The 42,338-nt window shown below is 72.2% G+C and carries 52 protein-coding genes and 2 riboswitches; of the genes, 32 read left to right on the top strand and 20 right to left on the bottom strand.

Features of this window, described 5'->3' with window-relative positions:
* The 4 genes from AC2CHG_RS10880 to AC2CHG_RS10865 all read left to right on the top strand — a co-directional run.
* A partial coding sequence (locus AC2CHG_RS10880) for a SelB domain-containing protein (protein WP_484524660.1) occupies positions 1-712 on the top strand: 712 nt, incomplete at its 5' end.
* A 45-nt stretch (positions 713-757) separates the two neighbouring features.
* Positions 758-955 (top strand): hypothetical protein, encoded by a 198-nt coding sequence (locus AC2CHG_RS10875; protein ID WP_030503909.1) that lies wholly within the window; start codon positions 758-760, stop codon positions 953-955.
* Positions 955-2,232, top strand: coding sequence for a hemolysin family protein (locus tag AC2CHG_RS10870; protein WP_402806293.1), 1,278 nt, complete (start codon positions 955-957; stop codon positions 2,230-2,232). Before AC2CHG_RS10875 ends, AC2CHG_RS10870 begins: the two co-directional genes overlap by 1 nt.
* Before the next feature lie 66 nt (positions 2,233-2,298).
* Positions 2,299-2,481, top strand: coding sequence for a hypothetical protein (locus AC2CHG_RS10865; RefSeq protein ID WP_366623693.1), 183 nt, complete (start codon positions 2,299-2,301; stop codon positions 2,479-2,481).
* Positions 2,482-2,484: 3 nt separating this feature from the next.
* Here the strand turns inward: AC2CHG_RS10865 and AC2CHG_RS10860 are convergent, their stop codons facing one another.
* Positions 2,485-3,141 carry a hypothetical protein gene (locus tag AC2CHG_RS10860; protein ID WP_366623501.1) on the bottom strand — a complete coding sequence of 219 codons (657 nt, stop codon included), beginning with the start codon at positions 3,139-3,141 and terminating at the stop codon, positions 2,485-2,487.
* Between the two features lie 127 nt (positions 3,142-3,268).
* Between AC2CHG_RS10860 and AC2CHG_RS10855 the strand changes: the two genes are divergently transcribed.
* Positions 3,269-3,469 (top strand): hypothetical protein, encoded by a 201-nt coding sequence (locus AC2CHG_RS10855; protein WP_043323973.1) that lies wholly within the window; start codon positions 3,269-3,271, stop codon positions 3,467-3,469.
* On the opposite strand, the gene AC2CHG_RS10850 is transcribed toward AC2CHG_RS10855, so the two are convergent.
* The 3 genes from AC2CHG_RS10850 to AC2CHG_RS10840 all read right to left on the bottom strand — a co-directional run bounded on the left by AC2CHG_RS10850 (position 3,466) and on the right by AC2CHG_RS10840 (position 5,084).
* A complete protein-coding gene (locus AC2CHG_RS10850; RefSeq protein ID WP_366623503.1) occupies positions 3,466-3,939 on the bottom strand; it encodes a hypothetical protein in 474 nt (157 codons plus the stop codon). The two genes, AC2CHG_RS10855 and AC2CHG_RS10850, sit on opposite strands and share 4 nt — an antisense overlap.
* The gene (locus tag AC2CHG_RS10845; protein WP_013286381.1) at positions 3,936-4,145 is read right to left on the bottom strand and encodes a hypothetical protein; all 210 of its coding nucleotides are present in this window, start codon (positions 4,143-4,145) and stop codon (positions 3,936-3,938) included. The genes AC2CHG_RS10850 and AC2CHG_RS10845 overlap by 4 nt, the downstream gene beginning before the upstream one ends.
* 105 nt (positions 4,146-4,250) lie before the next feature.
* A complete protein-coding gene (locus tag AC2CHG_RS10840) occupies positions 4,251-5,084 on the bottom strand; it encodes a universal stress protein (protein ID WP_484524659.1) in 834 nt (277 codons plus the stop codon).
* A 129-nt stretch (positions 5,085-5,213) separates the two neighbouring features.
* Here AC2CHG_RS10840 and AC2CHG_RS10835 point away from each other — a divergent pair, with 129 nt between their 5' ends.
* The 16 genes from AC2CHG_RS10835 to AC2CHG_RS10760 all read left to right on the top strand — a co-directional run bounded on the left by AC2CHG_RS10835 (position 5,214) and on the right by AC2CHG_RS10760 (position 16,621).
* Positions 5,214-5,366: a hypothetical protein gene (locus AC2CHG_RS10835; RefSeq protein ID WP_355511762.1), complete on the top strand. Its 153-nt coding sequence runs from the start codon at positions 5,214-5,216 to the stop codon at positions 5,364-5,366.
* Positions 5,363-5,611, top strand: a complete 249-nt coding sequence (locus AC2CHG_RS10830; protein ID WP_484524658.1) for a hypothetical protein — start codon at positions 5,363-5,365, stop codon at positions 5,609-5,611. Before AC2CHG_RS10835 ends, AC2CHG_RS10830 begins: the two co-directional genes overlap by 4 nt.
* Before the next feature lie 99 nt (positions 5,612-5,710).
* Positions 5,711-6,898 carry a PP2C family protein-serine/threonine phosphatase gene (locus tag AC2CHG_RS10825; RefSeq protein ID WP_262015779.1) on the top strand — a complete coding sequence of 396 codons (1,188 nt, stop codon included), beginning with the start codon at positions 5,711-5,713 and terminating at the stop codon, positions 6,896-6,898.
* A gap of 48 nt (positions 6,899-6,946) precedes the next feature.
* Positions 6,947-7,417, top strand: a complete 471-nt coding sequence (locus tag AC2CHG_RS10820) for a MarR family transcriptional regulator (protein WP_194803349.1) — start codon at positions 6,947-6,949, stop codon at positions 7,415-7,417.
* Between the two features lie 307 nt (positions 7,418-7,724).
* The gene (gene clsA, locus AC2CHG_RS10815; protein WP_402806276.1) at positions 7,725-8,363 is read left to right on the top strand and encodes a cardiolipin synthase ClsA; all 639 of its coding nucleotides are present in this window, start codon (positions 7,725-7,727) and stop codon (positions 8,361-8,363) included.
* Entirely contained in the window at positions 8,360-9,340 is a 981-nt protein-coding gene (locus AC2CHG_RS10810) for a DUF881 domain-containing protein (RefSeq protein WP_484524657.1), read from the top strand. Before clsA ends, AC2CHG_RS10810 begins: the two co-directional genes overlap by 4 nt.
* Positions 9,337-9,669 (top strand): small basic family protein, encoded by a 333-nt coding sequence (locus tag AC2CHG_RS10805; protein ID WP_007071104.1) that lies wholly within the window; start codon positions 9,337-9,339, stop codon positions 9,667-9,669. The genes AC2CHG_RS10810 and AC2CHG_RS10805 overlap by 4 nt, the downstream gene beginning before the upstream one ends.
* A gap of 10 nt (positions 9,670-9,679) precedes the next feature.
* Positions 9,680-10,612 (top strand): DUF881 domain-containing protein, encoded by a 933-nt coding sequence (locus AC2CHG_RS10800; RefSeq protein ID WP_355511757.1) that lies wholly within the window; start codon positions 9,680-9,682, stop codon positions 10,610-10,612.
* A 54-nt stretch (positions 10,613-10,666) separates the two neighbouring features.
* Positions 10,667-11,047 carry a glycine cleavage system protein GcvH gene (gcvH, locus tag AC2CHG_RS10795; RefSeq protein ID WP_355511756.1) on the top strand — a complete coding sequence of 127 codons (381 nt, stop codon included), beginning with the start codon at positions 10,667-10,669 and terminating at the stop codon, positions 11,045-11,047.
* 216 nt (positions 11,048-11,263) lie between these two features.
* Positions 11,264-11,716 (top strand): oxoglutarate dehydrogenase inhibitor Odhl, encoded by a 453-nt coding sequence (gene odhI, locus AC2CHG_RS10790; protein ID WP_007071101.1) that lies wholly within the window; start codon positions 11,264-11,266, stop codon positions 11,714-11,716.
* Between the two features lie 50 nt (positions 11,717-11,766).
* Positions 11,767-12,468 carry a transcriptional regulator FtsR gene (gene ftsR / locus AC2CHG_RS10785; RefSeq protein ID WP_262015775.1) on the top strand — a complete coding sequence of 234 codons (702 nt, stop codon included), beginning with the start codon at positions 11,767-11,769 and terminating at the stop codon, positions 12,466-12,468.
* Positions 12,469-12,679: 211 nt separating this feature from the next.
* The gene (locus AC2CHG_RS10780) at positions 12,680-13,144 is read left to right on the top strand and encodes a bifunctional nuclease family protein (RefSeq protein ID WP_036311069.1); all 465 of its coding nucleotides are present in this window, start codon (positions 12,680-12,682) and stop codon (positions 13,142-13,144) included.
* Between the two features lie 144 nt (positions 13,145-13,288).
* Positions 13,289-13,882 (top strand): MerR family transcriptional regulator, encoded by a 594-nt coding sequence (locus tag AC2CHG_RS10775; protein WP_262015774.1) that lies wholly within the window; start codon positions 13,289-13,291, stop codon positions 13,880-13,882.
* A 435-nt stretch (positions 13,883-14,317) separates the two neighbouring features.
* Positions 14,318-14,707 carry a group I truncated hemoglobin gene (locus AC2CHG_RS10770; protein WP_484524656.1) on the top strand — a complete coding sequence of 130 codons (390 nt, stop codon included), beginning with the start codon at positions 14,318-14,320 and terminating at the stop codon, positions 14,705-14,707.
* Positions 14,708-14,709: 2 nt separating this feature from the next.
* The gene (locus AC2CHG_RS10765; protein WP_366623518.1) at positions 14,710-15,885 is read left to right on the top strand and encodes a globin domain-containing protein; all 1,176 of its coding nucleotides are present in this window, start codon (positions 14,710-14,712) and stop codon (positions 15,883-15,885) included.
* Positions 15,886-15,940: 55 nt separating this feature from the next.
* The gene (locus AC2CHG_RS10760; RefSeq protein WP_262015771.1) at positions 15,941-16,621 is read left to right on the top strand and encodes a DivIVA domain-containing protein; all 681 of its coding nucleotides are present in this window, start codon (positions 15,941-15,943) and stop codon (positions 16,619-16,621) included.
* A 50-nt stretch (positions 16,622-16,671) separates the two neighbouring features.
* On the opposite strand, the gene AC2CHG_RS10755 is transcribed toward AC2CHG_RS10760, so the two are convergent.
* Entirely contained in the window at positions 16,672-17,328 is a 657-nt protein-coding gene (locus AC2CHG_RS10755; RefSeq protein WP_355511753.1) for an SDR family oxidoreductase, read from the bottom strand.
* A 167-nt stretch (positions 17,329-17,495) separates the two neighbouring features.
* On the opposite strand from AC2CHG_RS10755, the gene AC2CHG_RS10750 reads away from it, so the two are divergent.
* Together AC2CHG_RS10750 and gcvP are read left to right on the top strand one after the other, a co-directional pair.
* A complete protein-coding gene (locus AC2CHG_RS10750; protein ID WP_484524655.1) occupies positions 17,496-18,338 on the top strand; it encodes an NAD-dependent protein deacetylase in 843 nt (280 codons plus the stop codon).
* Positions 18,339-18,395: 57 nt separating this feature from the next.
* Positions 18,396-18,487, top strand: a riboswitch (glycine riboswitch).
* 73 nt (positions 18,488-18,560) lie between these two features.
* Positions 18,561-21,383: an aminomethyl-transferring glycine dehydrogenase gene (gene gcvP, locus AC2CHG_RS10745; protein ID WP_484524654.1), complete on the top strand. Its 2,823-nt coding sequence runs from the start codon at positions 18,561-18,563 to the stop codon at positions 21,381-21,383.
* Positions 21,384-21,477: 94 nt separating this feature from the next.
* On the opposite strand, the gene AC2CHG_RS10740 is transcribed toward gcvP, so the two are convergent.
* A complete protein-coding gene (locus AC2CHG_RS10740; RefSeq protein WP_013286363.1) occupies positions 21,478-21,678 on the bottom strand; it encodes a DUF5999 family protein in 201 nt (66 codons plus the stop codon).
* Positions 21,679-21,801: 123 nt separating this feature from the next.
* Between AC2CHG_RS10740 and AC2CHG_RS10735 the strand changes: the two genes are divergently transcribed.
* Positions 21,802-22,995: a chorismate-binding protein gene (locus AC2CHG_RS10735; RefSeq protein ID WP_484524653.1), complete on the top strand. Its 1,194-nt coding sequence runs from the start codon at positions 21,802-21,804 to the stop codon at positions 22,993-22,995.
* A 102-nt stretch (positions 22,996-23,097) separates the two neighbouring features.
* Here AC2CHG_RS10735 and pip read toward each other — a convergent pair whose 3' ends face one another.
* Complete coding sequence (pip, locus tag AC2CHG_RS10730; RefSeq protein WP_484524652.1) at positions 23,098-24,045, bottom strand: prolyl aminopeptidase; 948 nt, start codon at positions 24,043-24,045, stop codon at positions 23,098-23,100.
* A gap of 48 nt (positions 24,046-24,093) precedes the next feature.
* On the opposite strand from pip, the gene AC2CHG_RS10725 reads away from it, so the two are divergent.
* Both AC2CHG_RS10725 and def read left to right on the top strand, forming a co-directional pair.
* The gene (locus tag AC2CHG_RS10725) at positions 24,094-24,591 is read left to right on the top strand and encodes a MarR family winged helix-turn-helix transcriptional regulator (protein WP_393379636.1); all 498 of its coding nucleotides are present in this window, start codon (positions 24,094-24,096) and stop codon (positions 24,589-24,591) included.
* A gap of 21 nt (positions 24,592-24,612) precedes the next feature.
* Positions 24,613-25,122 carry a peptide deformylase gene (gene def / locus AC2CHG_RS10720; RefSeq protein WP_484524651.1) on the top strand — a complete coding sequence of 170 codons (510 nt, stop codon included), beginning with the start codon at positions 24,613-24,615 and terminating at the stop codon, positions 25,120-25,122.
* On the opposite strand, the gene AC2CHG_RS10715 is transcribed toward def, so the two are convergent.
* Together AC2CHG_RS10715 and AC2CHG_RS10710 are read right to left on the bottom strand one after the other, a co-directional pair.
* Positions 25,102-25,905, bottom strand: coding sequence for a GNAT family N-acetyltransferase (locus tag AC2CHG_RS10715; protein ID WP_484524650.1), 804 nt, complete (start codon positions 25,903-25,905; stop codon positions 25,102-25,104). The two genes, def and AC2CHG_RS10715, sit on opposite strands and share 21 nt — an antisense overlap.
* Positions 25,890-26,663, bottom strand: a complete 774-nt coding sequence (locus AC2CHG_RS10710; RefSeq protein WP_262015762.1) for a sulfite exporter TauE/SafE family protein — start codon at positions 26,661-26,663, stop codon at positions 25,890-25,892. The genes AC2CHG_RS10715 and AC2CHG_RS10710 overlap by 16 nt, the downstream gene beginning before the upstream one ends.
* A 174-nt stretch (positions 26,664-26,837) precedes the next feature.
* On the opposite strand from AC2CHG_RS10710, the gene AC2CHG_RS10705 reads away from it, so the two are divergent.
* On the top strand, positions 26,838-27,617 hold the full coding sequence (locus tag AC2CHG_RS10705; RefSeq protein WP_194803367.1) for an endonuclease/exonuclease/phosphatase family protein: 780 nt from the start codon (positions 26,838-26,840) through the stop codon (positions 27,615-27,617).
* A 3-nt stretch (positions 27,618-27,620) separates the two neighbouring features.
* Here the strand turns inward: AC2CHG_RS10705 and AC2CHG_RS10700 are convergent, their stop codons facing one another.
* Both AC2CHG_RS10700 and AC2CHG_RS10695 read right to left on the bottom strand, forming a co-directional pair.
* Positions 27,621-28,487 (bottom strand): bifunctional 5,10-methylenetetrahydrofolate dehydrogenase/5,10-methenyltetrahydrofolate cyclohydrolase, encoded by an 867-nt coding sequence (locus tag AC2CHG_RS10700; RefSeq protein ID WP_262015761.1) that lies wholly within the window; start codon positions 28,485-28,487, stop codon positions 27,621-27,623.
* Between the two features lie 13 nt (positions 28,488-28,500).
* A riboswitch (ZMP/ZTP riboswitch) is annotated at positions 28,501-28,582 on the bottom strand.
* The gene (locus AC2CHG_RS10695) at positions 28,581-29,600 is read right to left on the bottom strand and encodes a hypothetical protein (protein ID WP_262015760.1); all 1,020 of its coding nucleotides are present in this window, start codon (positions 29,598-29,600) and stop codon (positions 28,581-28,583) included. (Overlaps the previous riboswitch by 2 nt.)
* 128 nt (positions 29,601-29,728) lie before the next feature.
* Here AC2CHG_RS10695 and AC2CHG_RS10690 point away from each other — a divergent pair, with 128 nt between their 5' ends.
* The gene (locus tag AC2CHG_RS10690) at positions 29,729-30,757 is read left to right on the top strand and encodes a beta family protein (protein ID WP_262015759.1); all 1,029 of its coding nucleotides are present in this window, start codon (positions 29,729-29,731) and stop codon (positions 30,755-30,757) included.
* Here AC2CHG_RS10690 and AC2CHG_RS10685 read toward each other — a convergent pair.
* From AC2CHG_RS10685 to AC2CHG_RS10675, 3 genes are all read right to left on the bottom strand, one after another.
* Complete coding sequence (locus tag AC2CHG_RS10685; RefSeq protein ID WP_484524649.1) at positions 30,747-31,733, bottom strand: tyrosine-type recombinase/integrase; 987 nt, start codon at positions 31,731-31,733, stop codon at positions 30,747-30,749. The genes AC2CHG_RS10690 and AC2CHG_RS10685 overlap by 11 nt on opposite strands.
* A 793-nt stretch (positions 31,734-32,526) precedes the next feature.
* On the bottom strand, positions 32,527-33,147 hold the full coding sequence (locus tag AC2CHG_RS10680; RefSeq protein WP_463839624.1) for a PIN domain-containing protein: 621 nt from the start codon (positions 33,145-33,147) through the stop codon (positions 32,527-32,529).
* Entirely contained in the window at positions 33,140-33,433 is a 294-nt protein-coding gene (locus AC2CHG_RS10675; protein WP_366623544.1) for a hypothetical protein, read from the bottom strand. Before AC2CHG_RS10675 ends, AC2CHG_RS10680 begins: the two co-directional genes overlap by 8 nt.
* A 271-nt stretch (positions 33,434-33,704) precedes the next feature.
* Between AC2CHG_RS10675 and AC2CHG_RS10670 the strand changes: the two genes are divergently transcribed.
* A complete protein-coding gene (locus AC2CHG_RS10670) occupies positions 33,705-34,721 on the top strand; it encodes an endonuclease NucS domain-containing protein (protein WP_366623546.1) in 1,017 nt (338 codons plus the stop codon).
* A 65-nt stretch (positions 34,722-34,786) separates the two neighbouring features.
* Here the strand turns inward: AC2CHG_RS10670 and AC2CHG_RS10665 are convergent, their stop codons facing one another.
* From AC2CHG_RS10665 to pdxY, 5 genes are all read right to left on the bottom strand, one after another.
* Positions 34,787-37,162: an ATP-binding cassette domain-containing protein gene (locus tag AC2CHG_RS10665; RefSeq protein WP_484524648.1), complete on the bottom strand. Its 2,376-nt coding sequence runs from the start codon at positions 37,160-37,162 to the stop codon at positions 34,787-34,789.
* Between the two features lie 27 nt (positions 37,163-37,189).
* On the bottom strand, positions 37,190-37,639 hold the full coding sequence (locus AC2CHG_RS10660) for a pyridoxamine 5'-phosphate oxidase family protein (RefSeq protein ID WP_262015755.1): 450 nt from the start codon (positions 37,637-37,639) through the stop codon (positions 37,190-37,192).
* Between the two features lie 3 nt (positions 37,640-37,642).
* Positions 37,643-38,056: a VOC family protein gene (locus AC2CHG_RS10655; protein ID WP_262015754.1), complete on the bottom strand. Its 414-nt coding sequence runs from the start codon at positions 38,054-38,056 to the stop codon at positions 37,643-37,645.
* Positions 38,057-38,061: 5 nt separating this feature from the next.
* Positions 38,062-38,526: a helix-turn-helix transcriptional regulator gene (locus tag AC2CHG_RS10650; RefSeq protein ID WP_463839627.1), complete on the bottom strand. Its 465-nt coding sequence runs from the start codon at positions 38,524-38,526 to the stop codon at positions 38,062-38,064.
* 99 nt (positions 38,527-38,625) lie between these two features.
* Positions 38,626-39,477: a pyridoxal kinase PdxY gene (gene pdxY / locus AC2CHG_RS10645; RefSeq protein WP_262015753.1), complete on the bottom strand. Its 852-nt coding sequence runs from the start codon at positions 39,475-39,477 to the stop codon at positions 38,626-38,628.
* A gap of 179 nt (positions 39,478-39,656) precedes the next feature.
* On the opposite strand from pdxY, the gene AC2CHG_RS10640 reads away from it, so the two are divergent.
* A complete protein-coding gene (locus AC2CHG_RS10640; protein ID WP_262015752.1) occupies positions 39,657-41,066 on the top strand; it encodes an OFA family MFS transporter in 1,410 nt (469 codons plus the stop codon).
* Complete coding sequence (locus AC2CHG_RS10635; protein ID WP_262015751.1) at positions 41,063-41,188, top strand: MFS transporter small subunit; 126 nt, start codon at positions 41,063-41,065, stop codon at positions 41,186-41,188. The genes AC2CHG_RS10640 and AC2CHG_RS10635 overlap by 4 nt, the downstream gene beginning before the upstream one ends.
* A gap of 50 nt (positions 41,189-41,238) precedes the next feature.
* Here AC2CHG_RS10635 and AC2CHG_RS10630 read toward each other — a convergent pair whose 3' ends face one another.
* Complete coding sequence (locus AC2CHG_RS10630) at positions 41,239-41,967, bottom strand: SDR family NAD(P)-dependent oxidoreductase (protein WP_262015750.1); 729 nt, start codon at positions 41,965-41,967, stop codon at positions 41,239-41,241.
* A gap of 75 nt (positions 41,968-42,042) precedes the next feature.
* On the opposite strand from AC2CHG_RS10630, the gene AC2CHG_RS10625 reads away from it, so the two are divergent.
* The coding region (locus tag AC2CHG_RS10625; RefSeq protein ID WP_484524647.1) for a patatin-like phospholipase family protein at positions 42,043-42,338 on the top strand (296 nt) is incomplete at its 3' end.

The raw sequence follows: 42,338 nt of genomic DNA, 5'->3' as shown, positions 1-42,338 counted from the left end.
GGCTCGCGCGGCGGTGCTGGCCGGGCTGGACGGGCGGCCGGACCTGGCCGGGGAGCTACGCCGGCGGCGGCTCGTCCGCGCCGGTGACCTGACCCGGATGGGCGTGCCACCGGTCGCGACGCCGGTGGCCGGGCAGTGGCTGGCCGATCCGGAGCACTGGCGGGACCTGGGCCGCCGCCTCACCGAGGAGGTGACCCGGTACGCCGCCGAGCATCCGCTCGCCGCGGGCGTACCCGTCGACGTGCTGCGGCACCGGCTCGACCTGCCCGACCGCGCCCTGGTGACGGCGCTGCTGCGCCCGCCGCTGCGACTGCGCGACGGCCTGGTCACCGCCGCGCCGCAGGGCACGCTGCCGGACCCGGTGGCCCGGGCGGTGGACCGGGTCCGGGCCGAGTACGGCGACCGCCCCTTCCAGGCCCCCGAGGCACACCACCTGGCCGACCTCGGGCTCGGCCCCCGCGAGATCGGCGCCGCGGTACGCGCCGGCGCGCTGCTGAAGCTCGCCGAGAACGTGGTGCTGCTGCCCGGCGCCCCGGACGACGCGGTACGCGTGCTCGCCGGGCTGCCGCAGCCGTTCACGCTCAGCGCCGCCCGGCAGGCGCTCGGCACCACCCGCCGGGTGGCGGTGCCGCTGCTGGAGCTGCTGGACCGGCGCGGTGCCACCCGCCGGCTGCCCGACGACGCCCGCGAGGTGGTCCGCCGGCCGGGCTGAGCCAACAGGCGTCGCCCGCCCGCCCCGGTCACCTACCGTGGCGCCATGGACCCTTCCGCGGTCTGGCGGGACAAGAACCACAAGTGGCGGATCGAGGCGTACCGGGCACCGGACCTGCGCTTCGCCATCTACGCCACGAACGGCCCCACCGAGTCGGCGCCGTTGTGGCTGTTCGGGATGGCCGCGCTGGCCCGCTGGCTGATGACCCACGCGATCTCGCTGGACGACCTGGAGACGGACTGATGGGTGTCCAGGTCGCGCTGGTGCTGGTGCTGATCCTCGTGAACGCCGCCCTGTCGGGCAGCGAGATGGCGCTGGTGAGCCTGCGGGAGGGGCAGCTGCGCCGGCTGGCGCGCTCCGGGCGGGCCGGGGCGCGGCTGAGCCGCCTCACCCGCGAACCCAACCGCTACCTGGCCACCATCCAGCTCGGCATCACGCTCGCCGGGTTCCTCGCCTCGGCCGCCGCCGCGGTCACGCTCGCCGAGCCGCTCGTCGGCCCGCTGGGCTTCCTCGGCGGGGCCGCCCGCCCGGTCGCGGTGTTCCTGGTGACGCTGCTGCTGACGTTCCTCACGCTCGTGGTGGGCGAGCTGGCGCCCAAACGGCTGGCCATGCAGACGGCGGAACGGTGGGCGCTGATCAGCGCCGCGCCGCTGGACCTGCTGGCGCGGCTGTCCCGGCCGGCGGTGTGGCTGCTCGGCCGCTCCACCGACCTGCTGGTCCGGCTCGCCGGCGGCGACCCGCGCGCCAGCCGGGAGGAGGTGACCGAGGAGGAGCTGCGGGAGATGCTGGTCAGCCAGCGGGGCCTGTCCGCCCAGCAGCGGGAGATCCTCGCCGGGGCCTTCGACATCGCCGGCCGTACGCTGCGGGAGATCCTGGTCGCGCGCCGCGACGTGACCACGCTGCCCGCCGACCTGCCGGCGGCCGAGGCGATGCGCCGCCTCGCGGCCACCGGCCGGTCCCGGGCGCCGGTGATCGGACCCGGCGGGCTCGACGACGTCCGCGGCACCGTGCACATCCGCGACCTGGTGGACGCCGACGGGGCGCGCGTCGGCGACCGGGCCCGCCCGCCGGTGCTCCTGCCGGGCACGCTGCCGGTGGCCGACGCGATGCGGCAGCTGCGCCAGCGACACGAGCAGCTCGCGCTGGTGGTCGACGAGTACGGCGGCGTGGACGGCCTGGTCACCATGGAGGACCTGCTCGAGGAGGTCGTCGGCGAGCTGTACGACGAGACCGACCGGGACGTGCGCCGCGCCGTGCGGGAGCCGGACGGCGCGCTGCTGCTGCCGGGCGACTTCCCGCTGCACGACCTGCCCGACGTGGGCGTCCGCGTGACGTTCCCGCTGTCGCGGGAGTACACCACGGTGGCCGGCCTGGTGCTGGCCGGGCTGGGCCGGCTGCCCGAGGGCCCGGGGGAGCGGGTGCGACTGCCCGGCCTCACCGTCGAGGTGGTCGAGGTGGCCGGACGGGCGATCCGCCGGGTCCGGCTGCGCGGCCCCGCCGTCGGCCGCAGCCCGGACTGACACCCGGACGGGGGACAACCGCCCGATCCGCGTCCCGGCCCGCACCGCCGGTCGTACGGTGCGGGCGTGAAGGACCGAGGACTGCGTACGTTCATCACCGTGCTGGCCGGGCTGGCCGTGATCTACTTCGGCTTCACCGGAAGCCGCGGCAGCGGCGGTGAGGGTGGCGTCTCCGGCGGCGTGGTGCTGCTCGCGCTGCTCGCCTCGCTGCTGGCCTGGAACCTGACCAAGCCCGGCCCCGCCAAGTAGCCCTCAGTGGGCCGTGGCGGCGCTGCGGCTCACCTCGCCCGCCGACTCCTCGCCCAGGGCGACCCGCACCAGCGCCGACGCCAGCCGGCCGAAGTCGGCCTCGCCGACCAGCCCGACCAGGTCACCCGGACTCGCCGGCAGGCCCAGCCGCCGCGCTCCGGCGAGCGTGCGCCGGTCGGCGTACGGGCGCACGTCCGGCCACACCGACTGCGCCTCGCGCAGGAAGATGTCCGCCCCGGTGGGGCCGATGCCGGGGAACTCGGTGAGCAGCCGGCGCAGCACGGCCCGGTCGGCGCCGGCCTCCTTGTGCAGCCGGCGCAGGTCGCCGTGCCAGCGGTCCAGGCACAGCCGGGCGCCGGTGCCGAGCATGGTCGCGGTCCGCTCGTCGTAGCGCCGGTAGTGGCCCCGGCCCAGCGCGTCGACCCGGTCCTGCCAGCTCGCCGCCTCCATCGCCTGCGGCGTGCGGTAGCCGGCCTCGAACAGCTCCCGGGCGGCGGCCACCGCCACCGAGGCCCGGATCCGGGTGCTCAGCAGCGTGGTCAGCACAAGCAGCTGGTAGAGCGGGCCGGGCCGGTCCGCGAGGGCGATGCCGGCCTCCTCCGCGTACGTGCGGGACTGCCGGTCCAGCAGGGCCCGTGCGACGTTGCGATCGTCTGGCATCCACCCGGGTTACCCGCCCCGGCCCCGGCCAGACCCCCGGGCCGGGCCGGAATGCGCCGGGCGGCGACGGGTACGCCTGTCCGGTGCGCGGTCGACGGCCGTGCGCCCCACCGGGAAGGAGAAACCCGTGGTCAAGCCGCAGCAGGAGGAACTACGCCGGAACGACCTCGGCGCCACCAGCCAGGACAGCCGCAAGACGGCCACCCAGGCGGGCGGCCGTTCGCGGAGCCGTGGCACGTCGAACGCCGACGCGGGGCGGCCCGTCCCCAAGGGACAGGTGTCGCCGTACGGCCCGGCCGGTGAGCCGGTCGCCGACGACGAGAGCTAACCGCGAGCCGACGTCGGCCGCAGCCGCCGCCAGGTGGCTGCGGCCGACAGCCCGTACGCCAGGTGGGGGATCAGGTCGGAGACCCAGTCGCTGCGCCGCCAGGTGCGCGGGTCGGTCACGCCGAGCACCGTCATCGAGCCGTCCGAGGTGGCCATCACCCCACCGCCGAGCAGCACCGCGGCCAGCGGCAACGGCATCCGCCGCCGCGCGGCGAGCAGGCCGAACGCGGCCCCCGCGGCGATGCCTGTGGCGTAGCCGAGCAACGGCCCCAGACCGGAGCGGCGGTTCTCCGCCTCGTCGCCGGGGCCCAGGTCGACGTGCGTGACGTCGGCCAGCCGTCCGGCGACCGATTCGGGGGTGCTGCTGGCCGGCCGGGCCCGCAGCGCCATGTCCAGGTACGAGACCGCGTTGAGGACGGCGCTGCCGACGGCGCCCGCGATGGCGCCGTCGACAACCGCTGCCGTCCTCACTTAGGGTCACCCGGTTCCCGGTTGCCCTTGGGGCCGTAGGTCCGTTCGCCCCGGACCACACCGCGTTGCCCCCTGTCGTCCTGGAGGATCCGGTTGGCGACCTGGTTCGCCTCCTTGTCGGACGCCCGTCCGGACTGCTCGACGAGGTCGCGAAGGCGTGCCCGCTGCTTGTCGTACGCGTTGCTGCCCGGCCGTGGTCCTGGCATCTCTGCCTCCTGCGGATCGCTGTCGGCTGACCGTAGGCGTCTACCCGCCCGGGCCGGGACCAACCGTTGCCGGCCGGATCCCCGCCCGGGCCGGCTGGGCGCTGCTCAGTCGGCGGCGCGGACCACAGCCACCGGGCAGGCGGAGCGGTGCAGGATCCCCTGACTCACCGAGCCGAGCAACAGCCCGCCCAGCTCGCCCCGGCCCTGCCGGCCCACCACTACCAGCTGGGCCTCGGCCGACGCGGCGGTCAGCGCCGTGACCGGTTTGGCGCGTACCGCCTCGGCGTGCACCGGCAGGTCCGGCCAGCGCTCGCCGATCCCGGCGAGCGCCTCGGTGAGCACCCGCTCCTCCTCGGCGTCGTCCCGGCCGCGCGGGCGGGCGTGCACCACGCGCAGCGCGGCGCCGCGCGCGGACGCGGTCTCGGCGGCGAACTCGACAGCGGCGCGCGACAGCGTCGAGCCGTCCACGCCGGCCACGACCGGGCCGCCGTCGTGTGCGGTGCCGCGAGCGATCAGCACCGGGCAGTCGGCGTACGAGGCGACCTGCACGGCCACCGACCCGATCACGAGCGCGGCGAAGCCACCCAGGCCCCGATCGCCGAGTACGACCAGGGCGGCGGTGGGGGACTCGCCGAGCAGCACCGCTGCCGCCTCCCCGTCGATGATCTCGCCGGTGATGCGCAGCCCCGGCGACTCGGCCTCGGCCACCGCCACCGCGTCGGTGACCAGTTGCTCGGCCTGGTTGCGCAGCCCGGCGCCGGGTGGTGAGCCGGCCGGCGCGGAGACCGGTACGCGCAGCAGCGGCCAGATGAACCCGTGCACGACCCGCAGCGGGCGGTTGCGCAGCCGCGCCTCCCGGGCCGCCAGGCGGACCGCCCGGGCGGCCGGTTCGGAGCCGTCCACCCCGACCACCACCGCGGCCCCGTTCGCCGAGTTCACCAGTACCTCCTCGTGGCCGGCGCTCCCGCGGCCAGTATCGCGGCCCGGACGGCCGGCCCGGGGCGATACCGCCGGGGTCGCCCCGGTGGGTACGCTGGCGTGCAGCGCCCAGGGGAGGGAGCCCCGTCGATGGATCAGCCGGACGGACCGAGCACCGCCCGCATGATCGACTACTGGCTCGGCGGCCGGCACCACCGCCCGGTGGACGTCGCCGCGGCCGCCGCGTTCGAGTCGGCGTACGGGCCCTGCGCGGATTCCTCGGCCGCACCGTGCGGGCGATGACGGCCGACGGGATCGACGGCTTCCTGGTCTTCGACACCGAGGAGCTGGCCGGGTACCCGGAAGGCCTGGCCATGATGGGTCCGGCGTTCCGGATGCGGGCGCCGGAGCGGTTCGCGCCGCTGCTGGGCCGCTGGCAGCCGACCGGCGACGGCATCGTGCCGGTGGCGCGGTGGCGGCCGGCCGGTGAGCCCGAGCCGGTGCCGGACGCGTTCCACGGCGCGCTGGCGGTGCGCCCGGCCGGCTGAGCCGGTCCCCGTCACACCCGGCCGAGGCGGGGCGTTCGCCGTCGGGCGGCCTTCGTATGATGTTTGCCCTGTAGCAATAGTCGTCATCGGAGGATGAGCATGCCGGAGGCGTCCGGATCGGTGTCGCGTGCCCTGCGCACGGCGCCACCCGACCAGCTGGCGGAGACCGCGGACGCGGTGCTGCGCCAGACGCTCGGGGCCGCGCGGGCGGAGGTGTTCGTCGCCGACTACCGCGCCAGCGGACTCTGGCCGGTGCTCGACCCGGACGTGCCCGACGGCGGCCCGCTGCTGGCCCACAGCGTCGCGCAGCGCTGCTTCAGCAGTCAGGAGCCGGTGCTGGACATCGTCGAGGAGGGCCGCTGCCGCGCGTACCTGCCGTTGTCGGTGTGGGGGGAGCGGCTCGGCGTGCTGATGGTGGAGCTGCCCGGCGATCCGGATGCGGCCACTGTGGAGGCCGCCCGGGACGCCGCCGGTGAGCTGGCCGTGGCGATCCGCGCGGCGGACCGGGAGACCGACCGCTACCGGCGCGCCCGGCGGCGGGAGCGGCTGAGCATGGCCGCCGAGATGCAGTGGGACCTGTTGCCGGGGCGCAGCGTACGACTCGGTGACGCGCTGCTCGCCGGGCAGCTCGAACCGGCGTACACCGTGGGCGGTGACCACTTCGACTGGTCGGTGGACGGCGACCGGCTCACCCTGACCGTGCTCAACGGCACCGGCAGCGGGCTGGCCGCGTCGATGCTCACGGCGATGACGGTGAACGCGATGCGCAACGCACGGCGTTCCGGCGGCAGCCTGGTGGAGCAGGCGGAGCTGGCCTCGGACACCATCTACTACCAGCACCGGGGGAACCGGCACGTGGCCACACTGCTGCTGGAGCTGGACAGCCGCCGGGGCGTGATGCGCGCTGTGGACGCCGGGTCGCCGCAACTGCTGCGGCTGCGCGGCGGACGTGTCACACCGATCGCGCTGGAGCAGCAACTGCCGCTGGGCATGTTCGCCGAGACCCGCTACGACGTGCAGGAGTTCACTCTGGAGCCGGGCGATCGCCTCTTCGTGGTCAGCGACGGCGTGTACGCGGCGGAGCCCGACGAGCAGGAGCCGTACGGTGTCCGGGCGATGGCGCGCGCGATGCGGTCGACTCGGCTGCAGCCGGCGACCGAGGCAGTTGGTACGGTGATGCGCGAACTGCATGCGTACCATGCCGACGCGGATCTCCGTGACGACGCGGTCGTCGTCTGCCTGGACTGGCGCGGCTCCAGCCGGTCCGACGACGTGACGGGGCAGTGAGCGGGCCGGCGGAGCGAACACGAGCGGGACGATCGCAGGGGACAGCGAGTGGAGCGACCTCCGAATCTTGCCGCGGCCATCGAGTCGGCTGCGGAGGCGCTCATCGGTGTGCTCGACTCCGCGACCTCCCGGCACACCGTCAGCGTCTCGCCCACCCAGTTGCGGGTGCTGTCGCTGATCGTGTCGCATCCGGACACCAACGTGAACCGGCTGGCCGAGCTGCTGGACGTGGTCCCGTCGTCGGCGAGCCGGCTCTGCGACCGCCTGGAGGCGGTCGGCCTGCTGCGCCGGGTGGCCGACCCGCGCGACCGGCGGGAGGTGCGGCTGATCCCGACCGCTGCCGCCGACACGCTGCTGCGCGACCTGCAGGAGAGACGGCACCGGGCGGTGCAGGCCGTGCTCGACCGGATGCCCAACCGGGTGCAGCACGAGTTGCTGCTGGCGCTGGTGGCGTTCAGCCAGGCCGCGACGGCCACCGCCCCGCAGGCCGGCTCGGACTCGACCGCCCGTACCGCCTGACCGCTCGCACCGCCGTCCGACCTTCCTTCCACTGCTCAACTAGTGTCCTAGGACGCCTTAGCGGTTGTGACGGTCGCCACCGTGACACCACTGAGCAACGGCGCAGCGGGCGTCCGGGGGAGAAGGGCGAGCCCGATATAGTGGCAGCGCAACTGGGCGGCCCGTGATCACCACGAGGACGGGCCGCGTCGGGGAGGTCCCAGCCCGGGATCACAGAGGGCGCCGGCGTCTGACCGGCCGGCAACGCGCACGTCCCTCCAGCGGCCGTTCATCCGGCTGCCGGACCGTGCTGCGAAGGGAGGGTTCGGTGTCGCGTCGGCCGGCTCCAGCGGAGCAACCGGATTCCGGGACCGCCACGGTCGTGGGAGACCGCGTCCTCACGCTGCCCAACCTGATCAGCTTCGTCCGGCTCGTCGGCGTGCCGATCTTCCTCTACCTGTTCCTCGTGGTCCGGGCCGACGTCGCCGCCATCGCGGTGCTCGCCGTGGGCGGCACCAGCGACTGGGTGGACGGCTGGATCGCCCGCCGCCTGGGCCAGGTGAGCCGGCTCGGTGAGCTGCTCGACCCGCTCGCCGACCGCCTCTACATCCTCGCCACGCTGCTCGCCTTCACCGCCCGCGAGGTGGTGCCCTGGCAGTTCACCGGGGCGCTGCTGGCCCGGGAACTCCTGCTGCTGGTGTCCCTCGGGGTGCTGCGCCGCTACGGCTACGGCCCGCCGCCGGTGCACTACGTCGGCAAGACCGCGACGTTCCTGCTGCTCGCGGCGTTCCCGATCCTGCTGCTCGCAGACGCCGTGCCGGACGCCGGCACCGCGGCCGGCGCGATCGGCTGGGGGCTGGCCTGGTGGGGCCTGGTCCTCTACTGGGTCGCCGGCGCGATGTACGTGGTGCAGGCGAGCCGTCTCGTGCGGGCCATGCGGGCCCGGCGTACGGAGGCACCGGCATGACCACCTCGCCGCCGCGGGACGGGAAGAACGAACGCGACCCCTCGAACCGGGTGTACGCGCCGGACTTCCTGACCGAGCTGTTCCGCAATCCACTGGACCCGGGGTACGGGGACGCGGCCGCGCGCCGGGCGACGGGCTCGATGTCGCGGGTGCGGGAGGTGCTCGGCCGGCCGGTGAGCCTGCTGGTGCTGGCGCTGATCGGGTTCCTGTTCGCGGTGGCGTACCGGGAGACGATGGCGGAGGAGCCGAGCCGCGCGACGGCGCGGGCGGGTCTGGTCGCGGAGATCAAGGGGCGCGAGGCGGAGACCGACCGGTTGACCGAGCGCGCCGAGCAGTTGCGCGAGGATGTCAGCCGGCAGCGGGACGCGACGTTGAGCGGTTCGCAGGCGTCCCGGTTGCGCACGCTGGAGGCGGGTACGGGCCTGGCCCGGGTGCGCGGGGACGGCGTGGTGGTGCGGCTGGCCGACGCGGCGGCGGACCAGGACGGTGTGACGAACGGGGACGCGGGTCCGTCGCGGGTGCTGTATTCGGATCTGCAGAAGGTCGCCAACGCGTTGTGGGCGGCGGGCGCCGAGGCGGTGGCGGTGAACGGCCAGCGGTTGACGGCGACGTCGACGATCCGGTCGGCGGGTGAGGCGATCCTGGTGGACTACCGGCCGGTGACGGGCCCGTACGAGGTGCAGGCGATCGGGCCGCGGTCGATGCGGGACCGGTTCGACGAGAGCCGGGCGGCGGCGTTGATGCGTGAGGTGGCGCGGAAGACGGGTCTGTCGTTCGGGGTGAAGCGGGTCGGTGACCTCACCCTGCCGGCGGCGCCGCAGCCGCGGCTACGCTACGCCGAGCCTCCGGCGACCCCGGGTCCGAGCGCGAGTGCGGGTGCGGGTGCGCGCCCGTCGGGTTCGGGTGCCGCCGGTTCGCCGAGTCCCGGGTCGTCCGGCCCGGGTGGTTCTTCCAGCCCTTCGGGAGGTGGCCGATGATCGCGGTGCTGGCGTTGCTCGCCGGTGTGGTGCTCGGGGTGTATCTGGACCCCACGGTGCCGGCGGCGTTGCAGCCGTATCTGCCGATCGCTGTGGTGGCCGCGTTGGACGCGGTGTTCGGTGGGGTACGGGCGAAGCTGGACCGGATCTTCGACGACAAGCAGTTCGTGGTGTCGTTCATCTCGAACGTGCTGGTGGCGGGTCTGATCGTGTACCTGGGTGACCAGTTGGGCGTGGGCGGTCAGTTGTCCACGGGTGTGGTGGTCGTGCTCGGGGTGCGCATCTTCGGAAACGTGGCGGCGATCCGCCGGCACCTGTTCCGGGCGTAGGTTTGTGGCGATGAGCGAGGAACACAGGGAGACGGGTACCGGGTGGCCGCGGCCGGGGGAGCCGGCGCGGCCGTCGGGTCCGGCGGGTGAGCCGGATCCGCGCCCGGACGCGCCCGATCCGGACGAGTTGAGCCCGTTGGCGCCGGTGGAGCCGGTGCCGGACGAGGCGGTGGAGCCCGCGGAGCGAGAGGCGGTGCCGGAGTCCGAGCCGGAGCCGGGTGCGGCGGCGGGTGCGCCGTCGGTGGCGCGGCGGTTCTCGTCGGCGGGCGCGATGATCGCGGTGTTGCTGGCGTTGCTGGGTTTCACGCTGGTGGTGCAGTTCAAGACGACGTCGACGGATCCGACGCTCGCGGCGGCGCGGGAGGAGGACCTGGTGCGGATCTCGTCGGATCTGGATTCGCGGGAGCGGCGGCTGCGCCAGGAGATCGAGTTGCTGGAGGAGAGTCAGCGGCAGCTGCGGTCGGGTGAGCAGGGCCGGCAGGCGGCGCTGGAGGAGGCGACGCGGCGGGCGGACGAGCTGGGCATTCTGGCGGGGACGTTGCCGGCGGTGGGTCCGGGTCTTGAGGTGCGGTTCTCTGGGCCGGCCGAGGCGGTGTCGTCGGCGGGGATCCTGGATGCGGTGCAGGAACTGCGGGGTGCGGGCGCGGAGGCGATGCAGATCCAGGGCGCGGACGGTACGGCGGCGCGGATCATCGCGTCGACGTATTTCGTGGACGGGCCGGACGGTGCGCTGGTGGTGGACGGGCGGCGGTTGACGGGTCCGTTCACGATCATGGTGATCGGTGATCCGGCGACGATGCGTACGGCGTTGAACATTCCCGGCGGGGTGGTCGCATCGGTGGGGAAGGCCGGCGGTAACGTGACCTCCGAGGATCGTGAGGTTGTGGAGGTTTCGCAGCTGCACGCGCCGATCAAGCTGGACCACGCCCGGCCGGTCTCGTGACCGGTCGCGGCCGCGCCGGTTTCTCCGGTGCACCGATGACGAAGGACGCAGTTGGTGATTCCTGAGGATCTGCGGTACACCGCCGAGCACGAGTGGGTGGTCGGTGGTGACGGTGGTGTCGTCCGCGTCGGTATCACGCACTTCGCGCAGGACGCCCTGGGTGACATCGTGTTCGTGCAGCTGCCGGACGCCGGTGCGGCGGTGGCGGCTGGTGAGTCGCTGGGCGAGATCGAGTCGACGAAGAGCGTGTCGGAGATCTACGCGCCGCTGAGTGGCACGGTGACGGCGCGCAACGAGGCGCTGGCCGACACCCCTGAGGTGATCAACACGGATCCGTACGGTGCGGGGTGGTTGGTGGAGATCACTCCGGACGATCCGGCGGCGGTCGAGGGTCTGCTGACCGCTGATGCGTACCGCGAGCTCACCGAGAGCTGAGTTCGTGCTTGTCCGGGCGGCGGCGAGGTTCCGCGCGTCCGGTTGCCCTGCATTTCGGCGCTGGCTAGGCTCGCCCAGTCGACCGAGAACCAATAGTTTGAGCGTTGCGGAATGCGCCTTCCCGGGCACGGGGAGCCAGCCGCCGGGTGTGGTGTTGCCCGGCGGCCAGACCCGCCATTCCCTGACGCCGACCGAACAGATCCGTGAGGTGGTCCCATGACGCGCCCAGACGACGAGTTCCCCCCGCTCGACGTCACTTCGACGCTCAATCTCGGCTCGCTCGACGAAGTGCTGGAGGGCCCGGACACCGATGTGGTGCCGAGCCGGATGTCCGGTTCGTTGCCGCCGGGTATGGCGTTGCTGGTGGTTCGCCGGGGTCCGAATGCGGGTGCCCGGTTCCTGTTGGACCACGATGTGACGACGAGTGGGCGGCACCCGGACAGTGACATCTTCCTGGACGACGTGACGGTGTCGCGGCGGCACGCGGAGTTCCACCGTGACGGTGGGACGTTCACGGTGCGGGATGTGGGCAGCCTGAACGGCACGTACGTGAATCGTGAGCGGGTCGAGGCGGCGACGTTGAGCAACGGTGACGAGGTGCAGATCGGCAAGTTCCGGGTGGTGTTCATCGCCGGTCCGCGCCCGGAGGAGGAGGCCGGCCGGGGGTGAACGAGCCTGCGGCTTCGACGCCGTCCGGGGCGGCGCGGGCGCCTGCGCTGATGAGTATCGGCGAGGTGCTGGCGCAGTTGCGGCCGGAGTTTCCGGACGTCACGATCTCGAAGTTGCGGTTCCTGGAGGCCGAGGGCCTGGTGGAGCCGCAGCGGACGCCGGCGGGTTATCGGAAGTACGGCTGGGACGATGTGGCGCGGTTGCGGTTCGTGTTGACCGCGCAGCGGGATCAGTACCTGCCGTTGCGGGTGATCCGGGAGCAGTTGGCCCGGTGGGACGGGTCTGGTCCGTCGCCGGGGCGGGGGCGGCCGAATCTGGTGGCTGTGGGTCCGGGTGGTGAGGTTCCGGGCCGGGAGCCGGTGGAGTCGGTCGAGTCGTCGGAGGTGCGGCTGGACCGGGCGGGTCTGATCGCTCGTAGTGGTGTGGAGGAGTCGACGCTCGCGGAGTTGGAGCGGCTGGGTGTGCTGGTGTCGGATCCGCCGGGGTGGTACGACGCGGATGCGTTGATCATCGCGAGTGCGGTGGCGGGTCTGGCGGCGTACGGGCTGGAGCCTCGGCATCTGCGGGCGTACCGGTCGGCGGCGGATCGTGAGGTCGGGTTGTTCGCGCAGTTGGTGGCGCCGTTGGCGCGGCAGAGCGATCCGGCGGCGCGGGCTCGGGCGGCGGAGACGGCGCGGGAGTTGGTGGCGTTGTCGCAGCGGTTGCACGCGGCGTTGGTGCGGGTGGGGCTGCGGTCGACGTTGGGCCGGTGAGGTCGGTGCGAGGGGCCGGGTGCGGTGTGCGCCCGGCCCTTCGTCGTGTGTGGGCGCGGAAAGATCTGGTCCGCGGAGCGTGTCGTAGGCTTGCCGGGGTATGCCCGTCCGGCGAGGCGTGGTGCACGTAGCGCGTGGGACTCCCGTGTCCTGGTCCGTGTACCGTGCAGGGAAGGGCGCGGTGCAAGGTGACGACGACACGGAGGCGGCGGTGCGCGAGCTGAGCGTGGTCGGAGTTCGGGTGGAGTTGCCCAGCAACCAGCCGATCGTCCTGCTGCGGGAGGTCGAGGGGGACCGCTATCTGCCGATCTGGATCGGCGCGGTCGAGGCGACGGCGATCGCTTACGAACAGCAGGGGGTCAAGCCGGCCCGGCCGTTGACGCACGATCTTCTGCGGGATGTGCTGACGGCGTTGCAGGCGCCGTTGCGGGCGGTGGAGATCACCGAGTTGAAGGAGAACGTGTTCTACGCGGATCTGCTCCTCGGTGACGGTGTGCGGGTGTCGGCGCGGCCGAGTGACTCCATCGCGTTGGCGTTGCGGGTGGGTGCTCCGATTCGTTGTGCGGAGCAGGTCCTCAGCGAGGCGGGGATCGTGATCCCGGACGAGCAGGAGGACGAGGTCGAGAAGTTCCGGGAGTTCCTGGAGCAGGTGCGTCCGGAGGACTTCGCGGGTTGAGGTGTTCCGCCCGGGTGGTGGCGCGGCGTGTCGCGGTGTCTCCTGCGGGTGAAGTGCGGGGGGCGGCGTTAGGGTTGCCGTGTCGAGTGGTGCGCGTACGGGGAATCGACGCGGCACCGCCACGGGCGCGGGGAGGTTGGTCCGATGCACGAGCCGCGGGATCCTGGTCCGGGTGTGGAACAGCAGGCGGGTGTGGGGCCCGATCCGGCCGGTGACGGCGAGGTCGGCTACCGGGGTGTGACCGCGTGTTCGGCGGTGGGGATCAGTTACCGGCAGCTCGACTACTGGGCGCGCACGGCCCTGGTGGTGCCGAGTGTGCGGGACGCGTCGGGTTCGGGGACGTCGCGGTTGTACTCGTTCCGCGACCTGGTGGTGTTGAAGGTCGTGAAGCGGCTTCTGGACGCCGGGGTGTCGTTGCAGAACATCCGTAAGGCGATCGAGGCGTTGCGGTCGCGTGGGGTGGACGATCTGGCGGGCATCACGTTGATCTCCGACGGGACGACTGTGTACGAGTGCCGGTCGCCGGAGGAGGTGGTCGACCTGTTGCAGGGCGGCCAGGGCGTGTTCGGCATCGCGATCGGTGGTGCGTTCAAGGAGATCCAGGGCTCGTTGTCGCATCTGCCGGCGGAGCCGGTGGGTGGGCAGGAGCCGGCCGTGCCGGCGGTGGAGGCGGAGTCGGACTCGGAGTCGGTGGGTGACGAGCTGGCGGCGCGGCGGGCGCGGCGCCGGGCCGGGTGACCTGCGTCGCGTCTCGTTGACGGGATCGCGCCGCGCCCGAAAAGGGTGTGGCGCGATTCGTGTTTTGGTGACGGGGTGTGGTCCTTTCCGGCGGGCCGGGGCGGGTGGACGGCGCGGGCCGGGGCGGGTGTGAGTCGTCGCAGGTCACGGCACGCGCGCACGGGATGTCCGAAAAGGACGGTACGTCGTCCATGTTGACGGCTCGTGTCCGGCCGGCTGCGGTGCGTCCACCGATTCGCGCCGTGTCGTTCACTGTCCGTGATTGACAGTTCTCGGGATCGGCACAGGGTGGTCGTGAAGTGTGCCGGCGGGCGCGCTATGGTCCGTTCCGGTCGTCGGCGTGTCGACGTCACGGTGGAACGCTGTGTGACGCCGCGCCGGACGGCGAGCCCCTGCCGCGGCGCTGCCCGCGGACCCCTGGTGGAAGGACCGAGCATGACGGTGACGAGCGAGACCACCCCGATCTCCCACTACGAGCGCATCGGCGGCGCGGCCGCGGTGAAGGCCGCGGTGGAGCTGTTCTACGACAAGGTGCTGGCCGATCCGGATCTGGCCGGCTACTTCACCGACGTGGACATGGTGGAGCAGCGGCGGCACCTGGCGCTCATGCTGGCGGTGGTGCTCGGCGGCCCCAACGAGTACGCGGGCCGTGGGCTGGACGAGGCGCACCAGCCGCTGAACATCACCGGTGGGCACTACGCGAAGGTCGGTGAGCACCTGACCGCGACGCTGGTGGAGCTGGGTGTGCCGGCGGACGTGATCGCCGACGTGCAGGTCGTGCTCGGGCAGGTGCGGGAGCAGGTCGTGTCGGCGGGGGACGCCTGAGCGTGGACGTCGCACGGCTCAAGCAGAGCTGGTCCCTGGTCGCCGCGCACGGCGACCAGGTGCCGCTCTACTTCTATTCGACGCTGTTCCTGGCGCATCCGGAGACCCGGCAGATGTTCCCCACGAACATGGCCGGGCAGCGGGACCGTCTGGTGGCCGCGCTGGGGCATGTGGTGTCCCACGTGGACCAGGTGGACCGGCTGGTCGGGTTCCTGCGGGACCTCGGCGCGGATCACCGGAAGTTCGCGGTGCGGGCCGAGCACTACCCGGCGGTCGGTGAGGCGCTGCTGGCGACGTTGCGGCACTTCTGCGGCGACGCGTGGACCGAGGAGCTGGCCGCCGACTGGACCGCCGCGTACGGGCTGGTGGCGCAGGTGATGACCGAGGGCGCGCAGGCCGCGGAGTCGAAGTCGCCGCCGTGGTGGGTGGCGGAGGTGCTGACGCACGAGCAGCGCACGTTCGACGTGGCGGTGCTGACCGTACGCCCGCAGTATCTGCTGCCGTTCACGCCCGGCCAGTCGGTCGGGGTGTCGCATCCGGCGGTGCGGTCGTGGCGGTACTACTCGCCGGCGAACGCGCCGCGGCCGGACGGCACGGTGGAGTTGCACGTGCGGGCGGCGCCGGGTGGTGTGGTGTCGTCGCGTCTGGTGTACGGGTGCGCGGCCGGTGACCAGATCCACCTGGCGTCGCCGGTGGGTGACCGGTTGACGTTGTGGCAGGCCGGGGCGTCGGATCTGCTGCTGCTCGCAGGTGGTACCGGCTGGGCTCCGGTGAAGGCGCTGGTGGAGCAGGTCGCGGCGGAGGGTTCGGGGCGGCGGGTGGATCTGTATGTGGGTGCCCGGTCGCGGATGGAGTTCTACGACAGCGAGGCGATCGACAAGCTGGCGGCGACGCATCCGTGGTTGCGGGTGTCGTACGTGGCCGGTGCGGATCCGGCCCGGCCGGGTGAGTCGGTGCGTATCGCCGACCGGGTGCTGGCCGACGGGGACTGGCGGTCGCGGCACGTGTACGTGTGCGGCTCGGACGAGATGGTGGGTCATTCGGTGGCGGCGTTGACCGGCGCCGGGTTCCAGCCGGGTCAGGTGCATCACGAGGGTTACGGCAAGCACTGGTACGGCCCGGCGTGGCGGACGATGACCGGTGCGGACGGGCCGGGAACGACGGAGGTGAGCCGGTGAGCGCGAGGAGTGAGCCGGTGTTGCGAGCCCCGCAGTCGCGAACGGAGGTGTGCCGGTGAGCGCGGGTCCGATCAGCAGTTACGACGCGCAGCAGGTGTCCGGTCCGGTGCAGGTGCGGTTGACCTCGGACCGGGTGCGGCGGTGGGAGTTCGGGTCGGCGGCGTTCACCCGCCGCGGCTACGACCAGACCGATGTGGACCGGTTCCGGTTGCAGGTGGCCGACGAGCTGGATCTGCTGGCCGCGCAGGTGGCGAACCTGCGGGCGGAGAACGAGCGGCTCAACGACCATCTGGAGCTGCACCGGCACGGGGTGATCCCGAGCACGGAGGCGGCGGTGGCGCCGGCGGCGAAGGAGGTCAACCTGTTGTCGGCGGCGCAGCGGGAGGCCGAGCAGATCATCGCGCAGGCCCACGACTACGCGCGCCGGGTCGCCGAGTACGCCCGTACCCAGTACGAGAGTTACATGCGGGCGGCGGCGGAGGAGGCGAAGCGGGAGGCCGAGCGGGCGGTGACGGAGTACCGCAGCGCGGCCGGGAGCGGCTTCGACGACTCGGTGGCGACGCGTGAGGCGTTGCGGATCTTCGGCGAGATGATGATCTCGCACATGCAGGCGGCGGCCCGGCACCTCGACGACGGCAGTGAGCAGTTGTCGCGCACGATGGAGCGGATCGCCCGGGAGTTGCCGCAGGGCGGCGGGGGCGTGCCGCAGCCGGCGTTGTCGCGGCACCAGCGTTGACCGGTGTCCCGGCCCGCGGGTGATCGCGGGCCGGGCGCGCCGGCCGGGTGTCAGGCGGTGACGGCGGCGATCGCGTCGGCGATGGGGGTGTCTCCGCCGACGAGTTCCAGGGTGTGCCCGGCGGTGGCCGGGGCGTACAGCAGGGCGAGCAGCACCCGGGCCACGTCGGCGCGGCTGATCGCGCCGGGTTCGACGTGCCGGGCCAGGGTGATCCGGCCGCCGGGTTCGTCGTCGGTGAGACGGCCGGGCCGCAGCACCGTCACGTCGAGGTCCCGCGCGGTGACGTCGTCCTCGGCGGCCTTCTTGGCCCGCAGGTACGCCGCCCACACGTCGTCGGTGCCCTCGGACGGCGGGGCGTCCACGCCCATCGAGGAGACCAGCAGGTAGCGGCGTACTCCGGCGCGGGTGGCGGCGTCGGCGAGCAGCACGGCGGCGCCCCGGTCGACGGTGTCCTTGCGGCCGGCGCCGCTGCCGGGTCCGGCGCCGGCGGCGAACACGACAGCGTCGGCGCCGGCCAGGTGGGCGGCGAGGGTGCCGGCGTCGGTGTGTTCCAGGTCGCACACGACGGGTTCGGCGCCGGCGGCGCGCAGCGCGGCGGCGTGGTCGGGGTTGCGGATCAGTCCGAGCGCGGTGTCTCCGCGTCCGGCCAGTTCCCGCTCCAGCAGTTTGGCGATCTTTCCGTGCCCTCCGGCGATGACGACGCGCATGGGCTCAACCTAGCCCGGACCCGGCAGCCCCGCCGGGCGACCGGCCTCGTCGATCATGAGGTTGGCGGCCCGACACGCCGGCCCCGACCACCGCCAACCTCATGATCGACGCAGTGAGGGGTGGGCGGGGAGGGGCAGCGAGCGGCGCGGCGAGGGACGATGGACGGGTGAGTGAGGCGTTCGAGGAACTGGCGCGGCTGGTGACGGCCGGGGACGTGGTGGTGCTCAGCGGGGCGGGCCTGTCCACCGAGTCGGGCATCCCGGACTACCGGGGGCCCAGCGGCGCGGCGCGCCGGCACACCCCGATGACGTACCAGGAGTTCACCCGGGATCCGCTGGCCCGGCGGCGGTACTGGGCGCGCAGCCACCTGGGCTGGCAGACCATCGCCCGGGCGGCACCCAACGACGGGCACCGGGCGGTGGCCCGGCTGCAGGCGGCCGGGCTGCTCGGCGGGATCATCACGCAGAACGTCGACGGGCTGCACACCGCCGCCGGCGCCACCGGCGTGATCGAACTGCACGGCCGCCTCGACGAGGTGACGTGCCTGGACTGCGGCAACGCCACCGGCCGCGACGAGCTGCACCGGCGCCTGTCGGAGGCGAATCCGGGCTTCGACGCGCGGGTGGCGCGCGTCAACCCCGACGGTGACGTGGACCTGCCCGACGAGGCGGTGACCGGGTTCCGCACCGTCGACTGCGCGCTGTGCGGCGCCGGAATGCTGAAACCGGACGTGGTGTTCTTCGGCGAGACGGTCCCCGCCCCACGTGTCGCGGACTGTTTCGCGCTCGTCGAGCGGGCCCGGGCGCTGCTGGTGCTCGGCTCGTCGTTGACGGTGATGTCGGGCCGGCGGTTCGTGCTGCGGGCGGCCCGCCACGGCATCCCGGTGGCGATCGTCAACCAGGGCGTCACCCGCGGCGACGGGTATGCGGCGCTGCGCCTGGACGCGCCGCTGGGCGCGACCCTGTGCGCGCTGGCCGACCGGTGCGCGACGGCTCCGGCGCCGGTGTGATCAACCCCCGGGACATGAGCCGGAAACACGCCCGCTGGTAGCGTGGGAGGTGCCGGTACCACCCACGTGGGAGAGACCGCCGATCCCGGCGGCGCCGAAGGGGCAGATTCTCCCCGGAACCTCTCAGGCAAAAGGACCACGTGGGCAGGCGCTGTGGAGCGCGTCAGCGCGACTCAGGGGGAGGCCGACCCGTCGACCTCGCCCCACCAAGGAGCGCAGCGCATGACCGCAGAGCAGTTCGCCGACCGGCACATCGGCCCCGGCCGCGACGACGAGCGCCGGATGCTGGACACCGTCGGTTACGGCTCCGTCGACGAGCTGATGGACGCGGCGATCCCCGAGGTGATCCGCTGGCACGGCACCCTCGATCTGCCGGCCCCGGCCGGCGAGCGGGAGGCGATCGCCGAGCTGCGTGCCCTCGCGTCGCGCAACACCGTCGCCGTGTCCATGATCGGCCTGGGCTACCACGGCACGCACACCCCGGCGGTGATCCGCCGCAACGTGCTGGAGAACCCGGCCTGGTACACCGCGTACACGCCGTACCAGCCGGAGATCAGCCAGGGCCGGCTGGAGGCGCTGCTGAACTTCCAGACCATGGTCACCGACCTGACCGCTCTGGCCACCTCGAACGCCTCGATGCTCGACGAGGGCACCGCCGCGGCCGAGGCGATGACGCTCGCCCGCCGCGCGTCCAAGAGCAAGAGCCCGGTGTACGTGGTCGACGCCGACGCGCTGCCGCAGACCGTCGCGGTGATCGCCAGCCGCGCCGAGCCGCTCGGCATCGAGGTGCGCGTGGTCGACGTCGAGCGCGACGACCTGCCGGCGGAGTTCTTCGGCCTGCACCTGCAGTACCCGGGCGCGTCCGGGACGGTCCGCGACCACCGGGCGCTGGTCGACGCGGCGCACGGCGTGGGCGCGCTGGTGACCGTGGCGGCGGACCTGCTGGCGTTGACGCTGCTGCGCCCGCCGGGCGAGATCGGTGCCGACATCGCCGCCGGCACCACCCAGCGCTTCGGCGTACCGATGGGCTTCGGCGGTCCGCACGCCGGTTACCTGGCGGTGCGTTCGGGCCTGGAGCGGATGCTGCCGGGCCGGCTGGTCGGGGTGTCGCGCGACGCCGACGGCAACCCGGCGTACCGGCTGGCGTTGCAGACCCGCGAGCAGCACATCCGCCGGGAGAAGGCGACAAGCAACATCTGCACCGCCCAGGTGCTCCTCGCGGTGATGGCCGGCATGTACGCCGTCTACCACGGCCCCGACGGGCTGCGCGCCATCGCCCGGCGTACCCACGAGGCGGCGGCGCGGCTCGCGGCCGGGCTGCGCGCCGGGGGCGTGCGGGTCGCGGACGTCGCGTTCTTCGACACCGTCACCGCGACCGTGCCGGGCCGCGCCGCCGAGGTGGTCGCCGCCGCCGCCGAGCGCAACGTGAACCTGCGGCTGGTCGACGCCGACCGGGTCGGCATTTCCTGCGACGAGACCACCACGCCCGCGCACCTGCAGGCGGTGTGGGCGGCGTTCGGGGTCGACGGGTTCGACGGCGACACCGACGCGGCCCTGCCGGACGGGCTGGCCCGCACGTCGGAGTTCCTCACCCACCCGGTGTTCCACAGCCACCACTCGGAGACGGCGATGCTGCGCTACCTGCGCCGCCTGGCCGACTTCGACTACGCGCTGGACCGCGGCATGATCCCGCTGGGGTCGTGCACGATGAAGCTCAACGCCACCACCGAGATGGAACCGATCACCTGGCCGGAGTTCGCGCACCTGCACCCGTTCGCGCCGGACGCGCAGACCGCCGGGTACCGGGAGCTGATCACCCAGCTGGAGGGCTGGCTGGCCGAGGTCACCGGCTACGACGCGGTCAGCGTGCAGCCCAACGCCGGATCGCAGGGTGAGCTGGCCGGGCTGCTGGCGATCCGCGGCTACCACCGGGAGCGCGGCGAGGGCCACCGCGACGTGTGCCTGATCCCGTCGTCGGCGCACGGCACCAACGCCGCGTCCGCCGTCATGGCCGGCATGCGCGTGGTGGTGGTCGGCTGCGACGCCGACGGCAACGTCGACCTGGTCGACCTCGACGCGAAGATCGACAAGCACCGGGACGCGCTCGCCGCGATCATGGTGACGTACCCGTCGACGCACGGCGTGTACGAGACCGGCATCGCCCAACTGTGCGCGAAGGTCCACGACGCGGGCGGTCAGGTGTACGTCGACGGCGCGAACCTCAACGCGCTTGTCGGATTCGCCAAACCGGGCCGGTTCGGGGCGGACGTGTCGCACCTGAACCTGCACAAGACGTTCTGCATCCCGCACGGCGGCGGCGGACCCGGCGTCGGGCCGGTGGCGGTGCGTTCGCACCTGGCGCCGTTCCTGCCCGGTGACCCGCTCGGTGCGCGCGCCGACGGGCGGCCGGCGATCTCGGCGGCCAACCACGGGTCGGCGGGGATCCTGCCGATCCCGTGGGCGTACCTGCGGATGATGGGCGCCGACGGGCTGGCCCGCGCCACCGGCGTGGCGGTCCTGGCGGCGAACTACGTGGCGGCGCGGCTGCGCAACCACTTCCCGGTGCTGTACGCCGGCAACAAGGGCCTGGTCGCGCACGAGTGCATCCTGGACCTGCGTCCGCTGACCAAGGCCACCGGCGTGAGCGTCGACGACGTGGCGAAGCGGCTGATCGACTACGGCTTCCACGCGCCGACGATGTCGTTCCCGGTGGCCGGGACGCTGATGGTGGAGCCGACCGAGAGCGAGGACCTGGCCGAGCTGGACCGCTTCTGCGACGCGATGATCGCGATCCGGGCGGAGATCGACAAGGTCGGCTCGGGGGAGTGGCCGGCGGGGGACAACCCGCTGTCAAACGCGCCGCACACCGCGGCGATGGTGTCGGCCGACGAGTGGCCGCACCCGTACCCGCGGTCGGTGGGCGCCTACCCGGCGGGTGTGGAGCGGGCGGGCCGGTACTGGCCTCCGGTGCGGCGCATCGACGGCGCGTACGGCGACCGGAACCTGGTCTGCTCGTGTCCCGCGCCGGAGGCGTTCGAGGACTGAGCGGCTGACGCCGGGGCGGTGGGCTCTCGCCGCCCCGGCCGGTGCGCCGGACGGTCGTGACCGGCGCGTACGCTCACTGACGCTGCGTGATCGCTCAGGCGACGAGGGCGTGGCGGGCCGGACCCCGGTGCGGGGCGATGGTGCGCCCGTCGGGGAGCAGCTCACCGGTGTCCTCGAAGACGATGACACCGTTGCAGAGCAGGCTCCAGCCCTGCTCAGGGAAGCAGGCGAGGACGCGGGCGGCCTCTCGGTCGGTCGCGTCGGCGGAGGGGCAGGTGGGCTGGTGCTGACACATCGGGTTCTCCGGACTGTGGGGGCACTGTGTCATGGTTCACATGACCAGTGACGCACAGTACCAAGGAAAACTGAGCGGCAACGAGCAAGGATGCGTCATGTTCACCCAGAATGGGCTGAACGGATGACCCGTAACGGCCCGGACGTCGTGGAAGCGCTCCCACAGGTGGAGGTCGATACCCCCGGCGCCCCACCCGGATGCCGCCGCCGGCTCGTCGAGACCGCCCGGCTGCACTGGTCGATCGGCGACGGCGGCGACCCCGCCGACCTGGCACAACGCTTCCTCGCCGCACACGGCGTCGACCGCGGCGACCTCACCCGGCCCGGCCGGCACGACCCCGGCGCCGGAGTGTGCGGCGCCGCGCTGTACCTGTCCGCCGCCGCCGGCGCGTACGCCATCGGCGTGTCGCCCGGCGCGCCCAGTCCCGCGCCGGCGCTGCCCGACCTGGTCGTGGTCGTCTACCACCACACCGACCGCCCGGCCGCACCCCGGCCACCGGCCCCCGCGCCGTGGCGGCTCGGCGACTGGCGGGACAGCTGGACCCCTGCTGCGCACGCCGCCGCCGTCGGCGCGGTCCGCGAGGCCATCGCCCGCGGCGACGTCTACCAGGTCAACATCGTCGGCCACGCCGCCGCCGGCTACACCGGCGACCCGCGCCCCGCGCTGGCCCGCCTCGCCGCGCTACCCGGCGCCCGCTACGGCGGCACCCTGCACGGCCCCGGCTGGGCGCTCGGCTGCGCCTCCCCGGAGACCCTCATCGCCGTCGAACACGGCCGGCTGGTCACCCGCCCGATCAAGGGCACCCGCCCGGCCACCGCAGCCGGCCGCCGCGACCTGCTCGCCTCGGCCAAGGAACGCGCCGAACACGTCATGATCGTCGACCTGGAACGCAACGACCTGGCCCGGGTGGCCCGGACCGGCTCGGTGCGCGTCGACGAGCTGTTCGCCGTACGCCGCTGGTGTGACCTGTGGCAGGCGGAGTCCACGGTGTCGGCGGCGCCCGCCGACGGGCTCGGCCTGGCCGACCTGCTGCGCGCCGTGTGCCCCGGCGGGTCGGTCACCGGCGCGCCCAAACACGCCGCCCTGGCGCAGGTCGGCGCGCTGGAGCCGGTCGGGCGCGGCGCGAGCATGGGCGCGCTCGGCTGGGTCGGCCCCGACCGCCTCGACCTGGGCCTGACCATCCGCACCGCCGCCGCCGACGGGGACCTGCTGCACCTGTGGGCCGGGGGAGGCATCACCTGGGACAGCGACCCCGCCGCCGAGGTCGCCGAGGCCGCCGCCAAGGCCGCCCCGATCCGCGCCCTGCTCGCCGGCTGACGGGCCGGCGGCCCGGCCTTCTCGCGGCGGCCTGGCTTGTCGCGGCGGCTCCGCAGGCCGGTAGCGGCCGTGCGGGGCGGCTCGGGCTACGCGGGCGGCGGCTCAGCCGGCGGCGAACTCGTCGAGGGCGGCGACGACCCGCTCGCTGATGCCGTGCCCGCCGCCGTGACCGCCGGACTCCACGATCTCCAGCCGCGCATCAGGCCAGTCCCGGGTCAGCTGCCAGGCGATGTCCGGCGGGCCGCTGACGTCCAGCCGGCCCTGAACCAGCACCCCCGGGATGCCGGCCAGCCGGCCCGCGTCGCGCAGCAGCTGCCCGTCGGGCAGGAAACCCCGGTTGGCGAAGTAGTGGGTCACCAGCCGGGTGAACCCGTACCGGAACACCGGATCGGCGTACCGGGGGCTCGGCGCGTAGCCGCCGGCGAGGGACACGTGCACGTCCTCCCAGTCGCACCAGTCCCGCGCCGCCTTGTCCCGCACCGCCGGGTCCGGGTCGTCGACCAGCCGCGCGTACGCCGCCGACAGGTCACCGTCACGGTCGGCCTCCGGCACCCCGTCACGGAACCGCGCCCACTCCTGCGGGAACACCCGCCCCATGTCCCGCGTCACCCACTCGATCTCCCGGTTCGTGTTGGCGACCACGCTGAACAACACCAGCGCGCTCACCCGACCCGGGTGCCGCTGCGCGTACGCCAGGGCGAGGGACGACCCCCACGACGCGCCGCACAGCAGCCACCTGTCGATCCCCAGGTGCGCGCGCAGCACCTCCATGTCGGCCAGCAGATGCGCCGTGGTGTTCACCGACAGGTCGGTGGCCGGATCCGACGCCGGGGGAGTGCTGCGCCCGCAGCCACGCTGGTCGAACAGCACGATCCGGTACGCGGCCGGGTCGAACAGCCGCCGCCAGGACGTGCCCGCGCCCGAACCCGGCCCGCCGTGCACCACCAGCGCCGGCCGGCCGTCCGGATTGCCGCACGTCTCCCAGTACACGCGCTGCCCGTCCCCGGCGTCCAGCATGCCGTGGGCGTAAGGCTCGATCGGTGGATACATCAGTGGCCTCCCCGGAGCAGATACAACAGCGCTGTTACATTAGTGGACGTGACCGCCCCCGACCGCGACGCCCTCGGCACCCTGCTGCGCCACGTCCTGGACGTCCTCGACGGCGACGTCGCCGCCGTCCACCAGCGGCTCGGTCTCACCGACTACCGGCCCCGCTACTCACCAGTCGTCCGCGCGCTCGTCGCCGACGGCCCGCTGCCCATCCGCGACCTCGCCGCCCGCGTCGGCGTCACCCACTCCGCCGCCAGCCAGACCGTGGCCCAGATGCGCCGCGCCGGCCTCGTCGACCTGCGCCCCGGCGCCGACGCCCGCCACCGCATCGTCACCCTCACCGACCGCGCCCGCGCCCTGCTGCCCGCCGTCGAAGCCGAATGGGCCGCCACCACCACCGCCGTACGCAACCTCGACACCGAACTGCCGGTACCACTCGCCGACGAGCTGTACGCGGTCCTCGCCGCCCTGCGCCGCCGGCCCCTGCGCGACCGCATCGCCGACACCGGCCTGCTGGACACCCCACCGGACACCCGCGAACGGTAAGCAACGGATAGCCTTCCGGACATGACTATGCGCCCCATCCGGATCATCGGCGACCCCGTGCTGCGCACCCCCAGCGAACCCGTCACCAGCTTCGACGCCGAACTGCGCGCCCTCGTCACCGACCTGATGGACACGCTGCTCGGCGCACCCGGCCGCGCCGGCGTCGCCGCACCCCAGATCGGCGTCAACGCCCAGGTGTTCGTCTACGACGCCGACGGCCACCGCGGCCACATGGTCAACCCCACCCTGGACGTGTCCGACGAACTCCAGGACGACGAGGAAGGCTGCCTGTCCATCCCCGGCCTGTACTTCCCGACCCCCCGCGCCATGCACGCCACCGCACACGGCTACGACCAGCACGGCGAACCGCTCACCATCACCGGCAGCGGCTTCCTCGCCCGCGCCCTGCAACACGAGACCGACCACCTGCGCGGCCGCCTCTACGTCGACACGCTGCGCGGCGACACCCGCCGCCGCGCCCTGCGCGAGATCCGCGCCGGCCGGTTCGACTCACCCAGCCGCGGCCGCTGACGTCAACGCGCACTCGGTGAACCCGGCCACCCGGGAGAACCCCAGCCGCTCGTACAACCGCACCGCCGCGGCGTTGTCCGCCCGCACGTTCAACGTCACGTGATCCACCGACGCGCGCAGCCGGGCGCACAACGCCGCCACCACACCCGCGCCCAGACCACGACCCCGCACGTCCGGATGCGTCGTCACGTTCCCCAACGCCGCCACCCGCCACCGCGGCGAGAACACGTGCACCCCCGCCACCGCCACCAGCCGGCCACGCTCCCGCACACCCACGTACTGGCCCGTCTCCAGCATCCGCGCGTCGAACCAGTTCCCCGGATACGCCACCGCGTACAACCGGGAAAGCTCCGCCGCGTCCGCCGGCCCCAACGGCTCACCCACCGCCGGCACCGCCGCCAGCCGGCCCGGATCCGTCAACGCCATCCGGTGATGCGCCGCCGCCTCCGACACCACGAACCAGCGCGACACCACCGCCTCCAGACCGGGGGACAGGTGCGCCCACATCCGCGCCGGCAACACCGGCGCCGCCTCCACCAGCAACCCGGCCAGATCCGCCACCCGATCCGGCGCCGCGAACGCCAGCAACGTCGGCAACTCCACCCCGTGATACAGCAACACCACCTGGTCGCCACGCCGGAACCACGACGTGTACGGCCAGAAGAAATCGTCCAGATCACCCAACTGGTACGCGTGCAACACCGGATCCCGGCCCAGCAGACCCGCCAGCACCGCCCGGTCGTGCTCCGCCCGCACCGCCACCGCGATCAGCCCGCCATCCACTGGTCGTAACCCAGCCGGGCCACCAGCGCCAGCACCACCACCAGCAGCACCACCCGCACGAACCCGGCACCCCGCCGCAACGCCATCCGCGCGCCCACCGCCGCCCCCACCACGTTGCACACCGCCATCGCCGCACCCAACGCCCACCACACGTGCCCGGTCAACCCGAACACCACGAGCGCACCCAGATTCGTACCCGCGTTGACCACCTTCGCCATCGCCGACGCGTGCACGAAATCCGAACCCAGAATCGCCGTGAACGCCAACACCAGGAACGTCCCCGTACCCGGCCCGATCAACCCGTCGTACAGGGCGATGCCCAGACCGGCCACCGCCACCGCCACCACCACCCGCCGAGGGGTCCGCCGCCGCGGCGACGCCACCACACCCAGCGACGGCCGCGCCAGCACGAACACCGCCACCGCCACCAGCACCACGAGCACCACCGGCCGGTACGCGCTGCCCGGCACCGCACCCGCCAACGCCGCACCCAGCCCCGCCGTCAGCACCGCCAACCCGGCCGCCGGACCCGCCACCGCCCAGTCCAGCTTCGTCCGCCGCGCATACGTCACCGCCGCCGTCGACGTACCGAAGATCGCCGCCAGCTTGTTCGTGCCCAACGCCGTCGCCACCGGCACACCCGGCGCCGCCACCAGCAACGCCGGCAACAACAACAGACCGCCGCCACCCACCACCGCGTCCACCCACCCGGCCAGAAGGGCAGCAGTCAGCAACGTCGTCAACGACAGGGCATCCACCGCCGCATTCTGCCCACGCCACCACCAGCGACAACGCCACCTGTGGCCAGCCTCACCGCCCCCGGCGACGCCGCAACCACACCCCGACCGACCCCACCGCCACGAACACCAGCATCGAACAGCACAACAGCTTCAGCACCCGGCAAGACTCCCACGACGACGTAGGGTGTCCAGGTGCGCCTGGCCACCTTCAACCTGCTGCACGGCCGATCCCTCACCGACGGGCTCGTCGACCCCGACCGGCTCACCGCAGCCGTCACCGACCTCGACGCCGACGTCCTCGCCCTCCAGGAAGTCGACCGCGACCAGACCCGCAGCGGCAAACTCGACCTCACCGCCGTCGCCGCCCGCGCCCTGCACGCCGACCACCACCGCTTCGCCGCCGCCGTCGTCGGCACCCCCGGAGAACAGTTCCGCCCCCTCACCCACGACGACGACGGCCACGGCGAACCCCTCTACGGCATCGGCCTGATCAGCCGCCACCCCGTCCGCTCCTGGCAGGTCACCCGCCTGCGCGCCGCACCCGTGCGCTCACCCATCTACGCACCCGGCCCCGGCGGCGGACTCGTCCTGCTCCGCGACGAACCCCGCGTCGTGCTCGCCGCCGTCCTCGACACCCCCCACGGCCCCCTCACCGTCGCCGCCACCCACCTGTCCTTCGTCCCCGGCTGGAACGTCTGGCAACTACGCCGCGTCGTCCGCGTCCTGCGCACCCTGCCCGCACCCCGGGTCCTGCTCGGCGACCTCAACCTGCCCGCCGGACCCGCCGCCGCACTCACCCGCTGGCGGCCCCTCGCGAGGCGCCCCACCTACCCGGCCGGGCAACCCCGCGTCCAACTCGACCACATCCTCGCCGACCGCCACGGCCTCGACCGGCTCCCGCCCGTCACCGCCGTCCACACACCGCTGGCCACCATCTCCGACCACCGGCCCCTCGTCGTCGACCTCGGCTGACGCTCAACCCAGCCCACTCTGCCGCCGCGCCGCGTCCACCGCGTTACGGAACAACATCGCCACCGTCGTCGGACCCACCCCGCCCACACGCGGCGTGATCGCACCCGCCACCTCGGCACACGACTCGTCCACGTCCGGCAGCAACCGCCGTCCCTCGTACCGCACCCCACCACCGACCACCACCGCGCCCGGCCGCACATGCTCCGGCTGCACGATCCCCGGCACCCCCGCCGCCGCGATCAGGATCTCCGCCCGCCGCGTGTACCGCGGCCAGTCCGCCACACCCGTGTGCACCACAGTCACCGCCGCGTTCGCCGTCGGCCGCTTCTGCGCCAGCAACATCGCAAGCGGCCGCCCCAACGTCGCACCCCGGCCCAGGATCACCACCTCCCGGCCCGCCACCGGCACACCGTGGAACGCCAGCAACGCCTCGATCCCCGCCGGCGTACACGGCAACGGACCCGGCAACCCCAACGCCAGCCGGCCCATGTTCACCGGATGCATCCCGTCCACGTCCTTGTCCGGATCCAGCTCCGCCAACGCCCGGTCGTAGTCCAGGTGACCCGGAATCGGATACTGCACCAGCACCCCGTGCACCGTGGCGTCCGCGTTGAAATCCGCCAGCACCGCGTGCAGATCCACCTGCGACGCCGACGCCGGCAGATGCACGTGCGGCGACACGAAACCCAGGTCGGCCGCCTGGCGTTGCTTGATCCGGATATAACCCGCGCTCGCGTCGTCGTCACCCACCAGCACCGTCGCCAGCGCCGGCGTCACCCCCGCCGCACGCAGCTCCGCCACCGACGCGGCGACCTCCGACAACACCCGCTCCGCCACCGGGGCACCCGGCAGCAACCGCGCAGAAGACATACGACACCTCGCCCGCGGAGGCCCAGGCGGTCGACCCCCACGACGAGCTCCCCGATGGTTCACCCATCCCCGTGCCGCCAGTCGCGTTCCCCCTCAGCCTGCCACAGCCTCCGCCGCCACCGCATCCACCACCGCCTGCCACCCCGGCAACGCCGCCAGCAGACCGTCCGCCCGCCGCCGCCGATCCGCCGCCGACGCCACCCCCAGATCCGCCAGCACCGCCCCGAACGCCCGCTCCCGCTCCGGCGCCACCGCACCCAGAACCACATGACACCGCGCGTACGTCACCAGCACCCAGAACATCGCCTCCCGATGCCGCCCCGCCTCGATCAGCTCAGCCGCACCGTCGAACACCACCGGACGCCCCGCCGCACCCAGATCCGCCCCGAACGCGAACCCCTCCCGCGGCAACCGCGACGCCTCGTCGAACACCACCGCCAACCCGGCCAGATGCTCCCGCACCCGCGCCGCGTCCACACCCACACCGCCGCCGTCGAGCGTGTCCAGCAGGCCCGCGTACCGATCCGCGAACCCGAACCGCGACAACACCCGCTCCGCCCGCACATACCGCCGCCGCACCGTCGGATCCGCCAGCCCCGCCACCGCCGGCCACACCGCCAGCAACGACGTCGGAAACACCCACGCCAGCACCTGCTCCGCGGTCGACGGTGCGGCGTCGACCGCCCGCAAACCGGCCTCGATGCGCCGCCGCACCCCGGCGCACCGCGCCCGCACCCACACCGGATCCGCGAACCCCGCCGCCACCCGCTCCCGTACCGCCGCCAGCCGCCCCGACGGATCCGCGATCACCCCATCGGTACGGAACATCGGCGCGAACACCCACGACCCCAGCACATCCTCCGGGCCGCCCAACTCCGCCCACGTGACAGTGCTGACCTCAAGCAACACCCCCCGGTGCAGAAACTTGCCCACCTTCACACCGGGCTCCCGGCGCACCAGCAACACGTCCACGTCCGACCACACCGGCAGCACCGCGTCGTCCGGCAACCCCACAGTCGACCCGCTGAACAACGCCCCCTCGATCGACGGATCCGCACGCATCCGCTCCCGCACCCACCCGACCGCCACCGCACGCGCCGCACCCATTCGCATCCGCCCGATCCTGCCAGCCCGGCAGCGCACCGACAGACCCATTCTGGATACGTACGGTTGTCGTTTGGGCACAGAACGTGGAACATCGACGTTAGCGACTGTCGTCGAAATCGTGTGGGGCGATGCGAATGACGGGCTACCACCCGATCCTCAAAGGACGCCAAGCCGAACTCCAGGCCGTCAGCCACGTCCCCGACGAACTCGCACCACACATCCTCCCGATCTTCGACCTGCCACCCTCCAAGCGCGGTCCGATCACCGACGCATGCACCTTCAGTCGACGCGCACAGGACAGCATCCCGCGTGACATGGCCATCGCCGTCGACGTGCGCCACCTCCCCGAGCCCACCACCGGCACCCGCCGGCCACTCCGCGACATCGCCGACGACCTGCACCCGTGGGGGATCCCCGCGCTGCCCGTCGCCCACCTGAACGACACCCCCGCACAACTGGCCGACGTCCGTTACGCCGCCGCGCCCTACGGTGGCGTTCTCCGGCTCGCCGCCCACCACACCGAACCGGACGACGCCGAAACCGACGCACGACTGCGCCACGTCCTATCCGCCACCGAACTGCGACCTGAGAACTGCACCCTCGTCATCGACGTCGCCGAGGTGGCATCCGACCGGCACCTCACGACAGCCGAGCCCCTCGTTCGCAAACACCTCGTGTGGGCCGGACGCCACCCCTGGAAGGCGGTCGTCGTCGCCGCCGGAGCGATGCCCGCCACGATCTCCCACGTACCAGCCGGCACCGCCATCCCGCTCCGCAGGCGGGACTTCGACCTCTGGCAGCGGCTCAAGGACCATGACATCCAGTTCGCCGACTACGGCGTCACTCACCCCGGCACCGGCTCGGGACGCCGAGGGCCAGCACCCAACATCCGCTATACCCACCAGGACGCCTGGTGGACCTACCGTGCGCACAGCGACGGCATGGACAGCGGCAACACCGGCATCTACGACATCTGCCGGGCCCTCGTATCCGCCGACCACTGGCCGCCCACCGGGCGTCACTTCTCCTGGGGCGACGAACAGATCGCCCTGCGCGCCGCCCGCCACGCCGGCCCCGGCACCGCCACCCAATGGATTGCCTGGGCAACGTCACACCACCTGTCGTACGTCGCCGACCAGCTCGGCCTGACAGCTATCGCTTGACCAACCCCGACAACGCCCGATTGGTGCGGTTCGCCGCCACCGCCGCCCGCTGCTGACCCGCCGTCACCTCGATGTACGTCTGCGACGACGCCAACGACGCGTGCCCCAGCAACCGCATGATCTCCGCCGCGCTCGCCCCGTCCTCCGCCAGCCGCGTCGCGAACGTGTGCCGCAACGCATGCAACCGGGCACCCCGGGGCACCCGGTCACCGATGCCCGCCCGCCGGTAACACGACTCCACCAGGTACTGCAGCCCACCCCGCCGCAACGCCTCACCCTGACGATCCACCAGGAACGGCGAATCCGGCCGCACACTGCGCGACCCGAACCGGAGCCGCCGGCTGTCCAGGTAACCCGCAAGCACCCGGTCCACGCCGTCGTCGATCGGCACCGTACGTGGCCGTCCGCCCTTACCCGTCACGTCCACCCGCCGCTCACCGTCGCGCCCGGCCACCGACGACACCCGCAGCGCCAGCAGCTCCGACAGCCGCAACCCCGCGCACAACGCCAGCGCCAGCACCGCCAGGTCGCGCTCCGGCCACGGGTCACGCTGCCGGCCCTCCGCCCGGGCCACCGCCGCCAGCAGTTCCTCCGGGGTGTCCTCGCCCCGCAGTGGCTTGGGCCGGGGGAGCGGAGTGCGGGGCCGCCCCACCGCCGGCATCGGATTGCCCGGTACGACACCCTCGGCGACTAGGAACGTGAAGAAGCTGTTCCACGTCGACCAGGCACGATGGACCGACGCGGCGGCCCGGGGAGCGGCGAACCGCGCGAACGCCGCGCGCATCACCTTGGGGGAGAGGGCGCTGACGGACAGGTGCAGGGGAGAGGCGTCACCATCGGCGGCGACGAGCTCGGCCACCGTGGTCAGATCCCGCCGGTACGCGGCCAGGGTGTGGGGGGAGGGCTTACGGGTGGCCCGGGCGGTCAGGAACTCCTCGATCAGAGTGCCTACCGTTTCGTCCGGTTTGTCATGCATAAGAGATATTATGCATGATTCTCGCGTTCCCGCCAGGAGTCCATATCAGGGGAGCGGGGGGCGACCAACGCCATGATCAACTCCCTCTCGCCGAGATGGCGGTAACCCCAGTGCTCCGATGCAGCCACATCGGCGAACTGGCGGCCGCGCCAGCGATCATGAGGTTGACCGGAAGTGCTGTCTGATGTGTCGCCGCTAGCTTCATGATCGGCGGACGGCGGGTGGAGTGAGGTGGGATTCGGCGGGGGACGCTCGGGTCGGCCGGTGGATGGGCCGGCCCGATGATCGGTGCCTGGACGCAACGGCGGCGACATCGTGTCTGGAGGCGTGAGCCAGCTCGCGGCGAGCTCGCTGCCGCTGCCAACGCGCGCCAGGTTGAGCACGCGGCCCGGCGGCACGACAGGGGGTGACTGCGTGCACTCCGGCGCCCCCGAAGGCCCGCAAAGGCGGTCACCTGCCTCGCGCGGGCGCTCGGGGAGCTCCCGCCTCAGCTTCACTTGACATAATGTGCATTATCGAATCGCTGTCGAGTAGCTGTTGATCAGCAAAGTTGGTGCCGAGCGTTACTGCTGCAGTCATGGAGCTGTCCCACGCAAGGTCGGGCTCGCGCTCTTCCTGCACACTCAGCGGGTCAACTGTTCCTGACCTCTCGACGAACTGCCTAGCTCGGCCTCCGGCACGATCCTTCCGCGATCTGGATCCGGACGAGCCCGGTGCCATAGTTGTGCGCCGACCGGCCAGTAGGCTGCTTCTCTCTCCCCCCGGCCGGCATATCCATGAGCACGCGGGCGGTTCAGTGCCCTCGGGGCTGCCTAGGCCGTCGCGGATTCACGTCGACCTGTTCAGGCTCCTGCTCCAGCTTGATGTCCTTCAGGCCAGAGTTGAGTGCGCGCATCGCCATCCCGGTGTCGTAGGTGACCAGGTGGACGGGCCTGCCAGCGAGCGTCTGCAGGGCGACGGCTCGGTCGACGATTTCATCGTCGGCCTGCGGCTGACGAACATGCCCAGGCGAGTCGAAGAGGACGTCTAGCTTGAGCATGCCTCGGGCGGTCTCGTCGTGGGACAAGTTGGCGGGCCGGATCAGGCCCCCCGTGCGGTATATGCGGTCGATGTAGGCGACGGCGTACCGAGCCCGGGCGCGGCCCTTCCCGTCTCCGGTCCGTTTGAGGCGGTCGAGCTCGTCCACCACGACCATCGGGACGACAACGCGGAGCGGCTCGAAGGCTCGGTAGATCAACCCGTGGACGTCGAGGTATTCGATCTCCTGCGGGTGGTGCATGAACACATTGGTGTCGAGGACTACTAGGAGATCCTCCCCTGCGAACCGCTGCGTCTGCTGCTGAAGATCGTCGATTGCAGCCTGTAAGTCGTCCGCCCGCTCTGAGAGTTGCTGGTTGATCAGAGCGTTAACCAACCGCGTCGCCGCTCACATGCGTCGTGAGCGACGAAAGCGAGGACATCACCACGTCGTAGCTTTTGGTGGGTACGAGTCGTTCCAGATCACCGGTCCGCACCTGCCCCCGCAGTCGACGGCGGCCTTCCTGCATCCAGGTTAGGTAGGCGGTCGCGCGCTCGCTGGCAGTGAACTGGCCGCTGCCCTGCTGGTTGGCAACTGCGAAACGGAGGTCGGTCAGCGCGGAATGCAAGGCTTTAGGGCTTGAACCTGGGAGCGGGTTGATGAGCACTTCGCGATCCTTCACCGGATGACGGGGCCCGCGCTACCCCGTGTTGTCCCTGTGAGGCCTTCATTGTCGCGGACCATCACCGCCCGACGGTCCCGCAGTCAGTGGCGCATTCGCTGCTGCTTGTCGTACTGCCCCAGCCGGTTCAGAACCGCCGCAGCTCGGCTGTTGGCCCCGCGTCTGCCACCGCAGGCGATCATGTCGCATCACCATACTCGCCAAATACCGCGTCGGCTCCCCTGATCTTTCGATCCTCCTGCCCGGTACGGTCAACGCCTGGAGGTGCAACATGCCCGAAGAGTTGCTGTTCACGGTCGACGGCATAACCGCGGTACCCGCGCAGCCCATTACCCTGGCCGAGGCCGGCCTCTTGGAACGCAAGCACCTTCAGCAGTGGGTGATCGACCACCCACAGTTGATCGGTGACGGCATCAAGGTTGTCACCTTCGAGTACGGCCGTTGGGCTTCCACCACCGGCAGCACAGCGAGCCGATTGGACGTACTTGGTCTCGACCGGACCGGCCGACTGGTGGTGATTGAACTCAAGCGCGACCGAGCTCCGGACACCATCACCATGCAGGCCATTAACTATGCCGCCATGGCCAGCCGGTTCACCCTCGATCTGCTTGCCGAGGTACACGCCGCTCACCTCGGCGCCGCTGTCACGAGCCAGCAGGCCCTCGCCGATCTGATGGAGTGGTCGGAGGGCCTGTCGGACGAAACGCTCGGGCTGCCTCGGATCGTCCTGATGGCGTCGGACTTCGGCCCTGCTGTTACCAACACGGCACTGTACCTGTATGAGGCGGGTATCGACATTCGGCTGGTGCGTTATCAGCTCTACCGGACTGTCAGTGGTGAGAAGGTGCTATCAGTCGCGCAACTGCTCCCCGTCCCTGATGCCGAGGAGTTCATGGTCCGACCCCGTTCCAGTAGCGGCACTCAGGCCGCCTCCCGCGCATCCGGGGAGCGTAAAGCCGCCGCCGTGCAGCGGCTCATCGCGCACCAAGCGATCGCGGACGGAACCCCGCTGATGATCAGCGTCCCCGACCTGGTCGATCAGGACCGAGAGGCGATCCGCGGATGGCTTGGCGAGGATCCGGATCGGGCCCGGGTGCGGTGGCATAACGACGTCAACGGACCGGTCGAGTGGGCCGTCGATGGAAAGCGCTATCGGCTGATTGAGCTCATTCGCTTCATCATCCACGCGGCCACCGGACAGCCGCCACGAGCACAGCTCTGGGCCCAGAACTGGTACCGCAGCGAGGAAGATCAGACTCTTCACCAACTAGCCGAACCTCTGCCTTAGCACGACGCTGACAACGCTCGACGTCGCGATCACTTGACGCCTCGCCGCCCTACCGACTCTCTCTGTCAGCTAGCGACGTAGTCGGCCAGGTGTTCGCCGGTGAGCGTCGACCGGGCCGCCACGAGGTCCGCCGGGGTGCCCTCGTACACGATCCGGCCGCCGTCGTGACCGGCGCCCGGGCCGAGGTCGATGATCCAGTCGGCGTGCGCCATGACGGCCTGGTGGTGCTCGATCACGATGACCGACTTCCCGGCGTCGACGAGCCGGTCGAGCAGGCCGAGCAGTTGGGCGACGTCGGCCAGGTGCAGGCCGGTGGTGGGTTCGTCCAGGACGTACACGCCGCCCTTGTCCCCCATCCGGGTGGCGAGCTTGAGGCGTTGCCGTTCGCCGCCGGACAGCGTGGTCAGGGGTTGACCGAGCGTGAGGTAGCCGAGGCCGACGTCGGCGAGCCGGTCGAGGATGGTGTGGGCGGCCGGGGTGCGGGCGTCGCCGGCGTTGAAGAACGTCTCGGCTTCATCGACGGACATGGCGAGGACCTCGCTGATGTCGCGTCCGCCGAGGTGGTAGTCGAGGACTGCGGGCTGGAAGCGCTTGCCTTCGCAGTCCTCGCAGGTGCTGGCGACGCCGGCCATCATGCCGAGGTCGGTGTAGATGACGCCGGCGCCGTTGCAGGTCGGGCAGGCGCCTTCGGAGTTGGCGCTGAACAGGGCGGGTTTGACGCCGTTGGCCTTGGCGAAGGCTTTGCGGATGGGGTCGAGCAGGCCGGTGTAGGTGGCGGGGTTGCTGCGGCGGGAGCCGCGGATGGCGGTCTGGTCGATGCTGACGACGTCCTCGCGTTTGGCCAGTGAGCCGTGGATGAGGCTGCTCTTGCCGGAGCCGGCGACGCCGGTGACGACGACCAGGACGCCGAGGGGGATGTCGACGTCGACGTCGCGCAGGTTGTGGGTGCGGGCGCCGCGGATCGGCAGTGCGCCGGTGGGCGTACGCAGCTTGTCCTTGAGGGTGGCGCGGTCGTCGAGGTGTCGGACGGTGGTGGTGCCGCTTTCGCGCAGGCCGGCGACTGTGCCTTCGTAGCAGATGGTGCCGCCGGCGGTGCCGGCGCCGGGGCCGAGGTCGACGACGTGGTCGGCGATGGCGATGGTTTCGGGTTTGTGTTCGACGACGAGGACGGTGTTGCCCTTGTCGCGGAGTTGGAGCAGGAGGTTGTTCATTCGGGCGATGTCGTGCGGGTGCAGGCCGATGGTGGGTTCGTCGAAGACGTAGGTGACGTCGGTGAGGGACGAGCCGAGGTGGCGGATCATCTTGGTGCGCTGGGCCTCGCCGCCGGAGAGGGTGACGGCGGGGCGGTCGAGGCTGAGGTAGCCGAGGCCGATCTCGACGAATGAGTCGAGGGTGTCCCCCAGTGCTTTGAGTAGCGGGCCGACGGAGGGTTCGTGCAGGTCGCGTACCCAGGTGGCGAGGTCGCTGATCTGCATGGCGCAGGCGTCGGCGATGTTGATGCCGTTGATCTTCGAGGAGCGGGCTTCGGGGGCCAGGCGGGTGCCGTCGCAGTCGGGGCAGGTGGTGAACGTGATGGCGCGTTCGACGAAGGCGCGGATGTGCGGCTGCATGGCGTCGACGTCCTTGGCGAGCATCGACTTGCTGATGGCGGGGATGAGACCGGTGTAGGTGACGTTGATGCCGTCGACCTTGATCTTTGTGGGTTCCTTGTGGAGCAGGTCGCTCAGCTCGCGTCTGGTGTAGTCGCGGATGGGCTTGTCGGGGTCGAACAGGCCGCTGGAGCGGAAGATGCGGCCGTACCAGCCGTCCATGCTGTAGCCGGGGATGGTGATGGCGCCCTCGTTGAGGGAGAGCTTCTCGTCGTAGAGGACGGTGAGGTCGAAGTCGGTGACGGCGCCGCGGCCCTCGCAGCGGGGGCACATGCCGCCGAGGCGGTTGAAGGTGCCCTTCTTGGTCTGGGTCTTGCCGGGGCCGCGGTCGACGGTGATGGCGCCGGCGGCGCGGACGGAGGGGACGTTGAAGGAGTAGGCGTTGGGTGGGCCGATGTGGGGATCGCCGAGGCGGCTGAACAGGATGCGGAGCATGGCGTTGACGTCGGTGGCGGTGCCGACGGTGGAGCGGGGGTCGGCGCCCATGCGTTCCTGGTCGACGATGATGGCGGTGGTGAGGCCTTCGAGGATGTCGACTTCGGGGCGGGACAGGGTGGGCATGAAGCCCTGGACGAAGGCGCTGTAGGTCTCGTTGATGAGGCGCTGGGACTCGGCGGCGATGGTGCCGAAGACCAGTGAGCTCTTGCCGGAGCCGGAGACGCCGGTGAAGACGGTGAGGCGGCGTTTGGGTATCTCGACGTCGACGTTGCGCAGGTTGTTCTCGCGGGCGCCGTGGACGCGGATGATGTCGTGGCTGTCGGCGTGGTGCAGGCCGGTCGTGGCCTTGCTCATGGTGCTCTCCGTCCGGTGGTGCGGGTGTCAGTCGAGCCAGCGGCCGTCGCGCATCAGGGTGCGGCCGGGTAGTTCGTCGGCTTCGCGCCAGGCCTGGATGCGGTGTGGGGTGATGCGGTACCAGCGGTAGGGCGTGGTCAGGGTACGGGGGTCGAAGCCGGTTCGGGTGGCGAAGCGGTCGCCTCGGTCGGTGGGCAGGGCGTCGATGGTGAGGGTTTCGACGCGGCCGTCGATCATGGTGACGTCGCGGGTGGGGCCGAGGCCGACGCGGGCGTGGCCGCCGGCGAGATTGCGGCCGGTGGGGCTGTCGGCCGGGGTGGCGACGAGCAGGGTGTGGCCGTCCCAGTCGAAGGACAGGGGCACGAGGTACGGGGTGCCGTCGGGGCCGGCGGTGGCGACCCAGCAGTCGACGTCGTGGTCGAGGCGGTGGGTGGTGTCCTTGCGGCGCTGGGCGCGGGTGCGGGGTGCGTCGGTCACGGGTCAGCGCCGCTCGTTGATGCGGATGAGGTTGCCGGTGGGGTCGCGGAAGGCGCAGTCGCGGACGCCGTAGGGCTGTTCGGTGGGTTCCTGGACGACGTCGGCGCCGCCTGCTTGGAGGCGGTCGAACAGGCCGTCGAGGTCGTCGGTGGCGAGGGTGAGCGCGCCGTAGCTGCCCTTGGCGATGAGTTCGAGGATGGTGCGGCGTTCGTCGTCGCTGATGCCGGGGTCGACGGCCGGTGGGTGCAGGACGATGCCGGTCTCCGGCTGGTCGGGTGGGCCGACGGTGAGCCAGCGCATGGTGTCGCCCTGGCCGACGTCGTTGCGGAGTTCGAAGCCGAGGGTGTCGCGGTAGAAGGCGATGGCGGCGTCGGCGTCGGTGTGGGGCAGGAACGCGTAGTGAATGGTGATCGTCATGGTGGTCACGCTAGTGGTGGTCGGCCGGTGCGGGCTTCTCGATTCCTGATCGGTCGGGTGGCTTGTTTGGTGAGGCAGGGTGGTGGTTCGGCGGTGTCGGGGGCGTGGCGGGCGCGGTAGGCGCTGGGTGGTTCGCCGACGAGTTCGGTGAAGCGGGTGCTGAAGGTGCCCAGGGACTGGCAGCCGACGGCGAAGCAGACGTCGGTGACGCTGAGGTCGCCGCGGCGCAGCAGGGCCATGGCGCGTTCGATGCGGCGGGTCATGAGGTATGCGTACGGCGATTCGCCGTACGTCTGGCGGAACTGGCGGCTGAGGTGGCCGGCGGACATGTGTTCGCCGCGGGCGAGGGCTTCGACGTCGAGGGGGTTGGCGTATTCGCGGTCGATGCGGTCGCGGACGCGGCGTAGCCGGGTGAGGTCGCGCAGGCGCTGGGCGAACGCGGGGTCGTCGGTTGCCGGGTGCGGTGGCACGTCCGCATCCTGCCTGGTGGGCGGTGGGGTCGTCCACCTGTTCGAGCGGCGAGTCGCCGCCCGGGTGCACCCGGGCGGCAGGTGCACCCGCGCTGTCGGTCAGCGCAGCCGGCGGGCGGTGAAGCGGGTGGGTGGGTCGGCGATGGCGTCCTGGGTGGCGACGATCTGCAGTTCGCGGGTGCCGGCTTCGAGGGTGGCCTCGAGTACGGCGTAGATCGAGTTGGTGGTGCGTTCCAGGGCGGTCTGTGGTGAGCCGGTGGTGGCGAGGTGGGCGAGGTAGAGGGCGGCGGTGACGTCGCCGCCGCCGTTGGGTGCGATCGGCAGCAGCGGGGTGGTGACGGCCCAGGCGCCGTCGTCGGAGACGGCGACGACTTCCAGGTGGCCGGCGGGCAGGTCGCCGTGCAGGACGCTGGTGACCAGGACGTGCCGGGGGCCGGTGGCGCGGACGGCGTCGACGGCGGCGAGCAGGTCGTCGACGGTGTCGGTGGTGCGGCCGGCGAGGAACTCCAGCTCGAACTGGTTGGGGGTGACGATGTCGGCGCGGGGGACGACGGTGTCGCGGAGGTATTCGGGGATGCCGGGGCGGACGAACATGCCGCGGCCGACGTCGCCCATGACCGGGTCGCAGCAGTAGAGGGCGGCCGGGTTGGCGGCCTTGACCTGGGCGACGGCGTCGAGGATGACGGCGCCGACGGCGGGGTCGCCCTGGTAGCCGGAGAGGACGGCGTCGGCGGTGCCCAGTACGCCGCGGTCGGCGATGCCGGCGATGACGTCGGCGACGTCGGTGGGGGCGAGCAGGGGGCCGCGCCAGGCGCCGTAGCCGGTGTGGTTGGAGAAGTGCACGGTCAGGACCGGCCAGACCTCGTGTCGGAGGCGTTGCAGTGGGAACACGGCGGCGGAGTTGCCGACGTGGCCGTAGGCGACCGACGACTGGATGGACAGGATCTTCACCTGGTCATCGTCGCATCCCCTGCCGGGGATGACTGCTGGTGGTGGGGTGATGACGGGCCGGGACGGCGGTGACCGTTCGGCTCAGGGTTTCGACCGCCGGGCGCGGGGCGGGTTTGGGCGCAGCGTGCGGTGGGGGCATGAACTCCGGTGTTCTCGCCTTCTGGACGGAGGAAGCGTTGATGCTTTCCGCACTCGATCGTCGGCACACCGTCGCGCCGCCGGGGTACAGCCGTTGGCTGATTCCTCCGGCGGCGCTGGCGATCCATCTGTGCATCGGGCAGGTGTACGCGACGAGCGTGTACAAGAACTCCCTGATCGCGCATTTCGACACGAGTCAGACGGCGATCGGGGTGATCTTCAGCATCGCGATCGTGATGCTGGGGTTGTCTGCCGCGGTGGCCGGTACGTGGGTGGAGGCGAACGGGCCGCGGAAGGCGATGTTCGTCTCGGCGTGTTTCTGGGCGGCGGGGTTTTTGGTCGGGGCGCTGGGCATCGCGACCGGGCAGCTGTGGCTGCTGTATCTGGGGTACGGGGTGCTGGGCGGGATCGGTCTGGGGATCGGGTACATCTCCCCCGTCTCCACGTTGATCAAGTGGTTCCCGGACCGGCCGGGTCTGGCGACCGGGCTGGCGATCATGGGGTTCGGCGGTGGGGCGATGGTGGCCTCTCCCCTGTCCCGGCAGCTGCTGTCGTTCTTCGACTCGGGTTACGACCCGTCGAACAGCGGTTCCACGGCGTCGGGTTCGGCACTGGTGTGGCTGTTCGTCACGCTCGGCGTCGGCTACTTCGTGATCATGATGTTCGGGGTGTTCAACGTGCGGGTCCCGGCGGCGGGCTGGCGGCCGGCCGGTTTCGACCCGGCGAAGGTGGCGGAGAAGCCGCTGGTGACGACCGCCAACGTGTCGGCGGCCAACGCGGTGAGGACGCGGTCGTTCTGGCTGCTGTGGGTGGTGCTGTTCTGCAACGTGACGGCGGGTATCGGCATTCTGGAGCAGGCCAGCCCGATGATCCAGGACTTCTTCCGCGACAACGGGACCTCGGCGGTGTCGGTGGCGGCGGCCGGCGGGTTCGTGGGAGTGCTGTCGCTGTTCAACATGGCGGGCCGGTTCGTGTGGTCGTCCACGTCGGATGTGATCGGCCGCAAGCCGATCTACGTGGTGTACCTGGGTGTGGGCATGGTGCTGTACCTGCTGCTGGCGCTGGTGGGGCAGACCTCGACGGCGTTGTTCGTGCTGCTGGCAGCCGTGATCCTGTCGTTCTACGGTGGCGGGTTCGCGACCATTCCGGCGTACCTGCGGGACATGTTCGGCACGTTCGAGGTGGGCGCGATCCACGGCCGGCTGCTGACCGCGTGGTCGGCGGCGGGCGTGGCCGGGCCGCTGATCGTCAACGCGTTCCTCGACGCGCAGGGCGAGCCGGGCACGTTGACCGCGGCGGCGTACCGGCCGGCGTTGTTCACGATGGTCGGCGTGCTGGCGGTGGGTCTGGTGGCGAACCTGCTGGTGCGGCCGGTGCCGCAGCGCTACCACGAGCCCGCGTCGGGGCGGGACGAGACGGTGCAGGGGACCACGGAGAGGAGCGGATCGTGAACGAGCGCGGCGGAGGCGGGCAGCAGGTCCGCCTGGTGGTGTCGTGGCTGGTGGTGTCGGTGCTGCTGGGCTACGGCGTGGTGCAGACGCTGATCACGGCGGCGAAGCTGTTCACCCAGTAGGAGACGCGACGCGGCGGCCCGGGGGTGGGGATCCCCGGGCCGCCGCCGGGTCAGAGACCGCCGCCGACGCGCAGGACCGCGCCCGTGGTGTACGAGGCGTCCGGGCCGAGCAGGTACGCGATCGCGCCGGCGACCTCTTCGGGTTCGCCTGCGCGGCCCATCGGGATCCGGCTCGCGGCGGTGTCGGGGCGGTCTGGCGCGCCGGAGCGGGCGTGGATGGTGGTGCGGATGATGCCGGGGGCGACGGCGTTGACGCGGATGCCGTGCGGCGCGAGTTCCTTGGCGAGCCCGACGGTGAGGGTGTCGGTGGCGGCCTTGACGGCGGCGTAGTGGATGTACTCGCCGGGTGAGCCGAGCGTGGCGGCGACGGAGGAGACGTTGACGATGGCGCCGCCGCGGGTGAGCCGCCGGGCCGCCTGCTGGGCGCAGAGGACGTACCCGATGAGGTTGACGTCGACGACATCGCGCAGGTCCTCGACGCGCAGCTCGGTGAACGGGCCGATCGGGCTGGTGACGCCGGCGTTGTTGACCAGGCCGGTGAGCGGGCCGAGCCGGTCGGCGGCGTCGAAGATGCGGCGTACCTGGTCGGGGTCGCATGTGTCCGCGGCGACGGTGACCGCGCGGCGGCCGGTGGCGCGCACGTCGGCGGCCACGGATTCGGCGGCGGTGTGGTCGGTGCGGTAGCCGATGACCAGGTCGTGGCCGTCGGCGGCGAGCCGGCGGGCGGTGGCCGCGCCGATGCCGCGTCCTCCCCCGGTGACGATGGTGACGGAGGTCAATGCCTTTCTCCCCTGTCGTGCGGTGGGGGCGACGTTACCGTGGGCGGGACCATCCGGGGTGGAGAGGACTGTCACATGGGGGGCGCGTTGGTGCTGGGTGGCGGCGGGGTGACCGGCGTGGCCTGGGAGCTGGGTCTGCTGGCCGGGCTCGCCGGGCACGGCCTGCCGTTGGACGAGGCGGATCTGGTGGTGGGCACGTCGGCCGGGTCGGTGGTCGGGGCGCAGGTGCGTTCGGGTACGCCCCTGGCGGAGTTGTACGAGGCGCAGCTGCGGCCGCCCCGCGAGGAGGTGCCGGCGCGGCTCGGGACGGGCGTGCTGTTGCGCTGGGCGTGGGCCGGTGGGCGGGGCCGGGACGCGGCGCGGGCCCGCGC

The sequence above is a fragment of the Micromonospora sp. ATLC20 genome (assembly GCF_057196585.1).
Note: the sequence above shows the minus strand (reverse complement) of the source record. Positions and strands in the feature narration are given on the sequence as shown.

Coding starts and splice junctions, on each gene's coding strand:
- AC2CHG_RS10665 (WP_484524648.1), bottom strand. CDS start 37,162: ATGAGCAAGGCCACGACCGGCCTGCACCACGCCGACAGCCACGACATC.
- AC2CHG_RS10800 (WP_355511757.1), top strand. CDS start 9,680: ATGAGCGAGGAACACAGGGAGACGGGTACCGGGTGGCCGCGGCCGGGG.
- AC2CHG_RS10775 (WP_262015774.1), top strand. CDS start 13,289: ATGCACGAGCCGCGGGATCCTGGTCCGGGTGTGGAACAGCAGGCGGGT.
- AC2CHG_RS10875 (WP_030503909.1), top strand. CDS start 758: ATGGACCCTTCCGCGGTCTGGCGGGACAAGAACCACAAGTGGCGGATC.
- AC2CHG_RS10810 (WP_484524657.1), top strand. CDS start 8,360: ATGACCACCTCGCCGCCGCGGGACGGGAAGAACGAACGCGACCCCTCG.
- AC2CHG_RS10835 (WP_355511762.1), top strand. CDS start 5,214: ATGGATCAGCCGGACGGACCGAGCACCGCCCGCATGATCGACTACTGG.
- AC2CHG_RS10655 (WP_262015754.1), bottom strand. CDS start 38,056: ATGACGATCACCATTCACTACGCGTTCCTGCCCCACACCGACGCCGAC.
- AC2CHG_RS10870 (WP_402806293.1), top strand. CDS start 955: ATGGGTGTCCAGGTCGCGCTGGTGCTGGTGCTGATCCTCGTGAACGCC.
- gcvP (WP_484524654.1), top strand. CDS start 18,561: ATGACCGCAGAGCAGTTCGCCGACCGGCACATCGGCCCCGGCCGCGAC.
- AC2CHG_RS10755 (WP_355511753.1), bottom strand. CDS start 17,328: ATGCGCGTCGTCATCGCCGGAGGGCACGGAAAGATCGCCAAACTGCTG.
- AC2CHG_RS10805 (WP_007071104.1), top strand. CDS start 9,337: ATGATCGCGGTGCTGGCGTTGCTCGCCGGTGTGGTGCTCGGGGTGTAT.
- AC2CHG_RS10770 (WP_484524656.1), top strand. CDS start 14,318: ATGACGGTGACGAGCGAGACCACCCCGATCTCCCACTACGAGCGCATC.
- AC2CHG_RS10830 (WP_484524658.1), top strand. CDS start 5,363: ATGACGGCCGACGGGATCGACGGCTTCCTGGTCTTCGACACCGAGGAG.
- AC2CHG_RS10860 (WP_366623501.1), bottom strand. CDS start 3,141: ATGCCAGACGATCGCAACGTCGCACGGGCCCTGCTGGACCGGCAGTCC.
- AC2CHG_RS10700 (WP_262015761.1), bottom strand. CDS start 28,487: ATGTCTTCTGCGCGGTTGCTGCCGGGTGCCCCGGTGGCGGAGCGGGTG.
- pip (WP_484524652.1), bottom strand. CDS start 24,045: ATGTATCCACCGATCGAGCCTTACGCCCACGGCATGCTGGACGCCGGG.
- AC2CHG_RS10825 (WP_262015779.1), top strand. CDS start 5,711: ATGCCGGAGGCGTCCGGATCGGTGTCGCGTGCCCTGCGCACGGCGCCA.
- AC2CHG_RS10640 (WP_262015752.1), top strand. CDS start 39,657: ATGCTTTCCGCACTCGATCGTCGGCACACCGTCGCGCCGCCGGGGTAC.
- ftsR (WP_262015775.1), top strand. CDS start 11,767: ATGAGTATCGGCGAGGTGCTGGCGCAGTTGCGGCCGGAGTTTCCGGAC.
- AC2CHG_RS10735 (WP_484524653.1), top strand. CDS start 21,802: ATGACCCGTAACGGCCCGGACGTCGTGGAAGCGCTCCCACAGGTGGAG.
- AC2CHG_RS10685 (WP_484524649.1), bottom strand. CDS start 31,733: ATGCATGACAAACCGGACGAAACGGTAGGCACTCTGATCGAGGAGTTC.
- AC2CHG_RS10695 (WP_262015760.1), bottom strand. CDS start 29,600: ATGCGAATGGGTGCGGCGCGTGCGGTGGCGGTCGGGTGGGTGCGGGAG.
- AC2CHG_RS10740 (WP_013286363.1), bottom strand. CDS start 21,678: ATGTGTCAGCACCAGCCCACCTGCCCCTCCGCCGACGCGACCGACCGA.
- odhI (WP_007071101.1), top strand. CDS start 11,264: ATGACGCGCCCAGACGACGAGTTCCCCCCGCTCGACGTCACTTCGACG.
- AC2CHG_RS10845 (WP_013286381.1), bottom strand. CDS start 4,145: ATGCCAGGACCACGGCCGGGCAGCAACGCGTACGACAAGCAGCGGGCA.
- AC2CHG_RS10670 (WP_366623546.1), top strand. CDS start 33,705: ATGCCCGAAGAGTTGCTGTTCACGGTCGACGGCATAACCGCGGTACCC.
- def (WP_484524651.1), top strand. CDS start 24,613: ATGACTATGCGCCCCATCCGGATCATCGGCGACCCCGTGCTGCGCACC.
- AC2CHG_RS10690 (WP_262015759.1), top strand. CDS start 29,729: ATGACGGGCTACCACCCGATCCTCAAAGGACGCCAAGCCGAACTCCAG.